This is a genomic window from Picosynechococcus sp. PCC 73109 (assembly GCF_001521855.1).
GTDB lineage: Bacteria > Cyanobacteriota > Cyanobacteriia > Cyanobacteriales > MRBY01 > MRBY01.
Genome location: NZ_CP013998.1, coordinates 2,800,848 through 2,857,131, shown reverse-complemented (window position 1 = coordinate 2,857,131; position 56,284 = coordinate 2,800,848). Strand labels below are relative to the sequence as shown.

56 protein-coding genes and 1 tRNA gene are annotated in these 56,284 nt (G+C 50.3%); 32 read left to right on the top strand and 25 right to left on the bottom strand.

The window, feature by feature from the left end; genetic code table 11:
• The first annotated feature begins 43 nt into the window (after nucleotides 1-43).
• From AWQ23_RS13575 to AWQ23_RS13555, 5 genes are all read left to right on the top strand, one after another.
• Nucleotides 44-1,342 carry a TldD/PmbA family protein gene (locus AWQ23_RS13575; protein ID WP_062436707.1) on the top strand — a complete coding sequence of 433 codons (1,299 nt, stop codon included), beginning with the start codon at nucleotides 44-46 and terminating at the stop codon, nucleotides 1,340-1,342.
• Nucleotides 1,343-1,373: 31 nt separating this feature from the next.
• Entirely contained in the window at nucleotides 1,374-2,111 is a 738-nt protein-coding gene (locus AWQ23_RS13570; protein ID WP_030007726.1) for a DUF3153 domain-containing protein, read from the top strand.
• Between the two features lie 51 nt (nucleotides 2,112-2,162).
• A complete protein-coding gene (locus AWQ23_RS13565) occupies nucleotides 2,163-2,957 on the top strand; it encodes an ABC transporter ATP-binding protein (protein ID WP_012308314.1) in 795 nt (264 codons plus the stop codon).
• A 57-nt stretch (nucleotides 2,958-3,014) separates the two neighbouring features.
• Nucleotides 3,015-4,268: an MlaD family protein gene (locus AWQ23_RS13560; RefSeq protein WP_012308313.1), complete on the top strand. Its 1,254-nt coding sequence runs from the start codon at nucleotides 3,015-3,017 to the stop codon at nucleotides 4,266-4,268.
• A gap of 127 nt (nucleotides 4,269-4,395) precedes the next feature.
• Nucleotides 4,396-4,477 (top strand) — tRNA-Leu (locus AWQ23_RS13555).
• A 59-nt stretch (nucleotides 4,478-4,536) separates the two neighbouring features.
• Here the strand turns inward: AWQ23_RS13555 and AWQ23_RS13550 are convergent.
• Nucleotides 4,537-5,433 carry a LysR family transcriptional regulator gene (locus tag AWQ23_RS13550; protein ID WP_062436198.1) on the bottom strand — a complete coding sequence of 299 codons (897 nt, stop codon included), beginning with the start codon at nucleotides 5,431-5,433 and terminating at the stop codon, nucleotides 4,537-4,539.
• Between the two features lie 120 nt (nucleotides 5,434-5,553).
• On the opposite strand from AWQ23_RS13550, the gene AWQ23_RS13545 reads away from it, so the two are divergent.
• From AWQ23_RS13545 to AWQ23_RS13490, 12 genes are all read left to right on the top strand, one after another.
• Nucleotides 5,554-6,255 carry a pirin family protein gene (locus AWQ23_RS13545; protein WP_062436196.1) on the top strand — a complete coding sequence of 234 codons (702 nt, stop codon included), beginning with the start codon at nucleotides 5,554-5,556 and terminating at the stop codon, nucleotides 6,253-6,255.
• A 44-nt stretch (nucleotides 6,256-6,299) separates the two neighbouring features.
• Complete coding sequence (locus AWQ23_RS13540; protein WP_062436195.1) at nucleotides 6,300-6,536, top strand: CDGSH iron-sulfur domain-containing protein; 237 nt, start codon at nucleotides 6,300-6,302, stop codon at nucleotides 6,534-6,536.
• Nucleotides 6,537-6,551: 15 nt separating this feature from the next.
• Nucleotides 6,552-6,788, top strand: coding sequence for a dephospho-CoA kinase (locus AWQ23_RS16510; RefSeq protein WP_315862667.1), 237 nt, complete (start codon nucleotides 6,552-6,554; stop codon nucleotides 6,786-6,788).
• A 159-nt stretch (nucleotides 6,789-6,947) separates the two neighbouring features.
• Nucleotides 6,948-10,226 (top strand): NACHT domain-containing NTPase, encoded by a 3,279-nt coding sequence (locus AWQ23_RS13530; protein ID WP_062436191.1) that lies wholly within the window; start codon nucleotides 6,948-6,950, stop codon nucleotides 10,224-10,226.
• Nucleotides 10,180-10,941, top strand: a complete 762-nt coding sequence (locus tag AWQ23_RS15875; protein WP_198158666.1) for a hypothetical protein — start codon at nucleotides 10,180-10,182, stop codon at nucleotides 10,939-10,941. Before AWQ23_RS13530 ends, AWQ23_RS15875 begins: the two co-directional genes overlap by 47 nt.
• Nucleotides 10,942-10,958: 17 nt before the next feature.
• A complete protein-coding gene (locus AWQ23_RS13520) occupies nucleotides 10,959-11,201 on the top strand; it encodes a hypothetical protein (protein ID WP_062436187.1) in 243 nt (80 codons plus the stop codon).
• On the top strand, nucleotides 11,201-11,605 hold the full coding sequence (locus tag AWQ23_RS13515) for a type II toxin-antitoxin system VapC family toxin (protein WP_062436185.1): 405 nt from the start codon (nucleotides 11,201-11,203) through the stop codon (nucleotides 11,603-11,605). Before AWQ23_RS13520 ends, AWQ23_RS13515 begins: the two co-directional genes overlap by 1 nt.
• Nucleotides 11,606-11,655: 50 nt before the next feature.
• Nucleotides 11,656-11,955, top strand: a complete 300-nt coding sequence (locus tag AWQ23_RS13510; RefSeq protein WP_062436183.1) for a hypothetical protein — start codon at nucleotides 11,656-11,658, stop codon at nucleotides 11,953-11,955.
• Nucleotides 11,942-12,556, top strand: coding sequence for a dephospho-CoA kinase (coaE, locus tag AWQ23_RS13505; protein WP_062436181.1), 615 nt, complete (start codon nucleotides 11,942-11,944; stop codon nucleotides 12,554-12,556). Before AWQ23_RS13510 ends, coaE begins: the two co-directional genes overlap by 14 nt.
• A 36-nt stretch (nucleotides 12,557-12,592) precedes the next feature.
• Nucleotides 12,593-12,802, top strand: coding sequence for a hypothetical protein (locus AWQ23_RS13500; protein WP_062436179.1), 210 nt, complete (start codon nucleotides 12,593-12,595; stop codon nucleotides 12,800-12,802).
• A 57-nt stretch (nucleotides 12,803-12,859) separates the two neighbouring features.
• Nucleotides 12,860-13,735 (top strand): hypothetical protein, encoded by an 876-nt coding sequence (locus tag AWQ23_RS13495; protein WP_157072237.1) that lies wholly within the window; start codon nucleotides 12,860-12,862, stop codon nucleotides 13,733-13,735.
• Nucleotides 13,736-13,806: 71 nt separating this feature from the next.
• Entirely contained in the window at nucleotides 13,807-14,820 is a 1,014-nt protein-coding gene (locus AWQ23_RS13490; RefSeq protein ID WP_062436175.1) for a VOC family protein, read from the top strand.
• 17 nt (nucleotides 14,821-14,837) lie between these two features.
• Here the strand turns inward: AWQ23_RS13490 and mnmA are convergent, their stop codons facing one another.
• The 7 genes from mnmA to AWQ23_RS13455 form a co-directional block, all read right to left on the bottom strand.
• Nucleotides 14,838-15,899 carry a tRNA 2-thiouridine(34) synthase MnmA gene (gene mnmA / locus AWQ23_RS13485; protein WP_062436173.1) on the bottom strand — a complete coding sequence of 354 codons (1,062 nt, stop codon included), beginning with the start codon at nucleotides 15,897-15,899 and terminating at the stop codon, nucleotides 14,838-14,840.
• Nucleotides 15,900-16,050: 151 nt separating this feature from the next.
• On the bottom strand, nucleotides 16,051-17,205 hold the full coding sequence (gene lptC, locus AWQ23_RS13480; protein WP_232308914.1) for an LPS export ABC transporter periplasmic protein LptC: 1,155 nt from the start codon (nucleotides 17,203-17,205) through the stop codon (nucleotides 16,051-16,053).
• Between the two features lie 9 nt (nucleotides 17,206-17,214).
• Complete coding sequence (locus AWQ23_RS13475) at nucleotides 17,215-17,829, bottom strand: NYN domain-containing protein (protein ID WP_012308301.1); 615 nt, start codon at nucleotides 17,827-17,829, stop codon at nucleotides 17,215-17,217.
• A 167-nt stretch (nucleotides 17,830-17,996) separates the two neighbouring features.
• Nucleotides 17,997-19,589 (bottom strand): methionine--tRNA ligase, encoded by a 1,593-nt coding sequence (metG, locus tag AWQ23_RS13470; RefSeq protein ID WP_062436169.1) that lies wholly within the window; start codon nucleotides 19,587-19,589, stop codon nucleotides 17,997-17,999.
• Nucleotides 19,590-19,735: 146 nt separating this feature from the next.
• A complete protein-coding gene (locus AWQ23_RS13465) occupies nucleotides 19,736-20,167 on the bottom strand; it encodes a YggT family protein (RefSeq protein WP_062436168.1) in 432 nt (143 codons plus the stop codon).
• A gap of 186 nt (nucleotides 20,168-20,353) precedes the next feature.
• Nucleotides 20,354-20,872 (bottom strand): acetolactate synthase small subunit, encoded by a 519-nt coding sequence (gene ilvN, locus AWQ23_RS13460; protein WP_030007373.1) that lies wholly within the window; start codon nucleotides 20,870-20,872, stop codon nucleotides 20,354-20,356.
• A gap of 53 nt (nucleotides 20,873-20,925) precedes the next feature.
• Nucleotides 20,926-21,834, bottom strand: a complete 909-nt coding sequence (locus tag AWQ23_RS13455; protein ID WP_062436166.1) for an alpha/beta fold hydrolase — start codon at nucleotides 21,832-21,834, stop codon at nucleotides 20,926-20,928.
• A gap of 208 nt (nucleotides 21,835-22,042) precedes the next feature.
• On the opposite strand from AWQ23_RS13455, the gene infC reads away from it, so the two are divergent.
• The 3 genes from infC (at nucleotide 22,043) to AWQ23_RS13440 (ending at nucleotide 25,489) form a co-directional block, all read left to right on the top strand.
• Nucleotides 22,043-22,579 carry a translation initiation factor IF-3 gene (gene infC / locus AWQ23_RS13450; protein WP_012308296.1) on the top strand — a complete coding sequence of 179 codons (537 nt, stop codon included), beginning with the start codon at nucleotides 22,043-22,045 and terminating at the stop codon, nucleotides 22,577-22,579.
• Between the two features lie 232 nt (nucleotides 22,580-22,811).
• On the top strand, nucleotides 22,812-24,800 hold the full coding sequence (locus AWQ23_RS13445) for a serine/threonine phosphatase (protein WP_062436164.1): 1,989 nt from the start codon (nucleotides 22,812-22,814) through the stop codon (nucleotides 24,798-24,800).
• A gap of 5 nt (nucleotides 24,801-24,805) precedes the next feature.
• A complete protein-coding gene (locus AWQ23_RS13440; protein WP_232308913.1) occupies nucleotides 24,806-25,489 on the top strand; it encodes a TIGR04283 family arsenosugar biosynthesis glycosyltransferase in 684 nt (227 codons plus the stop codon).
• A 6-nt stretch (nucleotides 25,490-25,495) separates the two neighbouring features.
• On the opposite strand, the gene AWQ23_RS13435 is transcribed toward AWQ23_RS13440, so the two are convergent.
• Nucleotides 25,496-26,680 carry a hypothetical protein gene (locus AWQ23_RS13435; RefSeq protein ID WP_062436163.1) on the bottom strand — a complete coding sequence of 395 codons (1,185 nt, stop codon included), beginning with the start codon at nucleotides 26,678-26,680 and terminating at the stop codon, nucleotides 25,496-25,498.
• A 514-nt stretch (nucleotides 26,681-27,194) separates the two neighbouring features.
• Between AWQ23_RS13435 and gap the strand changes: the two genes are divergently transcribed.
• Nucleotides 27,195-28,238, top strand: coding sequence for a type I glyceraldehyde-3-phosphate dehydrogenase (gap, locus tag AWQ23_RS13430; protein ID WP_062436161.1), 1,044 nt, complete (start codon nucleotides 27,195-27,197; stop codon nucleotides 28,236-28,238).
• A gap of 96 nt (nucleotides 28,239-28,334) precedes the next feature.
• On the opposite strand, the gene AWQ23_RS13425 is transcribed toward gap, so the two are convergent.
• Together AWQ23_RS13425 and AWQ23_RS13420 are read right to left on the bottom strand one after the other, a co-directional pair.
• The gene (locus AWQ23_RS13425; RefSeq protein WP_012308290.1) at nucleotides 28,335-29,333 is read right to left on the bottom strand and encodes an SPFH domain-containing protein; all 999 of its coding nucleotides are present in this window, start codon (nucleotides 29,331-29,333) and stop codon (nucleotides 28,335-28,337) included.
• A gap of 191 nt (nucleotides 29,334-29,524) precedes the next feature.
• Nucleotides 29,525-30,091: a thylakoid membrane photosystem I accumulation factor gene (locus AWQ23_RS13420; RefSeq protein ID WP_062436702.1), complete on the bottom strand. Its 567-nt coding sequence runs from the start codon at nucleotides 30,089-30,091 to the stop codon at nucleotides 29,525-29,527.
• 171 nt (nucleotides 30,092-30,262) lie between these two features.
• On the opposite strand from AWQ23_RS13420, the gene AWQ23_RS13415 reads away from it, so the two are divergent.
• Complete coding sequence (locus AWQ23_RS13415; protein ID WP_062436159.1) at nucleotides 30,263-31,189, top strand: type II secretion system F family protein; 927 nt, start codon at nucleotides 30,263-30,265, stop codon at nucleotides 31,187-31,189.
• 50 nt (nucleotides 31,190-31,239) lie between these two features.
• On the opposite strand, the gene murF is transcribed toward AWQ23_RS13415, so the two are convergent.
• Complete coding sequence (gene murF / locus AWQ23_RS13410; protein ID WP_198158665.1) at nucleotides 31,240-32,592, bottom strand: UDP-N-acetylmuramoyl-tripeptide--D-alanyl-D-alanine ligase; 1,353 nt, start codon at nucleotides 32,590-32,592, stop codon at nucleotides 31,240-31,242.
• Nucleotides 32,593-32,965: 373 nt separating this feature from the next.
• Between murF and AWQ23_RS13405 the strand changes: the two genes are divergently transcribed.
• Nucleotides 32,966-34,267: a hypothetical protein gene (locus AWQ23_RS13405; protein WP_062436157.1), complete on the top strand. Its 1,302-nt coding sequence runs from the start codon at nucleotides 32,966-32,968 to the stop codon at nucleotides 34,265-34,267.
• Nucleotides 34,268-34,279: 12 nt separating this feature from the next.
• On the opposite strand, the gene AWQ23_RS13400 is transcribed toward AWQ23_RS13405, so the two are convergent.
• Together AWQ23_RS13400 and AWQ23_RS13395 are read right to left on the bottom strand one after the other, a co-directional pair.
• Nucleotides 34,280-34,837, bottom strand: a complete 558-nt coding sequence (locus AWQ23_RS13400) for a universal stress protein (RefSeq protein ID WP_062436155.1) — start codon at nucleotides 34,835-34,837, stop codon at nucleotides 34,280-34,282.
• A gap of 94 nt (nucleotides 34,838-34,931) precedes the next feature.
• Complete coding sequence (locus AWQ23_RS13395; protein ID WP_062436152.1) at nucleotides 34,932-36,650, bottom strand: ABC-ATPase domain-containing protein; 1,719 nt, start codon at nucleotides 36,648-36,650, stop codon at nucleotides 34,932-34,934.
• 182 nt (nucleotides 36,651-36,832) lie between these two features.
• On the opposite strand from AWQ23_RS13395, the gene AWQ23_RS13390 reads away from it, so the two are divergent.
• On the top strand, nucleotides 36,833-37,285 hold the full coding sequence (locus tag AWQ23_RS13390; protein WP_062436150.1) for an EVE domain-containing protein: 453 nt from the start codon (nucleotides 36,833-36,835) through the stop codon (nucleotides 37,283-37,285).
• A 100-nt stretch (nucleotides 37,286-37,385) separates the two neighbouring features.
• Here the strand turns inward: AWQ23_RS13390 and AWQ23_RS13385 are convergent, their stop codons facing one another.
• The 10 genes from AWQ23_RS13385 to AWQ23_RS13340 all read right to left on the bottom strand — a co-directional run bounded on the left by AWQ23_RS13385 (nucleotide 37,386) and on the right by AWQ23_RS13340 (nucleotide 49,728).
• Nucleotides 37,386-38,192 (bottom strand): hypothetical protein, encoded by an 807-nt coding sequence (locus tag AWQ23_RS13385; RefSeq protein ID WP_157072236.1) that lies wholly within the window; start codon nucleotides 38,190-38,192, stop codon nucleotides 37,386-37,388.
• Between the two features lie 122 nt (nucleotides 38,193-38,314).
• The gene (locus tag AWQ23_RS13380; protein WP_062436145.1) at nucleotides 38,315-39,475 is read right to left on the bottom strand and encodes a TonB family protein; all 1,161 of its coding nucleotides are present in this window, start codon (nucleotides 39,473-39,475) and stop codon (nucleotides 38,315-38,317) included.
• Between the two features lie 6 nt (nucleotides 39,476-39,481).
• The gene (locus tag AWQ23_RS13375) at nucleotides 39,482-40,651 is read right to left on the bottom strand and encodes a hypothetical protein (RefSeq protein ID WP_062436143.1); all 1,170 of its coding nucleotides are present in this window, start codon (nucleotides 40,649-40,651) and stop codon (nucleotides 39,482-39,484) included.
• Nucleotides 40,652-40,691: 40 nt separating this feature from the next.
• Nucleotides 40,692-44,015: a CHAT domain-containing protein gene (locus AWQ23_RS13370; protein WP_083500725.1), complete on the bottom strand. Its 3,324-nt coding sequence runs from the start codon at nucleotides 44,013-44,015 to the stop codon at nucleotides 40,692-40,694.
• Nucleotides 43,981-44,985 (bottom strand): DUF1822 family protein, encoded by a 1,005-nt coding sequence (locus AWQ23_RS13365; protein WP_062436139.1) that lies wholly within the window; start codon nucleotides 44,983-44,985, stop codon nucleotides 43,981-43,983. Before AWQ23_RS13365 ends, AWQ23_RS13370 begins: the two co-directional genes overlap by 35 nt.
• A gap of 34 nt (nucleotides 44,986-45,019) precedes the next feature.
• Nucleotides 45,020-46,438, bottom strand: coding sequence for a hypothetical protein (locus AWQ23_RS13360; RefSeq protein ID WP_062436137.1), 1,419 nt, complete (start codon nucleotides 46,436-46,438; stop codon nucleotides 45,020-45,022).
• 107 nt (nucleotides 46,439-46,545) lie between these two features.
• Complete coding sequence (locus AWQ23_RS13355) at nucleotides 46,546-46,959, bottom strand: hypothetical protein (RefSeq protein ID WP_062436135.1); 414 nt, start codon at nucleotides 46,957-46,959, stop codon at nucleotides 46,546-46,548.
• 41 nt (nucleotides 46,960-47,000) lie between these two features.
• Nucleotides 47,001-47,429, bottom strand: a complete 429-nt coding sequence (locus tag AWQ23_RS13350; RefSeq protein ID WP_030007391.1) for a hypothetical protein — start codon at nucleotides 47,427-47,429, stop codon at nucleotides 47,001-47,003.
• An 86-nt stretch (nucleotides 47,430-47,515) separates the two neighbouring features.
• Nucleotides 47,516-47,995 carry a hypothetical protein gene (locus tag AWQ23_RS13345; RefSeq protein WP_062436133.1) on the bottom strand — a complete coding sequence of 160 codons (480 nt, stop codon included), beginning with the start codon at nucleotides 47,993-47,995 and terminating at the stop codon, nucleotides 47,516-47,518.
• Nucleotides 47,996-48,093: 98 nt separating this feature from the next.
• Entirely contained in the window at nucleotides 48,094-49,728 is a 1,635-nt protein-coding gene (locus AWQ23_RS13340) for a hypothetical protein (RefSeq protein WP_062436131.1), read from the bottom strand.
• 149 nt (nucleotides 49,729-49,877) lie between these two features.
• Here AWQ23_RS13340 and AWQ23_RS13335 point away from each other — a divergent pair, with 149 nt between their 5' ends.
• The 8 genes from AWQ23_RS13335 to AWQ23_RS13300 all read left to right on the top strand — a co-directional run bounded on the left by AWQ23_RS13335 (nucleotide 49,878) and on the right by AWQ23_RS13300 (nucleotide 55,533).
• On the top strand, nucleotides 49,878-50,318 hold the full coding sequence (locus tag AWQ23_RS13335; protein ID WP_232308912.1) for a 2Fe-2S iron-sulfur cluster-binding protein: 441 nt from the start codon (nucleotides 49,878-49,880) through the stop codon (nucleotides 50,316-50,318).
• A gap of 439 nt (nucleotides 50,319-50,757) precedes the next feature.
• Complete coding sequence (locus AWQ23_RS13330) at nucleotides 50,758-51,525, top strand: hypothetical protein (RefSeq protein ID WP_157072235.1); 768 nt, start codon at nucleotides 50,758-50,760, stop codon at nucleotides 51,523-51,525.
• 23 nt (nucleotides 51,526-51,548) lie between these two features.
• Nucleotides 51,549-52,061, top strand: a complete 513-nt coding sequence (locus tag AWQ23_RS13325) for a 2Fe-2S iron-sulfur cluster-binding protein (RefSeq protein ID WP_030007395.1) — start codon at nucleotides 51,549-51,551, stop codon at nucleotides 52,059-52,061.
• A 65-nt stretch (nucleotides 52,062-52,126) separates the two neighbouring features.
• Complete coding sequence (locus tag AWQ23_RS13320) at nucleotides 52,127-52,834, top strand: V4R domain-containing protein (RefSeq protein ID WP_030007396.1); 708 nt, start codon at nucleotides 52,127-52,129, stop codon at nucleotides 52,832-52,834.
• Nucleotides 52,835-52,863: 29 nt separating this feature from the next.
• Nucleotides 52,864-53,346, top strand: a complete 483-nt coding sequence (locus tag AWQ23_RS13315) for a hypothetical protein (protein ID WP_062436127.1) — start codon at nucleotides 52,864-52,866, stop codon at nucleotides 53,344-53,346.
• Between the two features lie 134 nt (nucleotides 53,347-53,480).
• On the top strand, nucleotides 53,481-53,951 hold the full coding sequence (locus AWQ23_RS13310) for a phycocyanin (protein ID WP_062436125.1): 471 nt from the start codon (nucleotides 53,481-53,483) through the stop codon (nucleotides 53,949-53,951).
• Nucleotides 53,952-53,953: 2 nt separating this feature from the next.
• Nucleotides 53,954-54,631: a hypothetical protein gene (locus tag AWQ23_RS13305; RefSeq protein WP_012308265.1), complete on the top strand. Its 678-nt coding sequence runs from the start codon at nucleotides 53,954-53,956 to the stop codon at nucleotides 54,629-54,631.
• 98 nt (nucleotides 54,632-54,729) lie between these two features.
• Entirely contained in the window at nucleotides 54,730-55,533 is an 804-nt protein-coding gene (locus tag AWQ23_RS13300) for an alpha/beta fold hydrolase (RefSeq protein ID WP_030007399.1), read from the top strand.
• A gap of 48 nt (nucleotides 55,534-55,581) precedes the next feature.
• Here AWQ23_RS13300 and AWQ23_RS13295 read toward each other — a convergent pair whose 3' ends face one another.
• Nucleotides 55,582-56,160: a GAF domain-containing protein gene (locus AWQ23_RS13295; RefSeq protein ID WP_012308263.1), complete on the bottom strand. Its 579-nt coding sequence runs from the start codon at nucleotides 56,158-56,160 to the stop codon at nucleotides 55,582-55,584.
• Between the last annotated feature and the right edge of the window lie 124 nt (nucleotides 56,161-56,284).

Sequence of the window (56,284 nt, the reverse complement as noted above, 5' to 3'; positions counted from 1 at the left end):
ATGGGGAGCGGCCGTTATTCTCAAATTGTGTTTAGAAAGTTTTATGGTAGTTGAGCAAATCCTGGATCTCGCCAAACAAAAGGGTATCGAAGCGGAGGTGTACTACCGCAGTAGCCGTGATACTCCCATCGATTTTGAGAATAATCGCCTCAAGTCCCTCGAAACCAAAGCGAGCCAGGGGGTTGCCCTGCGGGTGGTCGTCGATGGGAAATTGGGCTTTGCCAGTGCCACGGATTTAACGCGCCTCGAAGATGTCGTTGATGCGGCGATCGCCACGGCAGAAATCGGTGATCCCGTGGATTTTGAGTTTGCCAAGGATTTTCAAGGGGTTGTCCCCGAAAGCGATTATGTGCTGCCAGAAACCGCAAAACTGGTAAAAATTGGCGAAACCCTCATCGAAAAAGTACGGGCTTACAACGACGATATTCTCGTCAGTGCGGGGTTCCATATCCGCTCCGGTCAGACCAAACTGGCCACTACCAGCGGCGTCTACGGCGAGCGCAACAGCAAAATTGTTAGTGCCAGCCTGGGGGGAAATCTTGTCCAGGGGGAAGATTTCCTCAATGCCTACGGTTACGATGTCGCCAAGGATGGGGAACCGGATTATGACAAAATCCTCGCTACCCTCATCGAAAAATATACCAATGCCGAAAAAGCGGCCCAAATTTCCAGCGGCCAATACCCGGTGCTGTTTACCCCCAGGGCGGCCCTCAGCGCCATCGGCGGCCTGTTTGATACGATTCTCTCCGGTCAAGTGGTCGTGCAAAAAGCCTCACCCCTCGCCGGAAAAATTGGCGAACAACTCTTTGGCGATCGCCTAAGCATTTACGAAGATCCGACCATCGGTGTTTCTGCCTGTCCCTTTGACGACGAAGGTACTCCCACCCAGAAAAAAACCTTTATCGAAAACGGTATTGTCCAGCAATTCTATTGGGATCGCCAGTGGGCCGCTCGCGGCAACGCCGAGGCCCAGGGGAATGGTTTCCGGGGCGGTCTTTCTCGTCCCAGTCCCGACATGGTGAACTTTTGCATGGGGGCCGGGAAAACCCCGTTAACGGAGCTGATCAAGGGCATGAAGGAAGGCGTGATCGTTGATCAAGTGTTAGGAGCGGGTCAGTCTAATCAGCTAGCTGGGGAATTTTCCGTGAACCTCGACCTCGGTTACAAAGTCGAAAACGGCGAAATTGTTGGTCGCCTGAAAAATACCATGGTGGCGGGCAGCATCTTCGAGGCCTTTGCAGATTTAGTTGATTTTAGTGACACCTGCGAATGGGTTGGTGGTAGTGCCTATATGCCAGCGATTCTGTTCGGCAAGTTGGGGGTTGCGTCCAGGGCGGTTTAAAATTGCCATACTTGCCCCTGCATTGTGAGCGATGATGCCTGTGAAATCTTTGATCCGATTGCTGAGTCTCTGTTGTGTGTGTGTCCTCTGCCTGGCGGGTTGTGTGGACTATGATGTGGAGATCGCCTTCGACCACCAGCACCATGGCGAAATTCACCAGCATCTCCAGTTGGGGGATGAGTTTACGAACTTTAATCAGCAAGAAGCAAAGCACTGGCTCAAAAGTGTGGAAAAACGCGCCAGGGGGCTCCATGGTTCTGCCCAGCGGCTCTCGACTCAGGAGTTGGATGTACGAATTCCCTTCCACAATGGGGCAGATTTAGTAGAAAAGTTCAATGACTTTTTTAACCCGGAAGGACAAAATCTCCAGGCCACGGATCTCGATTTGGTACAACTCAAATCGGCGATCGCCCTTGAACAAAAAAACTGGCTTTTGTTTGAACGTAACCGAGCCACTTTGGACGTAGATTTGCGGGCCTTGGGCGTTTTGTCCCAGCGGGGCAGTTTGATCCTCAGTCCCGGTTCCCTCCTGGATTTAGACGTCAGCCTAAAAACGCCTTTGGGAGCACGGGTAATTAATCGCAACACGACGACTGCGCCTGTGACTCGCAAGGAAGGCGATCGCCTGATTTGGACCTTACAACCGGGGCAGTTGAATCATCTGGAAGTAGCCTTTTGGGTGCCCAGTTGGGTAGGCCTTGGCTCCGGGGGTCTAGTGGCGTTGTTATTCCTGGGTTATTACCTAAAATATCGCCGTTTGCCAGTGTAGTTGCTGATCTATCGCTATTGTTAAATCAATTGCCCTTATCTTTTGCGTCCTATGGTTGCCACCCAAGCCGAACCCTTAATTGAATTGCGGGGAATTTCCAAGGCCTTCGGGTCAAATGTCATTCTCGATGATGTTGATCTGAGCATTTATCGGGGAGAAGCCCTCGTGATTATTGGCCCCTCCGGTACGGGGAAATCCACCATCCTGCGAATTATTGCGGGACTACTGGCAGCAGATGCGGGGGACATTTATATCAATGGCATCAAACGCCGGGGACTGATCGAGGATGGCAACGATCCCATTGGGATCAGCATGGTCTTCCAGCAGGCGGCCCTCTTTGACTCCCTCACCGTGGCGGAAAATGTCGGTTTTTTGCTCTATCAACATTCAAACCTGTCTGCGAGAACCATTCGCGAATTGGTAGAAGAACGGTTGGATATGGTGGGGTTGTCGGGGGTCGGCGATCGCTACCCATCCCAACTGTCTGGGGGGATGCGCAAACGGGTTAGTTTTGCCCGGGCAATCATGGCCAACCCCGATAATCCGAAGGACAATCCCGAAATTATTTTGTACGATGAACCCACCGCTGGCCTTGATCCCATTGCCTCAACGGTGATTGAAGATCTCGTGCGCCATCTCCAGCAAATGCAAGGGGTTTGTGGCACCTACGTGATGGTCAGCCACCAGGACAGCACGATTCGTCGCACCGCTGACCGAGTTATTTTTCTCTATGGCGGTAAGATCCAATGGACGGGGACAGTGGCAGAAATTGACCAGACCGATAATCCCCTCGTGCGCCAGTTTTTTGACGCGGCGGTGGAAGGCCCGATTAAAGTTATCGGCTAAAATTCATCCTCCCCCATACAATAAAACGTAAATTTATCCCCCCTACTGACGAATCCAATGCGATCGCGTACCCTCAAAGAAGGCTCCCTCGGTTTATTTATTTTCGCTGGACTTTCCCTGCTCGGCGTCGTGCTCATCTGGCTGACAGGGGCAACCCTGGGGAAACGCACCTATTCGATTAATGTCCGCTTTGACAATGCCAATGCGATGCAAGAGGGGGCGATCGTCCGCTACCGGGGCCTGGAGGTGGGGCGCATCATTGACGTACAACCTTCCAGCAATGGCGTTGAGATCCAAATTCAAATCCAAACCCCCGATCTGATCATGCCGCGAGAGGTCGTGGTCGAGGCAAACCAAGGGGGACTTATCGGAGAAACCTCCCTCGAAATTATTCCCCAAACAGAATTAACCCAAGCAGAAATGGCCCAGAGTCCCTTCGCAGCGGACTGCCCGGAAAAAGGAGCAATTCTCTGTGATGGTACAACCCTAGAGGGGGTGATCGGGGTGAGCTTCGAGCAGGTGCTCCGCAACACCACTAAATTTAGTGAACTGTATGGTGATCCAGAGTTCTTTGAAATTGTGCGTACCTTGGCAGACAATTCCAGTGATGCGGCGGCCCAGGTGGCGATCCTTACCGAAGAATTAGCGCTGTTATCTCAGGAAGTGCGGGGGGAAGTGGATAATTTTGCCGAGAATGCCCAAGCCATTAGTGATGCGGCAGTGACCAGTTCCAATCAACTCAACCGCACCCTCGAACAGGTGAATACGCTAACAGGGAATTTTAATAGCCTTGTGGTCGAAAATCGCCAGGCCCTGGTGGGTACCCTCAATAGCATTGGGCGCACCAGTGATCAAATGCAGCGTACTTTGGCTTCCTTTGATACAACCCTCGATACGGTCAATCAAAATCTCAGTGCAGCAAATACCGAGGAAATTTTGGATAATCTCACGGTGCTAACGGCCAACGCGGCAACGGCTTCGGAAAATCTCAAGGATGTCTCAACGGCTCTGAACGATCCAACCAATGTGTTGATGTTGCAAAAAACCCTTGATGCAGCCCGGGTCACCTTTGAAAATACTCAAAAAATCACCTCAGACCTGGATGAGCTAACCGGAGATCCGCAGTTTCGGAAAAATCTGATTGATTTGGTGAATGGTCTCAGTCAGTTGGTTTCCTCGACGGATCAACTGCAACAACAGATTCAGGTGGCTAATCGCATTGAGCAACAGCGCCCCATTTATAACCAGCAACGACAAATCTCGTTACGCTCCAAGTCCCAAAACCCAGACCAAGGTCAGTCCAGAAATTAACCAGACAGAAATCGGCTGGAGACTTTCGGCAAAGATAAGAACCATTTTCAGAGATTGGATAATTTTTTTCTCAAAAACTCTTGGCGATCGCCAAATGAGTATGCTATATTCGTTCAAGTCAAAACGAGCGGATGTGGTGGAATTGGTAGACACGCACGCTTGAGGGGCGTGTGGAGCGATCCTTGCGAGTTCGAGTCTCGCCATCCGCATACCATAAAAAACAGAAAGCCTTCCCAAACCTCAAGGGAAGGTTTTTTTGTGTTTCAAGTTAGCCTGAAGGATCAGCAGCAGCAAGGTGTTGCTGGAGAAATTCGCACAGGAGTTTTACCTTGGTGGAAAGATGGCGATTGATGGGATAGAGGGCATAGGTACTGAGGGTGCGGTGATTGTATTCAGGCAAGACCACCGTGAGTTGTTCTGTCCAGGGGGCTGCATCGAGGATAAATTGGGGTAACTGGGCAATGCCTAGGCCCGCTGCCGCGGCGATCGCCAATGCTTCACCGTTGTTCGCACAAAAAGAGCCGGACACGTTAACAGAAACTTCCCCTTGGGGGCCGACCAAATGCCAGGTATTGCCTGTGGGGCCGTAGCGCAAACAGTTGTGGTGAGCCAGATCCCCAGGACTTTGGGGGATACCATGGCGTTCTAGGTAGCTGGGGGCCGCACAGAGGATTAATTTTGTCTCACAGAGGGGATGACTAATGAGACTGGCCGATTCGACGGGTTCAGCGATCCGAATCACGAGGTCATAGCCTTCGGCGATCGCCTCCACAAACCGATCCTCTAGGGTGAGTTGGATTTGCACCTGGGGATATTGGGCCATAAATTTTGCCACGAGGGGGGCCACCTGCATCCGGCCAAAGGTCATCGGCGCATTTACCCGTAACAAGCCTTTGGGTTCCCCGTGTAGTTGCGAAGCTGATAGCTCTGCCTCCTCTAGATCCGCCAAAATCTGGACGCATTTTGCATAGAAGGCGAGGCCCGTGGGAGTCGGTGTCACCTTGCGGGTACTGCGGTGGAGGAGTTGAACTTGGAGGTGATTTTCGAGGGCGATCACCAGCTTATTTACCGCCGATCGCCCAACATTCATCTGCCGTGCCGCCGCCGCAAATCCTCCCGCTTCCACCACCTGGGTAAAAGCATACAAACTGGCTAACTTATCCATGGCCTATTGTTTCTTTTTAAGATACATTCTGTATACAAAATAGCTTATTGTCTTTTATTTGGCAGCAATCTACAATAGAAGCAATCACCTAAACCCGCTAAAAACGCCTCGGAGGTTTTTATGATTCAACTCCGTCCCTCTGCTGAAAGGGGTCGTGGCAAACTAGATTGGCTAGAGAGCTACTTTAGTTTTTCGTTTTCCCAGTACTACGATCCGGCCCACATGAATTTTTCTAACCTGCGGGTGATCAATGAAGATTACATCGCCCCAGGCAAAGGATTCGCCACCCACGGCCACCGCGATATGGAAATCGTCACCTATGTCCTCGAAGGGGAATTGGCCCACAAAGACAACATTGGCAATGGTTCGATTATTCGCCCTGGGGATGTGCAACGCATGAGCGCGGGTACTGGCATTTTGCACAGCGAATTTAATCCTTCGTCAGAACAGCCTGTGCATTTACTGCAGATTTGGATTACCCCTGATCAACTGAATGTAGAACCCAGCTACGAGCAAACCTACTTCGCCCCGGAAGAAAAAGAAAATCAGTTACGGCTTGTTGCTTCTCCCGATGGGCGCGATCGCTCCGTAAAAATTCACCAGAATGCCTCGATTTATGCGGCGCTGTTGTCTTCTGGAACTACGGTCACCCATCCATTGGCAGAGAGTCGTCGGGCTTGGCTACAGATTGTCAAAGGAAGCCTCACGGTGAATGGCGTTACGATGGAAGCGGGCGATGGGGCTGGCATCAGTGGCGAAACAGAACTGATTTTTGCAGGTCAAGGGGCCGAGACGGAATTTTTATTGTTTGATTTGCCCTAGGTCAGCTGAGTTTGTTGCCCAAAGTTTATAGAGGAAAAATGAATATGGCTAAACCAACGATTGCGGCGAAAAAGCCCATGACGCTTGAACTTGAGGCCGGCGATTATTTCTGGTGTGCCTGCGGTAAATCTGCGGATCAACCCTTTTGTGATGGCAGTCACAAGGGTACAGAATTCAAGCCCCAAAAGTTCACCCTAGAAGCAAAGAAAAAAGTGACGCTGTGTCTTTGTAAACACACCCAAGATGCGCCGTTTTGTGATGGCAGTCATGCCAAACTATAGGCTGATCCGCGCACGGTGACGCAGCCAGGAATCATCGGTTTGATGGGGGGCATTGCGACGGAAAAAAGTATGATAACGACTTACTTGACCCAACGCTACCAGCTCCCCATTTTTGATGCCGATGTTTATGTCCGTAAGGCGATCGCCAAAAATCACCAAAATGAAAAACAATCACTATATCGTTTTTTTGTTTGGATGACCTGTTGGAAGAGAACGGCATTCTGGCTGAGGTTTACGATTGAGCCGTTCTGACTGACAAAAAATGCTTAATCCTGAAATACCTCAAGCTACAGAGAGGCATCACTTCTAGGCAACTTAGTGAACTGCTGCTTTAGACAGCGGGTTAAGGGCATCAAACCCTTCAGAGGAGGTTATCCTTGAGAATGAGTTCTGTCCTCACCGCTGCTGAGTATGCCGAAAAAAGACTATAAGTGGAAACGGTTTTGGTGCCCTCGGTCAGGCACTATAAATCTGGCTGATGGTGGCTATTTATGCGATCCAGATGGGGAATGGGGCAGGGCGCATAATCCAGATTTGGTTAGTTTGGAAGCGATCGCCGAAATCCCATGCTTAGTTTTGTTAGGGGAACCAGGTATTGGTAAGTCTCAGGAACTAGAAAACCTCAAAGCCCTTACAGAAAACAATTCTAGTCAAGTCTTAGAACTTAACCTTCGCTCCTGTACCAATCTAAAAGAAGATCTGTTCAAAGATGAAACCTTTACTGATTGGTTAGGGGGGAATTATCACCTCTATTTATTCCTGGATAGTCTTGATGAAGGACTCTTAAGTATCCCAACTCTTGCAACAGCACTAATTGACGAGCTTAGAAAGCCAAAATATCGGAATCATATTAATCGTCTTCATCTGCGTCTGGCCTGTCGAACATTTGTATTTTCAGAAATTCTGGAAGAAGGACTGAAGGAGCTTTGGACAGAAGCTAACTTTGAATCTTATGAACTAGCCCCACTTCGCTGTGTAGATGTTAGTGAAGCCGCGAAAGCTGAAGGCTTCTCTTCTGATAATTTCCTAAGGGAGATTGATCAGAAGGATATTGTACCGCTGGCAATCAAACCAATCACGCTAAGATTTTTGCTGAATACGTACCGTCGTCATAGCTGTCAATTTCTTTCTAATCAGAGACTTCATGAACTCTATCTTGAGGGGTGTAAGGTTCTCTGTGAGGAAGTGAACGAAAGTCGTCATGCTTCAGACCGCACAGGTAATTTCGATAGTGATCAACGACTGATTGTAGCGGCTCGAATTGCTGCTGTTACAATCTTTGCCAACCGCTTTGCTGTGTGGATTGGTATTGATCAGGGAGATATACCTGCTGAAGATGTTCTTCTTCAAAAATTATGTTTCGGTTTTGAAAAAGCAAATGGAAAGAAATTCGAGGTTACTAGAGAAGCAGTTAGGGAAGTTTTAGATACAGGTTTGTTCTCATCTCGTGGATCAAATCGGATGGGATGGGCACATCAAACCTATGCTGAATTTCTAGCTGCCTGGTATTTGACACAGCACAATATACCTCTGCCACAGATAAAAGAATTAATCTTTTCAACTGAAGAGGCAGATCAGAAGTTGATTCCTCAGCTTCATGAAACGGCTGCATGGCTAGCCAGCATAAGACCAGATGTTTTTAAGGAGATCATCACAACTGATCCGTACGTTCTTTTACAAAGTGACGTGCCGACTGATGCAAAGATTAGAGCATTAATTGTCAATAACTTATTTAGACAGTATGAAGAAGGGAAACTATTTGATAAAAGTATAAAGAACTACCATCACTATGCAAAGCTCAAGCATTCTGGATTAGTTGAGCAATTACGCCCTTATATTTGTGATGCTAGTAAGCAGGATGATGTCCGAGATTTAGCGATTGATATTGCCGAGGTTTGCAAAGTCCCTGAGCTTCAGGATGAGTTAGCGCAACTTGCTCTTGACCAATCACAGTCCATTCATTTGAGAGGGAGTGCAGCCCATGCAATTTGTATAGTTGGTGATGCAACTACAAGATTAAAGTTAAAACCACTTGCAATTGAATCCTTGCCAGAAGATGAAAATTATCGACTCAAAGGATACGCACTTAGAGCAATTTGGTCAGATCATTTAACAGCAGAGGAATTATTTCAAGCTCTGACTCCACCAAAGAATATAAATCACATGGGTGGATATCGATGGTTTCTTAATTATGAGTTGGTTCCAAAACTTCAGACAAATGATTTGGTCACTGCTCTTGATTGGCTTAAAGAGCAAGGTCACCGACATTTTTGGCACCCGTTTGAGGAACTTGGGGATGCTATGCTCTTCAAAGCGTGGGAAAATTTCGAGTTTCCTGGAGTGGTAGAAACATTCACTCAAGTAGCTTTAATCCAGTGGAGAAATCAACAGAGAATTATTTCTCATGACAATGAGCGACAAAAGAAATTTGCCATATCACTTTTGCAAGAGAGTAGCAAACGGCGTTCCTTAATTGAGCAAGCGGTCTTGAATTTATCAAGAACAGAGGAAGAACCAGACGTCTTAATATGTTTTTTAAGAGAAAGGGAAAATATTCTGCTTTCAGATGATATTTTTTGGATGCTTGAAAAACTCCAAGAATCTAATTGCGAAGAGGTTCAGAAAATTTGGGCACAACTGATTAAGCAAAGCTTTAATTATCAGGATGTAGGGCAAATAATAGAAATTCTTGAGGCTACTATTTCTAGTGATATTTTGAAGGTAATCTTATCAAATTCAATTGATGCTATTAACATCAGTTCAGCCTGGGCTAACACCCTGAGAAATAATTATATAAGACAAAATCAAATGAACCCTCCTTTGCTAGAGCCACCCCCTAAAGATCAAGTTCTTGAGTGTTTGGAGAAGTTAGAAGCTGGAGATCTATCTGCTTGGCGGCAGCTTAATATGAATTTGGCTCTCAAGCCTGATGGTACACACTGTGATAGTGAGTTTGAATTAGATTTGACTAAGTTTCCTGGATGGCAAGAGGCAGAGGAGGCTACTCGAAGAAGAATTATTGAAGGTGCAAAGAAGTATGTTCAGCAATATGATGATGTAGATTATTCTTGGATCGGGACGGGCACTTTCAATGAGCTTACTTTAGCAAATTGTAGAGTATTTTTACTGCTTTTAAAGGAAAGCTTTGATTTCCTCGAAAGCCTTTCTCCTGAAATATGGCAAAGATGGGCGCCTATCATTATTGCTTCTCCTGGTGGTCAACGTAATGATTCATATTTGGAACTAGTTAAGAATGCTTATACAAAAGCTCCTGAAGAATTTATCGAGACTTTGGAAGCGCTGATCGATCATGAAAACCAAAAACATAGCTATCTATCTGTGATTGATAGTCTTGATAAGTGTTGGAATGAGCCGCTCAAGGAGTTTTTGCTAGAAAAAGCTAAACATCCATTACTTAAACCCAAATGTATGGGGCAACTGCTTGAAAAACTTCTCAAACAAAGGATACCTAAAGCTAAAGTTTTTTCTGAATCTTTGATTACTTTGCCACTACCATCAACTGACAATGAGCGTGAGAAAGTTATAATTGCTGCTAGAGTACTAGTTGAAAATTCAGACTCTTCTAGTTGGCCATTTATTTGGGAATACATCCAGCAAAATATATCTTTCGGACGTCAAGTCATTGAATCTGTTGCTGATCGTTACTTGGCCTCAATTCAATCTAGATGAAAAACAATTAGCTGATTTATATGTTTGGCTAGTGCATCAATATCCTTATGAGGAAGATCCTGACCGTAGCAACGGAATAAGTTACTCTATAACAACTAGAGATAATATTGTAAGCTTGAAAAGCAGAGTCTTAACACAATTAAGAGAACGAGGAACTCTAGAAGCATGTACTGAAATTCAACGTCTTATCCAAGAACTGCCAGATATCACCTGGCTTGGTAAAATTCTGATCGATGCTCAGGTAAACATGCGTCGTAAAACCTGGCAACCTCCGACACCGGAAGAGTTTCTTCAGTTTGTAAATAAACAACAATTAAATCAATTCCAAGGAGTAACAAACGTGACAAATTTCAATTTCGACCAACGTGGAGCAACTATTGGTGTTAATGTTGCTAATAAAGATAGCAATATTAAATTCATCCAACACGCAAGGCAGAATATCAATATTTCTGAGCAAGACCTTGCTGAGTCTGCCAAAAAAATTAAAGCTTTATTGAATCAGCTTGCCCAAGATTATCCCATCACTACTGAGCAACAACAACAAACTTTTATCCAGAAGTTCCTGGAACAGGTTGAATCTACTCCTGATCTCATTCAAGTTTTTCTTGCAGGTGGTATTGAGGGGCTGAAAATTCTTTGCCCTCCTGTCGGAATTCCCATTGAAGTATTGCGTCGGCTCTATGAAGTTGTAAAAGAACGCAACAACAAAGCGTAAATGAAAGGAAATCATACATGCAAATCACGATCGACCTACCACCAGATCTCGAACAAGACTTAATCCGTCAAGCAGAGCAATCTAATGCTCCATTGCAAACCTTCATCCTACAAGCCTTACGTCAGATGATTCAACCACCATCTGTTTCCACTTCTCAGTGGCCAGAGTCTATCTTGTCCTATGACGGCATCCCTGATTTCCCCCAGTTTGAGTCCTATCGTGACGAACTCCTTCCCCCCTCTGAGTCGGAGCTGTTTTGATGCGATATCTACTGGATACTTGCGTCATCAGTGACTTCATCAAGGGTGAAGTTGGCACTCAAGTCAGACTTAAACAAACCCCACCTGTTGACATTGCTATTTCGGCAGTGACAGTCATGGAGCTACGCTACGGGTTGGCACTCAATCCTCAACGTGCTCAGAAAATTGAACCAACGATCTCTAGCTTTTTGTCTTCTGTAACAATTCTTCCTTTCAGCACCGTAGAAGCTGAGCAGGCGTCTCATATTCGTGCTGTTCTTAAATCTCAAGGGCAGCCAATTGGTGCTTACGATGTCTTGATTGCAGCTACTGCGCTTCAACATAACCTCCTCATGATCACAGCAAACCAAAGAGAATTTGATCGAGTCCCTGGTCTACAGACTGAGAATTGGCGACAGCCCTAGAAAACTGGGTAAACAAACGCAGACTAACTTGGCCGTGATGTTGACAGAAAATGAAAATATCTGAAATATTCAAAGACGAACCCAGACAATGGGGATTCCGAGGGGATCCATATCTTTGGCGTGAGTTGAAGGAAAGACTGGATAATGTTGATATGCCAGACACACCCGAACAACTCAAAAGCATCATCGAAAAGGAATATGAAGTAGCAACAGGTCACTCCATCAATCATAGAGAACATTTCACCGTCGAAAGATTTAGGCATGGCGGCATGTCTAGCGGCGGGATAAGCCCTGAATTTTGGCATGACTGCGGGATTCCAATGTTGGTGAAACGTCATGTCGTGCCATAAAGTGACAAAACCAAGAATCATCGGTCTGACGGGGGGCATCGCGACGGGAAAAAGTACGGTAACGACCTACCTAGCCCAACGCTACCAGCTCCCCATTCTGGATGCCGATATTTATGCCCGTGAGGCGATCGCCCCGCCCTCAGCAATATTGACGCAAATTTTTGCCCGCTACGGTGCAGGGATTCAAAACGCCGATGGTTCCCTCAATCGCCAAGCTTTGGGGGACATTGTTTTTAACGATCCCGACGAAAAACAGTGGCTCGAAGCGCAAATTCATCCCTACGTGCGCCAGCGTTTCCGTGAAGCCTTAGCAACCATTCAGGAGACACAAGCCACGGTAATTTGCGCGATCCCACTGCTGTTTGAGGCGCAGTTAACGGATTTTGTCACGGAGATTTGGGTGGTTACCTGTACCCTTGAGCAGCAGTTGGCGAGGCTCCAGCAGCGTAACCAGTTGAGCATTGCCCAGGCCCAAGCGCGGATCGCCAGCCAGATGCCCCTTGCCGAAAAAATCCAGCGGGCTGATGTGGTGCTTGATAATTCTTTGGATCTTGCAACACTCCATCACCAAGTTGATCGAGCCCTCAAAAGAGGTTGCTAGAATGAGCGGTGAAATCATCATTTTAAGGTAGCTGCGATGACCATTTGGGTAAATGAACAAATTGATCCGACGGGCATTCTTCAAGCTTGTATCGCTTGTCAAAATGAAAAAGCCGCCAAGGATTGCCATGAGCAATGGAAACAAAAACTCGCCACGGATCAAACCACCATCGGCTGGGAAGCAAAGATCCGCACCGTTGATTCTTGGGATGATGTGCCCGTCAATGCCTTGAAGCTTAGTTTTTAAGATGTATTTTAAAGGCGATCGCCCTGAATTTTTCGTTGTAACCCGCCCCGAAAAGCCATGAGCCCAAAACGACGGATGCGCTGGAGTTGGTGGAAGGACGCGCCGCGCAATGTCAGTGAAAATGAATATGCCAAATTTGAATTCCTCGTGCTGGGGGCGATCGCCAGTGGTGGCTTAGCGGTGATCTCTTTATTTATGGGGCTAACGGGCCAAGCCCTCAAAACATCCCAGGAACTTGCCCAGGTGGAGTCGCTTTCGGTACAGGCCGCCAGTGAAGCAACGACGAATCGCGATCTCATTAAGCTCGAAGGCTACCTTGTGGCGGACAATCCGCCGACGCTGCCCGATGATCCCGCCCTACAGATCATTCAGGGCAAAATTGAACTGGTCGCCCGCAATGGCCCCAGCACTGCCGAAGACACAATTCAAAAGGTGCTGTTTACTTGGGAAGCCGCCGTTGAGCAGGTCTTTTTGAGTGATGGGGAGACCCGCATTCCCTTGGCGATCGCCCTGGAGCAATTTCCCCTCCCGGCGGCACAACCAGAGCCTGACCAGCGCCCCAAGATCGAACGCACCGGAGAATCAGCCCGCTTAAGTAAACCCAAAGCCATTACCTACGCCGATCAAACCTTCCCTCTCACCGCCGCAGATTGGGGCAGACTTGATTACATTACGACGGATTTAGATCGTCGCGTCCTACCCCACGGCCAAACAGTCACGGTAGTGGCCGCCCTGCGCGATCAACAATTGGTCGATCCCCTGGGGGGCCGGTTAAAAATTGCCCTCGGCACCGAGGCAGACATTCGCCGCACTGGGGAACGCTTTGGTCGGCTGCTGACAGTGATTTGGCTGCCCTTGACGATCGCCAGTTACCTCTGTGGCAAAAAAGCAGCCCAGCTCAACCAAGACTTTCTCGAACGCTCCCAGCAATAACCCAAGCCATCGGTCAATCCTGAGAAAGTACGCTAAGTTGAATAGGAGCTGTTGTTTATCTTTCCCGACACATGGCAAACCAGAGCCCCCCAAATTTGGCGATCGCCTATGTCCATTTCTATGTAGACGATCTGGATTATTGGCAGACCTGGTTTCAAACAAAATTTCAACTCAACATCACCGCTCCCCAAGCAACATTTCCGTTTTTACCTCGAAACACCATTCAACTTAATAGTCCAGAGTTAACCCTGATGCTCTCGGCGCCCCAAGCCCCTGCCGATCCCGTTGCCCAGTATTTAACCCATCATCCCTATGGTGTTGCGGATGTTGCCTTTTATATTGACCAAAAAGCTTTTTTTCAGCCAAAAAATACTGATCAATCTGTTACTGTACTACGCAATAATGTCGGATTTCAACACACCCTTATTTATCGAGATACAGTTCCTAAAACGAATACCCAAATCGATCATTTAGTGCTCAATGTACCAGTAGGAAAACTCCAAGAAACGGTGCAATGGTACGAAGATAAATTTGGGTTTAACCGTCAGCAAACTTTTACGATCAAAACCAATTATTCTGGCCTCGCTTCCCAGGTTCTTTCCCATCCCAGCGGAATTCAACTACCCATTAATCAACCGGGAGACTGCTGTGAAAATCCGGAAACGGCACAACGTTCCCAAATCCAAGAATTTATCGAGTTTAATCGTGGTGCCGGGATTCAACATATCGCCCTGAAATACAAAAACTTACCGGAGCAAATCGGGCACTTTCGCCGGACAAATGTGGCATTTCTCAACGTTCCGGCCACCTATTACAAAAATCTCTGTGATCGTTATCCCCACCTAGAAACATTACCCCATTGGCCCCAAATTCAACAGGAAAAAATCCTTGTGGATGTGGTGCGATCGCCCAAGGAAATGCTCCTGCAAATTTTTACCCAGCCTATTTTTAAAGAGCCGACATTTTTCTGGGAATTTATCGAACGCAAACAACAGGCCCAGGGCTTTGGCGAAGGGAATTTCCAAGCATTGTTTGAAGCCATTGAACAGGCCCAACGGCAACGGCTGGTTTCCCCCCGTCCATAAATGTCCGGCCAATAGAACTAAGCCGCTTCGGGATGCTCGATAATGCCGCCCCCCAGCACTCGATCACCGTCATAGAGTACGGCCGCTTGGCCAGGGGTAATGCCAAATTGGGGTTCCTCAAAAACCAGTTTGAGGCGATCGCCTTCTAGCGGAATTACCGTCACAGGCACCGCACCACTGCGATAACGCACCTGCACCTCTGTGCGGATGGGGCTTGTAATGCCTGGGAGCGCCAACCAATTCATGCGCTGCACTGTACATTCAGACCGACCAGCGCGATCGCGGGTACTCACCACCACCCGATTCATCACATTATCCAGCTTCACCACATAGAGGGGTTCCGGGGCGGCAATGCCCAAGCCCTTTCGTTGGCCGATGGTGTAATGATGGATACCCGTATGGTGTCCCAGTACTTTCCCATCGAGATCGACGATCTCCCCTTCCCGCTGTTCGATGTATTTATCTAAAAAGGTTTTCATCGAACCATGGGCTTCAATGAGGCAGAGGTCTTGGCTTTCTGGTTTTTTCGCCGTCGAAAGCTGCATTTCCGCCGCAATTTGCCGGGTTTCACCCTTGGTCATTTCCCCCAAAGGAAACAGCGTCCCCGCCAGCATTTCCTGGGTGAGATCATAGAGAAAATAGGATTGATCCTTATGGCGATCCACCGCCCGCAACAGTTCATAGCGTCCGGTTTGATCGTTGTAACGAATTCTGGCATAGTGGCCCGTCGCAATCTGATCAATGCCCAGCTCTGCCTTGGCCCATTGCAACATTGGCCCAAATTTCACCATCCGATTGCATTGGGAACAGGGTAAAGGTGTCACCCCCGCTTCATAGCCAGACACAACATAATCGACAATGTATTTCTGAAACAAATCACGGCTATCCACGATGTGGTGGGGAATGCCCAATTGCTCACAAATATCAGCGGCATCGACCATCCCCTCCGAGCAACATTGACCTTTGCCTTTCATCAGCCAGAGGGTGACCCCTTCGACGGTATAGCCCTGGCGATGGAGAATCCCTGCGGTGACGGAACTGTCTACGCCCCCTGATAACCCAACTGCAACTTTACCCATGGCCTTGTCTAATCTCAATATCCTTTTTGGTGAATTGCCTACAACTAGATAAATGCACTGTCTGATGTGCCTAGCGATTTACCATTGTACTGGTATCCCCTCGCTGCTGGGCTGTGTCGCTCCCTAAGGATTTGCTGAACTTGTTGATCACTTAGGGGATGACTTCTGTGGTGACTTGTTTTTGGGCTGACCCTGTCACCACCAATTGATTTTGTTTGAATTTGCCCACGGCGCGATCGCCATTGAGTTTGACCCGGGGGTTGGTCTGCTCATAAACCACATTGCCCACGGCCACCACTTCCTCGGCGGTGAGATTCCAATCCACTTGGTTGGCCTTGAGGGAGGTGGGGGGATCTTCGCCCGTTCCCCTGACCGCACCGCTCAATTGTGCCTGTTGGGTCTTGAGATTGTAGCGTCCTTGGTTGCCCCGAAATTGGACTCGTTCGGCGGTTTGGGTGAGTTGTACAGAATCTTGACCTGTAATTACCCCCGCTTGGATATCCCAGGTGGCGGCTCCGCTGGCAAACTGAATCTCTGGGTCAAGGCTATTTAACAAAACATTGCCACTGACAATAATTTTCTGGGCTTTGAGTTGGGCTTCACCTTGATCTGCCCGGAGGCGATCGGTGATCGTTTCTGCGGTGTAACGCTGGACAGTGAGGCCCTCGGCGGCGGTAATTTTATCTTCAGCCACGAGCCAATTGAGCCTGCTGCCTTGGAGTTGCAAGGGGGGCTCCACAATGACAACTTCGACGGTATCGGCGAGTTCTAAATCCTGGCGATCGATAAAATATTTACCCTGGTTGGCGCTGAGTGTGCCGTTGGGATATTTGGCTTGGAGACCCGTGGTGATCTGGAGGATGAAATTGGCGGGTTCCCACTCGGCTTTCTCGGTTTCAAAGACGGCCCCCTGACGATTATCCGTGACCAAAACCCCTGATTCGAGGATAATGCGATCGCCATCGTTAATCACCTGACCCTTGTTCGCCTGGAGACTGAGGATCACTTCCCCATCTTGGTAGAGGTTCCCCACGAGCTTGGTGAGGGTGGCAGCTTTGCGGTCTTGGCTATAGATGGCTTCTTCTGCCTGGATTTTCCAGAGAATATTTCCCTCGGCATCGGATTGTTCGAGGAGGGCATCTTCGACGATGAGGCGATTTTCAGAATTTTGGCTTTGGGGTTCTGTTTCCGTCGCTGGCGGGCTATTGCGACAGGCCGTTATTCCCCCAAGATTCCCCATCAGGAGTAGTGCTAAGGCGAATATTTTTGGCGATCGCCCCCATTTCCATCGACACAAACGCACCATCACATTTACTTACTCATGACTGGGTAACTCAATTGTGCCACCACCACGATCTTCCATCAGCCTCGGTTCCGAAAACTGGCCCCGATGGAGCTTTTGGATATCCGTCTGGATTTGCTCTAGGTCAATGTAACGGTCTGCCACATTAATCAAACTATCGCTAGTCATCGATCGCAGGCTAACCACCTCGACCCGTGCCCCCCGATAGCTGACCGCATCCACCGCATAGGCCAGATCCCCGTCACCACTGACGAGCACCGCCGTATCATAGGAGCCCACGAGGGCCATCATATCCACCGCAATTTCCACGTCCAAATTGGCTTTTTTCGAACCATCCGGCAGTTGCACCAAATCCTTGGCGATGACCCGATAACCATTGCGGCGCATCCACAACAAAAAGCCTTGCTGTTTTTCGTTCGCCCGGTCAACCCCTGTGTAGAAAAAAGACCGCAGTAGCCGTGACCCGCCCGTTAAACGATAAAGAAGTTTGCTGTAGTCGATTTCGATGCCTAATTGCAGCGCTGCATAGAATAGATTAGAACCATCGATAAAGATCGCAACACGACCTCGATTTTCAAGTACCTGTTCAGGCGAGAAAACCGGATCGCTACCAAAGTGATCCAGCATTGTGATTATGCCTCTTGAGATTTTATTAAAACGAAAATATTTATGAAACAGTTTTTATAAAAAAATAGATGCCCCATTGTAAAAAAGGGAAACCCAATAACTAAGCTTACTGAGAAAGCTGGAACTTCGTCAAAACTTTTATCATTCCCTCGGTTTTGGGGCTGCGCTTAGGCGGAGGCTTCAGGGACTTCAAGGCGGGCAAAGATAGGCTGGGCTTTCGTTAGGGTTCGTTCAGACCAAGGCAGACCCCAGCGGCTATGGCTGGCAAAGGGAGCCAGATTGACAAGGTCTTCAGGGCAATTGAAGTCCCCGGGGAAACCTAATTGACGATAAATTTGATTGCTGAGATTGGGGATCACCGGGGAGAGTAAATAGGCCGCCAGACGTACGGATTCTAGGATCGTCAAGAGAATTTCTTCGACTTGGGCTTGTTCTCCCGCTTTAAATAAGGCCCAGGGGGCGCGGTCATCGATGTATTTGTTGCTGGCTTGGATGAGTGCTAATACCTGCTGACAGGCGGCAGTAAAGTTGAGATTGTCGTAGGCGGCACAGGTGCGATCGCCAAGGGTTTCCCCTAGGGCTTTGAGGGGGTGGTCGGCGGGAATGGCAGCCAGATCTAGGGACGGAATTTCGCTTTTGCAGTATTTTTTCAGCATGCCTAGGGTGCGGTTCAGCAAATTCCCCAGGTCATTGGCCAAGTCAGCATTGACCACGTTTACAAAGCGAGTTTCGTTAAAATCACCGTCTTTACCCAGTTCTACTTCTTTGAGGAAGTAGTAGCGCAGGGCATCGGCACCATATTGATTGACCAGGGCAATGGGGTCGATGGTATTGCCGAGGCTTTTACCCATCTTGAGGCCATTTTTGGTGAGAAAGCCGTGGCCAAATACTTTATCGGGCAGGGGCAGGTTTGCCGACATGAGCATCGCTGGCCAGTAGACCGCATGGAAGCGCAGAATATCTTTACCAATTAAATGAAGGTTAATCGGCCACCATTTTTTCAGGGCATTTTCGAGGCTGACTTCCTCCCCGTCTTCTAACAGGGCCGTGACATAACCCAACAGCGCATCAAACCAAACATAGATCGTGTGGTTCTCGTCGGTGGGCACCGGGAAACCCCAGTCGAGATTGACGCGGGAAATTGAAAAATCCTGCAATCCCTGTTTCACAAAGTTGATCACTTCGTTGCGACGGCTGGCGGGCTGAATGAAGTCGGGATTTTCCTGGTAGAGGGTTTCGAGTTGGGCTTGATATTTAGACAGACGGAAAAAGTAGTTTTCTTCGTCCCGCCACTCGGCCTGCTTGTTGGTGTGGATCGCGCAGTGGTGGTCTTCGATCAGGTCTTTTTCTTCTTTAAATTCTTCGCAGGCAACGCAATACCAACCCTGCTGTTGGGCGAGGTAAATATCACCGTTGTCCCAGACCCGCTGGAAAAATTCAGCAACAATTTTCGCGTGGTTAGGGGCGGTGGTGCGGCTAAAGCGGTCGTATTGGATGTTGTAGTGCTGCCAGAGATCCTTGAAGCTACCGATGATTTCGTCGCAGTGTACCTGGGGATCAACGCCTTTTTCCTGGGCGGTGCGCTGGATTTTTTGGCCATGTTCGTCGGTGCCTGTAATAAAGAGCACGTCATCCCCCTTAAGGCGATGGAAACGGGCGATCGCATCGGCCACCATCGTTGTGTAGGCACTGCCAATGTGGGGCACGTCATTGACGTAATAGAGGGGAGTTGTCAGGGCAAAACGAACGGGAGAAGTCATACAGGGGCGATCGCCTAGAAATAGATTCAATACAAGCTTTTTGTCGCTACTGTGCTAAGCCAATGGCAGGACAGTAGGCACATTCGCCCTATTTTACAAGGTTCTCGCCCGGCACCCAATGAAAATTTTTCTGGAATCACCATTCCCTAGAAATCCGTCGGGGCCACTTGCCGATAGATATAACGAACAATCCAACTGGCGAGGAAGCCCAACAGCGCATAGATCACAATCGCAATGAGGAGATTGACATCAAAAATATTCGTGCCGAGGGTCGCATCGGTGCGTTCTGCTGGGCTGATAAACAGCGTTGAGAAGGGTGAAACAAAAGGCCCCGAAAGAGCGTAAATAAATTTAGCAAAGGTATTTTCGGGATTGGCGCCGGATAGCCGCAGGAAAAACCGCAAGACTAAGAGCACTTCTAGTAAACCAACGAGAATGTAAATGCTATTTTCGATGCGCCTAAATAAAACCCTTTTCCGAATCGCATCCACTTTTTGCTGTTCTTGGCGCAGTTTCGCGACTTCATTCACCGAGCCATCATCCTCAGGCTGAGGATTTGGGTTGGGGTACTGATTCATAGCTAGACTATCCCTGATCAAAATGTGTCACCCCATGATCTTAGCCACACAAAGGCGGGCTTAGATGTTAAGAAACATCAAGTCAGTCCCAGGAAAATCAAGAAAAATTTTGTGGAATTCAGAAGATTTAGGACAGTTTCATCAATACTGCAATGCACTGTCTGTCCCCCACATTCATGGGGGAAATTAGGCTTTTCTACCCGCAGATTTTAGATATTCTGTGTTTACGCCAGATTCCCGGACGAGGGCTAATTTTCCAGTCCGTGCCACTTCGATGATGCCGAATTTTTCGAGCATTTGAAGGATGGCGACCATTTTGCCGGGGTCACCCACCACCTGTACCGTCACGGTTCTGTCAGAAATATCGACGATCCGCGCCCGGAAAACCTGTACCAATTGCATCACTTCGGAGCGTTGGTTCGCATCGGCATTGACCTTGACCAACATCAGTTCCCGTTCCACACAGGGTTTGGCGGTGACATCATCCACTTCCCGCACGTGGATGAGCTTGTCGAGTTGGGCAGAAACTTGTTCAATTTCTTTTTCGTCGCAGGGAACAACCATGGTAATTCGAGAAATACCCTCTTTTTCGGCGGGGCCAACGGCGAGGCTTTCGATGTTAAAACCACGACGGGCAAAGAGTCCGGCAATGCGGGTGAGGACTCCGGCTTCGTCTTCAACAAGAACTGAGAGGGTGTGTTTCATCATGGTCTGGGGATTGGGGCGGCGCTACGTACTAAAACCAAGGGGATATATTACTATAGCTCGCTGGCACCTTCTAGCCATTGGGAAAATAATTCATAGATCAGGGCCGGAGCTTCGTCGTGGGGGCAGTGGCCAAGGCCGGGCAAAATCTTGAGGGTGATCCGGGGATTAACGGCGGCAAGTTGGGGGGCGATCGCCACGGGGACAAAGCGATCCTGTTCACCCCAGAGCAGCAATATCGGACAAGGCATTTTCGCAAAAACCGTGGCCATGGGCGGCGCAAAACCTGGCTGACCAACGCGGCGACTCAGGGCAACAAATGCTTGAGCAGCATCTTGATCCAGGGTCGGGGCCTGCACAATTGCTAACAGTTCAGCATCAATATCTGGCCAGGAAGGATAGGCTAATTTCAGCCAATTTTTCAGGACAAAAGGACGGCGCGCCACCCGAAAGATGAGTTTCAGGAGCCAGGGTTGCATGGCGCTGCGCTCCAAACCATTGACAATCGGGCGTAGGGGCTTGGGTAACATCGCTTGGCGTTGGGCGACATCCGGCACACTCATCAGGGCGATCGCCTCGACCCGATTTTTCGGATCTTGGCCCAGGTTGGCACAGACCAAAGAACCAAGGGAATTGCCCAACAAAATTACCGGACGTCGCACCACAAGGTTTAAAAAGTCGCTCAGTTGCGCTGTCCAGAGGGGGACGCCAAACTCTGCACTGCCTTTCCGCGACCCCCCAAACCCTAATAAATCCAGGGCATACACATCGCGATCCTGGGCCAGCAAGGGCATTAAATGACGCCAATGCTCCAGGGCCGCCCCAAATCCATGGAGGAGGACGAGGGGCGATCGCCCCCTGTTTTCCGGAACCGTGCGCCAAAAACTGTAACGAATCTGCCAGCCCCGCCAAATCCAGCACCGTTGTGACCCGATCCGTTGTGACCAAGGTTGAAGCGCCATTGCAGCATTTATTCCCCTAGGGTGTTGGGCGATCGCCATAACTTAAATTGAGCATCCTCGCTTGAAAAATCATCACAAATTGTCCCTAAAATCTGCCCCAGGACGTAACGAAAAGTCCGCCAATGAGTAAAATGGGCATAGTTCTCAATTTTTTATTGACTGTAATAAACCTACCTACCAAATCGTAACAACATTCAACGCATAGCCTGTGAAAGATAAAAGACGCGTAAAACGTGACCTCCCGAAAATTAACGAAAGAATTCGTTTTCCAAATATCAGAGTCATCAGTGGAGACGGGGAACAACTTGGCATCATGACCCCCGCCGAGGCCCTGGCGATCGCCGAAGAAGAAGACCTCGACCTTGTCCTCGTCAGCGAAACCGCCAAGCCGCCAGTATGCCGGATTATGGACTACGGGAAGTACAAATTCGAGCAGGAAAAACGCGCCCGAGAAGCCAAAAAGAAACAGCACAATGCGGATCTCAAAGAGGTCAAAATGCGTTACAAAATTGAGGAACATGACTACCAAGTCCGGGTAAACAGTGCCCAGCGCTTCCTCAAATCAGGCGACAAAGTCAAAGCAACGATCACCTTCCGGGGCCGGGAGATCCAACACTCCAACCTCGCTCAAAAACTCCTAGATCGCATGGCCAAAGACCTCGAAGAAGTCGGTGAAATTCAACAGCGACCCAAACGAGAAGGGCGTAACATGATGATGATTCTCGCCCCGAAAAAATCCACCTAGGCGCGATTGAGGCGGCCAACATGAAAATGTAGCTATTTATCGCTGGGGAGTCAGTTGTGCTTGCGGGCAAAGGCTACTCCCCAATGTTGTTTCTATAACGTTAAAGCCAACCATGGCCCGTCGCTGCTCAAAAGTTCCTAAAACACCCAGACTGTTTGCAAATTTAGGTTTCTCCCCCACAAGCTTAGGTTAAGCTTCGCGGGTCACCCCCATCCAGAAGGCCCCTGTGACCATGGTTGTTTGTCCCCAATGTACCCAAGAAAACCCGCCAGAAAATCGTTTCTGTCAGTATTGTGGAAGCTCTCTGACGAGGCCCTGTCCCCACTGTGAAACGCCCGTACGGTTACAGCAAGAGCAATGTGAATCTTGCCAAGGGTGGGTCAGTCGGCCTCTCACAGCCTTGATCCTGGACGCTGAAGCGGCATCTTGCCAAGCACGAGAAACCCTTGATGAAGCTGGTCGTTATCGCCTGGGCGATCGCCCAACGGTACGAGCCGAAACATTTCCTTGGCTCGCGGTGATCGATACAACCCCAGAAACCCCAACAATTTTAGAAACTGCCCTCCAAGAGTTAGAAATAACCGATCCCGCCCAGCTCGCTGATCCCGACCTCTGGCAAGATAAAGAAATTCCGGCGATCGCCCGTCAGTATCTCAGCCTGCAAGATGATTTTTCTGCGGTGCCAAAACTCCTGGAAGCTTGGCGTCAGCCAGAATATCAAGTGTTGCTGTTTGAGCAACGCCCACAGCCCCTCACGCCCTTAAAAACCTACTGCCAAGCACAAACCCCCCTCTACGAACAACTGCTGCAATGGTGTTTTCAGATGGTGCAGCTATGGCGAGAATTGGTTCCCCTCCAATGTTGCCAAACTATCCTTGAACCAACAAATTTATACCTTAACGAAGACCAAAGCCTCGTGGTGCGACAACTCCTCCAGGACGATCCAGACCATCTCCCGGCACTGCAGCGACTGCCTCAACTATGGCAAGATTTGTTTCACCTATCTACCCAACCAGCGTGGCAACCCCTTTATGAGCTGACTGAAACGGCCCAAATTGGTGGTTTGGATACTGTCTCCCGCCTAAAAAAAGCCCTCCGTGCCCTCGCCCCAGAAGATACCGATGATTTTTATGGGGAAGTGGAGGGAGAGTTAGAAGCCATCGAATTACAGCCAGAGGATTTAACCACCCTGGATGATGTGTTGTTGTCGGCTGATTTAGGCCCAGAAGATCTCGCAGAAACCCCGGACGGAGAAACAGCAACGGCTAATCCTGAATCAGAAGCCGAGGACTCACCCCAGATTGAACATTCTGGAGGGAGCATTGCTTCGGGGGACTTTGAACCCTTGGCTTTCCCAGAGGAAGAGGAAGCCTCAACGGTAGTCTTACCGATGAATTTGGTGAGTTTAGACGATGCAGGCTGCACGGATATTGGTCAAGAGCGGGATCACAACGAGGACTATTTTGGTATGCGTACCCGCATCGAAAAGCAGGAAAATCTCCTGGGGAGACAAATTCAAGGGCGCGGCTTCTATGTGGTCTGTGATGGTATGGGCGGCCATGCGGCGGGGGAAGTGGCCAGTGCCCTTTCTGTGGAAACGATTCAGGCTTTTTTCCAGGAGCATTGGCAGGACAAGTTACCGGATGAGGCCGTGATGCGCCAGGCCATTTGGGAGACTAATGAGGCGGTTTACAATATCAACCTGAAAAATTCCCGTTCTGGGAGCGGGCGCATGGGCACTACCTTAGTTTTGATGTTGGTTCAAGACAATCAGGTGGCGATCGCCCATGTGGGAGACAGTCGCATCTATCGTGTGAGCCGCAAAGGAAATCTCGAACAACTCACCGTTGACCATGAGGTGGGTCAGCGGGAATTACATCGAGGTGTCACCCCAGAGATTGCCTATGGGAGGCCCGATGCCTACCAACTGACCCAGGCCATTGGCCCCCGGGAAAATAGCTTTGTGGAGCCGGATATTAATTTTTTCCAGGTGAACGAAGATAGTCTGTTTTTGCTCTGTTCCGATGGCTTATCAGACAATGACTTAATTGAAACGACCTGGGAAGAAATGCTCCTCCCCCTACTGAGTGCCCGGGCCAATTTAGATGAAGGAGTGCATCGCTTAATTGCCCTAGCTAATGAACGCAATGGTCATGACAACATTACGGCGGTGCTTGTGCGGTTACGGGTGCGTCCTAATATTGGGGCCTCAAGTTTTTAGAAATCATGATTTCAGTGATTATGCCTGTTTTAAATGAGGCAGCTGGTATTGTCGCTTGTTTAGAACATTTGCTCCGGATTCCAAACCCTTTAGAAATTATCGTTGTGGATGGGGGCAGCCAGGATCCGACTTGTGATCTAGTGCGTCAGTTTCCGGTGACCCTTTGTCAAACCAGTGGGGGGCGCGGCAAACAAATGAATCGAGGGGCGGCGATCGCCCAGGGAGACATTTTTCTGTTTCTCCATGGTGATACCCAATTACCCCAGGACTTTGCGGCCCTTGTGACAGAGACCTTGGCGGATTCCCAGGTGGTGGCTGGAGCCTTTCTTTTAGGAATTGCCGATTCCCGGTGGCGATTTCGTGCCTTAGAAAAGTTAGTGCAATGGCGATCGCAACTTTTGGCTTTGCCCTACGGTGACCAGGCCATTTTTTTGCGGCGTCAGGATTTTGAAGCCCTGGGGGGTTATGCCGAAATTCCCATTATGGAAGACTACGAGCTAATGCAACGGCTGGGAAAACGGGGCAAGATTCGCCTGACAAGCCAACCTGTACAAACTTCGGCTCGCAGATGGCAGCGACTGGGTCTGTGGCGCACCACCTGGATTAACCAAAAAATGCTCCTCGGTTATCATCTCGGCATTGATCCAGAGATTCTCCGTCACTGGTATCGTCAACAAATCCGTAATTGAAGATCGTTATTGAGGCTTGTTCAGATTATCAAGCTGTTCTCGGAGGCGATCGCAAAAACCATACAGTTCATCCAAAGCATTAAGGGGAGCCGGATTAATTTGGCTCCGCAGATAAATATGGCGCAATTTCCGTTCTAGGCGTTGGGCCGCTTCAATCGCCTCTTGTCCAAGTTCATCCATCTGCTGCTGTTGATAAAACGCCAGTGCTTGACCCCGTAAGACTTGCAAGGTGCCCTCTTCACCGTACTGTCCCGGCATAACCCGCAACCGCAGTAAAATCCGCTCACCCTGATAGTACTGCTCCATTTCCACTTTTTTCGGTCGGTCGATGGGCCCTGGGGGCAGGTGAGCGAGGCGCTTAAATTCATCGAGGATCCCGTGGAATGTTTCCTGGGGAATACCGGACAATGACCCTTTCATCAAACCACTTTCACTGAGAAAAATGCGGCCGGCCCGGGCGTGGTTTTCAAAATAGAGGCGGCCAATGCCCTCCGTTAAAATGCGGCCCAGCAGTTCTTGGTATAGTTGCGACGCGGATAAGTGGTTGAGTTCTTCGAGGGGAGTGTTGAGATATTGCGGTGAAATTTGCAATTCCCCTGCATCATTCGCCGTAGCAGACGGTGACGCTTGCAGTTGTACTGGCCCCTTGGGAATCACCACCGCCGGCACATGTCGAAAAAATTCGGACAGTTCATTATTCACCGGCATCTGTAGAGCCGTTGTCTCCCCAGAAAACACGGCAGTGTCTTGATCCGCATCATTAGAAACAGACGACGGCATGGGTGGTGGCCCATTTTCCATGACTAAAGTCGCCCGTTCTGAGATTGGTGGGGTGGCGTTTTTTCGGCCAGGGACTGGGGACGTCTTGGGTTGGGGCGGAGATTTTTGCTTGCTTTGATGGTAATTCAGGTAAGAAGACAGAATTAGCTGGTAGGTTTTGAGATCAAGCTTTTGGGCTTTGAGTTGCAGTCCGCCGCGACTGAGCAGTTTATTGACGATGGCCGCGACGCTTGAGCGTTGGGGATCGACAATGCCCAGGGTGAGACAGCGATCTTGGAGGGTGAGGGGCAGAATTTCGTGATTACGGCAAAGATTCAGGGGCAAATAGCGATCAATCAGCTGAAAGGTCTGCTGCAAGTCGAGATTAGACCAAGTAAAGGGCTCAATGGTGATGGGCAAGGGGGCTGGCATATTAGCGTCGGGGGAGACAAAATAGTTTTTTAACGGCGGAAATATTAATATAAAAAAATTTTTAAAACCGAGGACTAGCACCACCAAAGCTCAGTAAGTAGTCCAGCAAGATTGCCCTCTAGTGTAACTCCTTGGTTCAGGGGCCAGGCATGATTTCTCGAAGAAGCTTTACAGAATTTTAAACGATCGCCCCCTTTGTCGAGATTTTCGGGCAGCCTTTACGTTTCGCAACTTCTGGATGTCATGAACTGGCGATGACAACACCGGATCTCAGGGCGGCATTCGTTTTTTCTGGAGCGATCCCCGAAACATATCGCAGCAAAAAAGGCGATCGCCACAGCAATCCCCCCACTAGCGTTACTAAAGTTCATCTGTCCATACTCTTCGTAAAAGAAGAAAATTTTTCGTAACTTTATACTTCTTTGAGCTATCTCAGCCGACCCAAATTCACTGCCTAGAATGGGGCCGTAACCAACCTACCCAGTTCTATCCAGTTGGACTGACGCACAAATATATGGCTTCTCTCAATCTCGCAATCAATGGTTTTGGCCGCATTGGCCGCCTCGTTTTCCGTGCTGCCCTCCACAACCCCAATCTCAATTTTGTTTGCATCAATGATCTAATTTCCCCGGAAAAGATTGCCTATCTCCTCAGATATGACTCTACCCATGGTCGTTTTCCGGGCACCATCGAAGCCACCGCCGATGGTATTTACGTGAATGGCCAGTTTATCCGCTGCACGATGGTCAAAGACCCCAGTATGTTGCCCTGGGAAGAACTGAACGTTGACTATGTGATTGAATCTACTGGATGTTTTCGGGATTTTGTCGGCGTCTCCAAGCACCTAGAAGCCGGAGCGAAACGGGTAATTGTTTCTGCGCCCACCAGCGAACCCCAGCGCATTCCCACCTTTGTGGTTGGGGTAAATCACCATGATTATTCCCCGGCCTATGACCGCATTGTGTCCAACGCCAGTTGTACGACCAATTGTCTCGCCCCGATTGCTAAGGTAATCCACGATAACTTTGGTCTAGCAGAGGGGTTGATGACGACAATCCATGCGATGACAGCGACCCAGCCCACCGTTGATGGCGCCAACGCAAAAGATAACCGGAGTGGTCGTGGCGCAGGTCAAAATATTATTCCGGCATCCACTGGCGCGGCGAAGGCAGTGACCTTGGTCTTACCGGAGTTGGCCGGACGTTTAACCGGGATGGCAATGCGGGTGCCGACCCCTGATGTTTCGGTGGTTGATCTGACCTTCCGCACCGAAAAACCCACTTCCTATGGGGAAATTTGTGCCGCGATGCGTGAGGCGGCCAATGGTGAGCTAAAAGGCGTTTTGGCCTACACCGAGGATGATGTGGTTTCTACAGACTTCACCAGCGATCCCCATTCCAGCATTTTCGATGCCGGGGCTGGGATGGCGCTGAATGAGCACTTTTTTAAGGTAGTGGCCTGGTATGACAATGAATGGGGCTATGCCAATCGTGTTTTAGATTTGCTCCTGAGTATGGCTGCTAAGGAAAAAGAAACAGAAATGGCGATCGCCGCCTAAGGGAACCTCACTTAAGATCTCTTAGAAACACAAAATCCCCTTGTGAATACAGGGGGATTTTCAGGTTTTTATTTTTTATCTCAAACCGCAATGCATCTAACCAGCCTGGTGACGATCCAATTGGTCTAAATCCAAGTCTAGAGCAGCGATATCCGCATTATTACCAATCACCGATTTCATCCCCTCTAGGGTAGACATCATATTGCGGGGGTCGAGGAACATCACCTTACTACTGCCGCTACTACCAATGGTTTGCCCCATTTCGAGGTATTGCTGGGCCAAGATAAACTGCAACGCTTCACCGGCGGCAGGATTGGTTTTGAGCTGTTGGGCGACAATTTGCATCGCTTGGGCAGAGGCCTGGGCGCGCATCACTTCTTCCTGGCGTTTCGCCTCCGCCCGCATGATAATCGCTTCTTTTTCTGCTTCTGCCTGGAGAATAGCTGCTTTTTTCTGGGATTCGGCCTCCAACACCTGGGACTCAGCACGACCCTGGGCAGAGTTGACCGCCGATTCTCGTTCCCCTTCAGAGGTGAGGATTGCGGCCCGTTTTTTCCGCTCAGCTGCCATTTGCAGCTCCATGGAGTCCAGCACCGCCTTTGAGGGTACAATGTCGCGCAGTTCGACTCGGGTGACTTTTACGCCCCAAGGGTCAGTGGAAATATCCAATTCCCGCAGCAAGAGCTCGTTAATTTCGGTGCGGGCGGTGAAGGTTTCATCAAGTTCTAGCTTGCCCATTTCCGAGCGGATTTGGGTGAGAACCAAGTTCACCATGGCCGATTGGAGATTTTCTACCTTGTAATAGGCTTTATACATATCGACAATGCGCCAGTAAACCACCGCATCCACGCTAATGGAAACGTTGTCACGGGTGATGCAAGATTGGGGGGGGACATCTAAAACTTTTTCCCGGATGGTCTCGCGATAAACGATTTTGTCGATAAAAGGGGTGACGAAATTTAAGCCCGGTTCAAGGGTTTTTTTATAGCTACCGAGGCTTTCGACTAAATATTGATTTTTTTCGTTGACAATCTTGACGGAACCAAAAACAGCGGAACCACCCAGGGCCAAAATGATAAATACTAAAGGGTTCATTGGAATCTGCCTCAATGGTTGTTGAGTAAATATAAGCAGGATTTGTTTTCAGGCTAGCGCAGGTCGTTTGTCTTGATGGGCTTCTGTTGTGGAAAAGTTACCTGGGCTGGGGAGGTGAAACCAGGACATAAAAAAAGAGAATCAGCGCTTGGCTCATTCTCTAGGAACTGGATTATGGGAAAAAGTAGTGGTTATTGGGCGAAACCGGAGTTGTATTCGTTAAAGGATTGGATCGGTTTTTTGAGGTTCTCGCCTTCCCGTAGGGGCAGGTCAAAGAGCTTCCGGAAGGTATTGTCGATGTCGTTAAAATCGCTCTGGCCGACTTCATTAAAAATGACTTTGCCCTTGGCATCGAGAATGACGGTTTGGGGGATTTTTCCGCCGTAGTAATAACCGACTTCGTCTTTGCTATAGCTTTTTTGTTGGGGAATGGAGTCGATCGCCACGGGGATAATGCTGATCACTTTTTCGTAGTAGGACTGGATTTCGGAGACAATGGGGGCAAAACGCTTACTGTCGCTACTGTCGTCGGCATAAAAAACCAACATGGCGGGAAGTTCCCGTTCCCTAGTTTCTTGGAGGGAGAGGCGGGGCGGTACGAGGGAACCATTGCCTGCGTAAAGAACAAAAACATTGCCATCGTAGCGATCATCGTTGAGGCTCGCCCAGGCGGGGGTGACACATAGGGATAGCGTTGTTATGAGAATAACGAGGAGGCTAAGGAGAATGTGCTTGGGGGAAAGGTGCCGGGCTTGCATCATGGAATTTTTGTTTTACTTAAAGGGTTATGAACTTGGCTGGCGTCACTATGGTGAATTATCGCATTAGCCTACGGGCATGGGTAGGGCGATCGCCAGAAAACCTAAGAAGAAATACTTATCGGTACTGGGAGGTTAGATTGCGATGGTGCAGCAGAGAGATAATTTGCGATGAAAGAACAGCAACAGGCGTTATTTTTTCGGCAGTTGGGAGCGACCCTCAAGGCCGGTATGGGCTTGGGTCAGGCGGTGGCCTTAGCCATGGGGGAAATTCCCCGGCGGGCACGGGAGCCTTGGCAGGGGGTAATTTTGCAATTAGAGCGGGGCCATAGTCTCCGGGAAAGCTGGCTACCGGTGCGATCGCAGTTTTCGGCCTGGGCGATCGCCCTCCTGGAGATGGCCGAAACCAGTGGGGCTTTGGTGAGCGTTTGCCGGGATGTGTCAGATACCTTGGTGGAGATGGCAGAACGGCGGCGCTTAATCCGAGGGATGCTCCTGCGGGGGCTGATCATGGTCTGGTCTTGGGTGATGGTTATTTATCTGCTGCTGGGGGGCTCACTGCTGGCGGGAGACTTCGGGACGACGGCATTAGTTACGGCGATCGCCTTAATGGTTTTTCTGTATGGGGCGATCACTTGGGAACCGCTGCGCCTCGGTTTACGGCGGGTGCCGCCGCTGCGGAACATTACTCGGTTGCAGATGCTGATTCATCTGGGTTATCTCCAGTTGCCCCTGGATTGTGGTTTGCCCCTAACGGCAGCGATCGCCTGGTTAGCCGAGGGATTTCCAGATCTAGATCTCCAAACCATTTGCCGACGCATTGAACCCCAGGTGCGCCGGGGCACAGATTTAACGACGGCGATCGCCCCCTATTTTTCGCCGATGGTGCGCCAAATCATTCACTCCGGGGAAATAGCCGGCACCTTGCCCCTCAGTTTTAGTCAAATTCGCCAATATTACCAACGGGAACTGTCCCGCCGTTTTACGTTGTTGCGGGTGCAAATTTTGCTGTTAAGTCTGTTGAGCTTTGGGGTATTTGTGGCGCTGTTGGGGGCCGATGTGATTCAGTCGATGCAACAGCAATTTGAGGCTTTTTAACTTTCCCGAACGGTAGAGGTCTGCAAAACCTCCCCCCTACGTTTAGGTCATTAGACAGAATAGGCCTGTTGGAGCGCTTCCACCACGCGACTGAGGCCCACGGAATTGGAGGCTTTAAACAAAAGGCGATCGCCGGGTTGCATAGTTGCCTGTAAATGCGCAATTAAGCTCCCGTGGTCGGGGAAACAAAGACTCGGCACCCCTGGGGCACCATCGGCGATCGCCTGGGCTTCGGGGTCATCCACCAACACATAGAGCTGATCGAGACCGAGGGCCTGGGCCTTTTCACCCACTTGAATATGGAGCGCTTCGGAAAATTCCCCCAGTTCTTTCATTGTCCCCAGCACGGCAATGTGGCGATCGCCGGGGGTCTGTTTCAGCAGATCAAGGGCCGCCAACATCGACTCTAGCCCCGCATTGTAGGTTTCATCTAACAGCACAATGTCATTGGGAAGCACAATGCGCTGCGATCGCCCTTTGGGCATGGCCAGGGAAATTTCCGTCGTTAAACCCTGCCAACCAAAACCCAGCACTTGCATCACCCCTAGGGCCGCCAGGTAATTGAGGGCATTGTGCTGACCCGCCAGGGGCACCGGAAATACTTGATCGGCCACTTTGACTTGATCCGGCGCGATGTATTCCCCGGTTAAATCCCCCTGGCTAAACCCATAGCTGAGGGTTTCCCCAGACCAAACCGTTGCCGCCGTCGCCATCAGTAACTCATTATCAGCGTTGAGCATCGCCACGCTGTCCTTGGGCATAAATTCGAGCAGTTCGCATTTGGCCTTGGCGATCGCCTCCCGTGATCCGAGGCGACCAATGTGGGCTGTCCCGACGTTGGTAATAATGCCGATCGTTGGCTGGGCAATTTCTGCGAGTCGGGCAATTTCCCCTGGCCCCCGCATCGCCATTTCAATCACAGCAAAATCATGGTCTGGGGTCAGGTTTAACAAGGTCTTGGGGACGCCGATTTCATTGTTAAAATTGGCCTCGGTTTTGAGCACTTTGCCCTGGGTGCCCAAAACTCCCGCAATCAGTTCCTTCGTGCTGGTTTTCCCGACAGAACCCGTAATCCCAATCACCGGAATATTGACCTGTTGCCGCCACCACGCCCCTAAATCTTGGTAGGCTCGGAGGGTATCGTTGACGATCCACTGGGGTAAATCCGTCTCTAGGGGCCGACTGGTAATGAGGGCGATCGCCCCGGCCTGGTATGCTTGGTCAACATAATCATGGCCATCAAATTTCTCGCCCATGAGGGCCACAAATACATTGCCCGGCTGTAAGTCTCTGGTGTCCGTCGAAACGCCGGTGGCGGGTTCAGGGGAAATCTGTTGGGGCGATCGCCGTAAATTTTCCCCCAAGATTGCCGTCAACTGAGACAACATCAACACAATCCCCATGACTTGAGTAACCCCACAACAAACTTTCCTAGGCAATCTTACGGGATTTTGGGTAGCCCTTCGTGATATTTATCACCATCGTGGCGGCGGCGATCGCCTACATTATAAAGAGATGCCCTGTGACAAAATTAGCAACCAAACCCCAGAAGCCTAGTAAAATCAGAGAAAATAGCCGCAGCAAAGCTCAACCCTCCCAAGACCCGTTTTTACAACCGTAGCCTTGATCTTTACCAAGAAAACACAAAAAGCCGCGCCTCTTCCCCTTAGTTGCCACTTAAGATAGAAAAAATCAGTCTCCCCTAAATCTAATAGCTCTCCTCTGTCGTCCCTCGCCTTGTAATCAGCCTATCCCTTACCCAGTTCCTCGATTAGCGTGACGAAAGTAACTCCCATCGCCTCTTATCTCCGGCAAACCAATTCCGCCGAACAAGAGCTATATGACTATTTGATGCACGCCGTCCAGAGCCATACCCCCGATGAGCTGCTCCAAGAATTCAAGCAATTTCTCCTTGAAGGACGTCAAGCGCCGACCCCCGAACTACACCAGGCCCTAATCACTATCCTCAAAACCCCTGGTGTCGAAGAAGATTTTAAATTCATTCTGAACCGCTGCTGTCACATCATTATCAACCGCTGGCAAATCCACCCCCAGCTCCAAAAATCGATCCCTCGGTTGGTTGAACTGTTTGACTCTATCCCGCCGCCGAGCCTTTCGACGCCCCGCCTGACGAAATTACATCGCCAATTAGTGGTGGACTTTAGTACCTCCGAACAATATCTCACCCTGCAACGTTTGGCGCGGGTGGTAGAAGACGACGACAGTAAAAAGAAATTTACCTGGAATGACCAAAGCGTTTCGGTGGGTCAGTTAATTCAACGCTATCCCTATCTGTATGAACACTGCCTGCTCAGTGAAGATAGCAGCTTTGAACACCAGCAGACCGTCCGTCAGGTGCAAGCGAGAATTCAGCGGGCCTTTGAGTTAGACCTTTCCAAATATGTCATGTATCAGGTGCGTTTGGCCCAACTGGCCCGCCGTAAGCATTCGATTCAGGATGCTAAACAAATGCTCCAGGGGGTGCAAAATCCCACCCTACTCACGGAGCGAGAGTTGGGAACTGCCCTGAAATATTTCGTGGGGAAACCGGAGCGGGGCCACAGCTACCGGGACTTGTCTCAATATTTTTTACGCCGGACGACGGAAATTCTCTCCTACGAAGACTTTAAACATGAGCTATTTAGCTACTTAATTTCTAGCGTCGATCAAAAGTATGGCAAGTTGCAGTTTAACCAGAGGCTCTACCAAAAGCTGCAAACCATGTTGCCGAACTACGATCACCAAAAACCCAATGAGTTGTTGATGATGCGCACGGCCAGTCAACTGCTCAATTATCTCATTGTGGAAAGTCCCCAGCGGCCAGAGCATTACGTTTTTGTAGATATGATCACGAACCTTGGCCCGACGGTGACGGTGGCATTGCTCCTGAAGTTGGTTTTGATGTGCGGTAAGGCGAAACCCCACCTCGAAAGGCGCTTTTCAATTCTCTTCAGCCACTACGAATCCCAATCCCAAGAGGGGGTACCTTGGCTGATCAAATCCTTAGAAAACCTCCACATTGCCCTCAGTGTGCATTTTGGTGATGCAGATGTGTCGTTTCTCAAGCAAATTATGTAAAGGGATTTACGATTACTTGCGGTGTTTAGGGGATTTTTCCGGAGTTTGGGGATGTTGGACGACCAAAACGGAACAGGGTGCATGGTGGAGTACGTAGCTGCTGACACTCCCTAAAAAGACTTCCCCTAGGCCCGTTAAACCCCGGCGTCCGAGGATAATTAGGTCGGCTTGTTGGTTTTTGGCGATCGCACAAATGGTTTCGCTGGGATCACCAATTTGTTGGTGGATGGTGGTTGGGATTTTTTTGTGGCGGGCTTGGTGAGCGAGGCTTTGGAGCCAATGATCGACATTGGTGAGGTGCTGCTGGAATTGTTCTTCTTGGAGGGCGATCGCCGTTGAATCGATCATGCCTCCGTAGGCCGCGAGGGAGCCGATTTCGGGCATCGCCACGGGTTGGGGCTGGACGCAGTGAAAAATGGTGAGGGCCGCTTGGAATTTTTCGGCGAAATTGAGGGCCTGGGCAAAGATGCTGGGATCTTCGGTGCGATAGTCGAGGGCCACGAGAATTTTTTGAATCGCCGTCGTCTGTGGCCCAGGGGTAGTGGTTTGGGCAGATGGGGTCGGTAACATAGCAGCGTCCTCCGACAGTGACAACAAGAGCAGTGCCTTTCTACTTCCAGTGTGTCATTCCATCGGGGAAATCCCAGGGCTTTGAGAGAAAAATTTATGTTGTCACCGGGGGGACAATGGCTAGCGATCGCAGACGGTTGAGGGCCGCCACCAGTTCAAATTTGCGAAAATAGCTCAAATCGGCCTGGGGATATTCACTAAGAATATCAAGTCCTTCTGCTTCGATGTCGCCTAAAACCCGGTTCAACATTTCTGTAAGGGTGAGGTTATCTTGGCCATACCGATCACGACCGTAGAGAATACCAAGGGCGATCGCCCGCAGTTGGGTCGTTTCAACCAACTGTTCCACGGCACTGAGGTCAATATCTTCGGTACCAAACCCAAGGCGACTGGTATCGCGCACTTTAATGGTGACGGCCCGTTTTCCCCGACTGGCATCAATGCTCTCGGCAGCAGGAACACGGGGGGTAATGGTGCCAAATTGTGTACCCCCTTCTAGGCGTCTTTCGGTTTTGTGGTTGGCGGCAATGTGTTTAGCGGTGGCGGTGACATCCTGGGGTTGAAAATTATCCATGGCAATCACCGTATCAGCCACATCAAAATAATCGCCACTGCCCCCCATCACGAGAATCGTTGAAACCCCATGATCTTGGTAGAGTTGGCGCACCTTATCCACAAAGGGCGTGATTGGCTCTTTGTCCTTGTGGATGAGCTGTTGCATGCGGCGATCGCGGATCATGAAGTTCGTGGCGGATGTGTCTTCGTCTAGCAGTAAAGCCGTTGCTCCCACTTCTAATGCTTCGATAATGTTGGTGGCCTGGGAGGTACTACCACTGGCATTATTGCTCGAAAAAGTCTGGGTCGATTGGCCCTGGGGCAATTGGTTAATGAACGGTGAAATATCGACACTGGCGATGCTGCGTCCGTCCTCGGCCCGAATTTTTACAGCGTTAGCATCGGTGATCACCCATTCCCGCCCGTCCCCCGGCAGATGGTTATACACGCCTAATTCAATTCCTTTGAGCAGGGTTGATTTACCATGGTAGCCGCCCCCAACGATGAGGGTAATGCCCTGTTTGATCCCCATCCCTGTGATTGGGCCATGGTTTGGGCAGTCAAAGCTCACCGCAAGTTCTGGGGGACTCTGGAAGGGAATTACATTTTCCGTTAAAGGATGGGCATCGACACCGCTCTGTCTGGGTAAAATCGCGCCATTGGCAATGAAGGTGACAAGACCTCGTTTGGGGAGTTCACTGCGGATCCAGTCGGCATCTTCGCTGGTTTCGACGTGGGTTTTTAGGGCTGCGGCGTTGAGATTCTGGAAAAGCAAGGACTTTTGCACAATCTGGGGTAGGTCGTAGCACAGCATTTCCTCTGCTTGGCGACCCAAAATCGACCGTCCCTTAGCGGGTAAGCCCACCCAAAAACGTACTTCCAAGTCTTGGTCATCAATAAATACAGCAGTGCGTTCTAATATTTCCTGGGCAGGTTCTACCCCTTGGATCAAGCCGCTTTTGCCTGTCCCCCGAAAGCCACTAAAGTCTTTGGCCACTTGATAAAACTGCCTGGTGAGGTAATCCCGTAGGGCGATCTCGCGACTGAGACTGTTGTAGAGGGCTGGGGGAAACTGGGCGATCGCCTGGGGGACAATCACACTGCACTGGGTCGGAGCGGCAAAGGGATCTCCCTGGACGTAATCAATGATCAGTGTGAAGTCTGGGAAGTTGTACTCCCCTTTTATCTGCTTGTAGGCCTTATATCCCCGGCTATCAAGTGCAAACAGGAGCGCGGAAAGATCGGCTTGGCTTTTCATAGATCAACTGGCAAACGCACTAAAATCAAGTGGCTGAGAAACGGATGATGTGCTCTCCAGATTACACTTTAGGGCCGATGCAACCCAAATTTTCACCCTAGAAATTGTCCTTCTGCCTGACCAAAACACGCTACAGTAAACGTGATTCTTGCTATTGTTTTTTCCGTGTCATCACTGCATCCATGCGCTATTGGTTAATCAAATCAGAACCCAGTGAATATAGTTTGGCGGATTTGGCTGCCGATGGGACAGAACTCTGGGATGGGGTGCGGAACTATCAAGCGCGGAATTTTTTACAGCAAATGGAAAAAGGCGATCGCCTCTTTTTTTACCACTCCAACACCAAACCCCCCGGCATCGTCGGCCTTGCTAGCGTCACCCAAGCGAATCTGGTTGATCCGAGCCAATTTAACCCGGAAAGTAAATATTTTGACCCCAAGGCGACCCCAGAAAAACCTCGCTGGTACACCGTCGAAGTGGGCTACCAAGAAACCTTTGCCGAGATCATCACCCTGGATCAACTCAAGGCCAGCTTTACCCCCGAAGAATTTGCCGTGGTGCGGCGGGGTAATCGTCTTTCTGTGATGCCTGTTCCTGAAACCGTTGCTGAACGACTCCTGGCGATGGTGTCTTAGATAAAGCTTGTTTGTGACCATAGAAAAAGGTAAAAGGTGATTCCCAAACCCTTTACCCGTTAAAACTTTAAATTTTGCCTTGCTGGAAGTGATACCAGAGTTAATTCTGGGCTTGGACTTGCAGGAGGTGGACAGAGCCAGCCGGAATTTCGACGATCCGGAGGTCATCAGGGGAACCCATGCCGGAGAGAATCCCTACCGCCGCGCCGAGAAAGCCAAACTGTTGTTGGGTACCAATACTTGTGCCAGCAGCCCCAGCCAAAGAGGTGGTGAGATTTCCCCAAACGGCACTGTTTTGCTTGGCCATTTCTTGGGCGGTGCGCTGGGTGACGGTGCGGCCAGGAATCATCGTGCTGCTTTGGGCCTGGATGTTCACCACTTGGCCATTGACAATAATCGAATCAGCAACGAGAATTGCGCCATCTTTATGGGGTTTAACCCGTAGGGTAATGGGGGTATTCGCTGGGGCAAGCAGTTCTCCCGATGCACTCCGGAGATCTTGGAATAACGGCAGGGTCAAAGGATAGTCATCTTTTTGGCCGACATCGACAACGACAGCACTGGGAAAGTTCACCAAAATGGCACTGGCGGGGCTGAGTTTTGCCATCAGGGAAGTGGGGGCAGCGGGAGTGACGGAAGTCGTCGGCGTAGGTGAGTGATGATTCGGGAAAGAGTTAATCGGTGCTGCGGCAACGGTTTGGGTAGTGGTATCGGTGCTGCCAGTGCGGGCTTCGAGACCAGCAAGGCGGGCTTTGAGTTGTTGCAATTGGACTTCAAAGGAAGGCTCGGCGATCGCCCCTTGGGGGTTGGCAAAGGCGGGGGCTGGGGTGCCCATCACCAAAAGGGACAGAAAGGGAATCGTCGCAGACTTGAGGAGGCGTTGGTAGAGAGAGGATTGAAACAACATGGCAGGTTCTTCCAGTAAAAATAGCGGCTTCGAGGGGTGCGGGAGAATCATCACCTTGGCTCGATGCTGGGTAGTAGTTACTGGCTTGGGGAACTGATGCAGTTTTTTAGGATCAACAGCCTCTATTGATAACGGACGGTGAAGTTGTTATCGACGGGCAAAGCTTCGTAGGGATAGCAACTAGGGAACGGCTCGAATCGCTGTTCGAGGGTACGCACATGGCTTAGGGCCGCCTGATCAATAATGTTGGCACCGCTGGACTGGGCCACCTGGAGATTTTGGACGCGACCATCTTTCGTGAGGAGATAGTTAACTTCGGTGCGCCAGACCCCTGGGGACGGGGGGTAGGGGGGCCGCCAGGTATTGCCCATGGTGGCTTTGAGGTTGGCTAGATAAAAATCTACCTCAGCTTGACAGGCTAAACTCAGGTCGGTCATGTCCGGGGTATCGGTGGCGGCCGTATTTTGATTGAGATCCCGAAACGCGATCAGGTGGTTGTTGATGTCCTGGGAAACGGGAGCCGGTAACTGGGACTCGCGCCAGATCTCAGGGTTTAAAAATTCCTGTAAATCTGGGGAATTGGCGATCGCCTCGGTGGGGTTAAAAGGCTCCACTTGATCTTGACCGTCACCCAAATTGAAATAACGCTCACCACTACGGAGCCGCAAACCCTCTGGATATTGGGCTGAAATAATCAAAATTTCCCCTTGGAGCGTTTCAATGGCCTGGAGATTATCGTCAACAACAGCCCTGAGCAAAATTGGGTCAGTTCCCAGGGGTTGAATGGTGAGGGAGGCTTCCTTGCTCTCCGAAGAATCCTGGGATAGTTGTTTGCTGGCAGCACCGGATTTCTGCTGTTGTTTAGGGGCCGCTGAACTCCGTCCTGGACTGAGATGGACACCATATTTACAGCCGCGATTGTTCCCCTGACGCCAACTGAGGGTCACTTTGCCGCCGACAATGACACAGGGAAAGCGGTACTCCGTTTGTTGTTGGTCTGGCCCCGCCTGTAACAGGAGGCCATCGTAACTTTGGCCACCGCCCACGAACGCAAGGCGCGCTAGGGAACGGTTATTGCCGGGGACAATCAAGGCTTGACTTTGGTTGGTCAGACGATTGCCCACGCGGGCTGGGTTGGGGCGTTGGTTGCCATTTTGGAGTAAGAGGCGATCGCCCTGGAGAGAAGCAATTTGACTGGCATTGGGGGTGCTGGCCTGGAGGAAGGGGGTAAAACCCAAAAGCCCCAGAAGCGCAACATTCAATAACGTAATGGGCTTAAACATAGTTTTTTAGTAGAACGAAGGACTATCGGGATAAATTTCCGGGGATGAATTTGGATTTTCGGGGGGGAGATCGTTGGGATTGTTTTCAGGTTCGGGATCAGTCGGTAAATCCGGTAAGGCAAACTGACACCGCTCAAACTCACGGATAAAGTCCCCGGCCCGTTGCTGGAGTCGCGCCAGTTGTGGCCCCTCAGGAGCATTAACATCGTTTAGCCAACTGGCCTCCGGTTGCGCCAAAAAGGCATAGGGGTTGTTGGTAAAGTCCCAAGCCCCCGGCGCGATTGTTTGGGCTTCCTGGAGAAAACTTTGGAGAGCGGTGAAGTAGTTTTCGCAGAAACCGCCATTATTTGTCCCAGCGGTATTTCCGGTCGGCGGTTGCTGGACGGGGGGACGGATCGGCCAGCCGGAGTCGGGGGTAGTCGGAGCATTGGCCAGGGTTTCTTCTTGGGGAAGCCAACTACTGGGGGCGAGAAATTCTTGCAATTCGGGGGAATTGAGAATGGCCGTCGCATTAATCGGTTCCACCTGGGGGCTGGCGTTAGGGTTCGTCCCATCGAGGCTGTAGCGTTGGCCGGGCTGGAGCGTAAACCCCCTGGGATGGGCCGCCGAAGTGAGGGTAATTTCGCCAACTAGGGCATCAACAATCTGGCGATCGCCTAGGGTGCGGGCCTGGAGGATCACTTCATTGCTGTCCTTGGGCTGGATGACGATCCCTTCGATAACCTTTGTCGTCGCCTTCTCTTTTTCTGTTTGTTTCAAGCTTTTTTGATTGCTGCGGTTGGGGCTGAGATAAATCCCTTCTTCACAACCGCGATTATTGCCCTGACGCCAACTGAGGGTGACTTTACCCCGACTGACGACACAGGGAAATTGATAATGGGTTTGCTGGAGATCGGGGCCAGCTTGCACCGCTAAACCAGCATAATTTTGGCCGCCCCCCACAAAGGACAACCGCGCCAGGGAGTAGTTATTGCCGGGGACAAGGAGAGTTTGACTACGATTTTCGAGGCGATCGCCGATCCGGGCAAAGCTGGGCCGTTGATTCCCCCGTTGGATCATTAAGTAATTGCCCCGCACGGAAACAATTTGGCTGGCTTGGGGCAAGGTCGCCACGGCCAAGGACGTAAAACCGAGGCAACAAAGGCTACTCAAGAGGGCAATTTTCGGGGGCTTCACGGTATTTTTCCTCAATGGTTTGGCTAAATAATGCGTCAAATTATTCATAGGGATCAGCGGATTCTGGGGCCACTTGGCAAGCTTTCAGTTGCGTGGCGATCGCCTCGTAATCCCCCACAAAAATCGTTTCTGTCAATGTTCTGCCTTGGAGGGGCGCACAGGTCGGGGCGGCATAAAAGGAGCGATCGCCGTAGAAACCACATTGTTGATCGGTGTGGTCACGCCAGAGGGCTTCAAGGTCTTGGAGAAGCTGACAGGGGAGTTGCTGGGCTTCCGTCGGGTTATTGATTTCCCCGTCCTGGTTGAGGTCAGCGTTTGTTCCCTGGGGACGTAAAAGGAGGCCATAAGTTTCCCGTAATGCCCCAGGGGTATATTGATCTTCATAATCCAAAAGGTTGGTTTCGGGCTTGAGGCTGCCAAATTCTCCCTGGGCGAGGGCGGTTTCGAGGGTGGGCAATTTTTGCTGTTGGATCAGCGCAACCAATTGTTGTTCTGTTTGGCTGGCAAGGCTTTGTAATTCCTGCTGTTGGGCCGCCGCTAAATCAGGTCGCGCCTGGAGTTTGGTGATCTCCTGCAAAATTTTCTGGTAATAGGCGATCGCCAAATCAAAGTCCCCTGTTTGTTGCCGCCGTTGGGCAATGGTCAGGAACCGGGGTAAATCCCGGAGGAGGGTCGGAGTTGTGGCCGAGCTATTAATCGAAACTGTCTCGATAATTTTGAGCGATCGTTGGCGTTCCCACCAAGTCCAGCCCCCTGCCAAACTCAGCAATACCAAAGCGGCAGAAGAAAGTACTGCCAGTTTTTGGGCGCCCCGGCGAATTTTCCGTTCCTGGTCGAGTTCCCGTTGTTGCCGTAGGGCGATCGCCGTTTCCTCTTGGGTACGTAAATCCAGACCCAAGTTGATAAAAAACCGTTGGGCATCACTGAGGCGATCGGGACTTTTATCCAGCCAAAACTCTGCCTCCACCAAGGGCGCTTGTCGCAACAGATAACCGTCGCTGTTGTTGTGGCTTTCCCATTGCTCAATGGCGTTATTTAAACGGGTTTGCCACCGCAGGAAATCAGCATTGTCGGCAATCCAACCCTGGAGACGTTGCCAGTGACGAATTAACGCTTCATGGACAATTTCGACGGTTTCAGTATTGCGGATCGGGTCGCGGTTCGTCGTCAACAGCCGTTCTGAAGCTAATTGCAACGCGAGAGGCCAGGCTTTAACTTCTGTTTGCGGCAGAATCCGTCGGGTAGCTTCGGCTCCTTCCCGCACTTGGATCAGTTGCAAAAAGAGGGCTTGCACCTGGGGCCGCTGGTCAGCGGAGAGTTTTCCATAAACCTGTTCGGCATAGTCCCGGAGCGCGGCGGTAATTCCCCCCAAATTTTCGTAGGCGGTATGGGTAAGCCAACCTTTCTCTTGGTGGGGCCACAGTTGGGTCAGGGCAAATTCAAGGAGGGGTAAATTCCCCACCTGGTCTTGTACTTCTGTGATTATTTTTTCCACTAAACCCGGCTCAAACCTTACTCCCATCAGGGCTGCGGGTTGGGCGATCGCCGCCTGGAGATCCGCACGGGAAAGGGGTAGCAGAAATTCTGGTTCATGGCGTTGCCAGAGTTTCCCCAGGCCGGGATGTTCTAGCACTGGCCCAACACAATCGGCCCGCAGAGTAAGCAGCACCACAAACTGGGGCGCTTCTTGGATGGCTGCCACCAACAGATCTAAAAATTGCCGCTGTGCCTCTGGGTGATTAAGGGTAAAAAGTTCCTCGAATTGATCGATGATCAACAGTCGGCGGGCTTGCCTCGGTTGGGTTTGCTGAATTTGTCCTAACGCTGTCCCTAAACTTTGAGTATCCCCTCGGAAGGATTGCAACAATTTTGTTTCTGAAATATCGGGCTGCCACATTGCCACGGCATGGGCCAACCTTGCTACGGGATCATTTTCGGGACGCATTACCTGGATCGCCCAGTTGTACCTAGCATCCTGTCGCAACTGGGGCACAATGCCCGCAAACACCAGGGACGATTTCCCACTACCGGACGCCCCCACCAACGGTAACAGCGGTTGGCTTTGGAGCCGTTCTACCAACTTTTCTCGCAAACTTTCCCGCCCGAAATAAACTGCCGCATCCTGTTCCTGGAAGGTATTTAAACCGCGATAGGGACAGGGGGGCAAACCACCGAGTTGCAACCAAGTGGGGGGCAATAAAGCGCTATTTTGGCAAATGATTGGTAGCCAAGCCGCCCCAGGATAATCATTTTCTAGGCCTTGTAGTTGACGTCGAGCCTGTTTCACTGCTTGATAAAGGGGCAGTTGGGCGATCGCATAACCTTCGAGAAAACGTTGAAAAAAGTCCTGGGCGACTCGATTCGGTACCGGTTCGCGCATCACAATGGTCACGGGAATCTGGAGATTACCTAAACTATTCGCCAAACCCAACCCGTCACAGGAGTTAAAAATCGCCAACTGCAACCCCCGTTCCAAAGCTGTGCGCAGGCCTTCCTGCAAATGCTCCAGGGTCAAGCTGCGGTGTTCTGGCCCGTCGTGGAGATAGAGGCGGCCCGTTTGTTGTTCTGTCTGGCTGTGGCCCGCGAAAAATAAAATATCCCAACCCTGGTCATCCCAGAGGGCCGCATCAAATTCTTGGCGGGTGGGCTGCGTTAAAAATTGCACCTCCGCATCGGGAATTTCAGAGAGTTGTTGTTGTTCCGCCGTCAGATCGATGCCCTGGCTACTACCGAGGATCGCCAAAATGCGTACCTGTTGCCGTTTTTTCTGGGGGGTGATTTCTTTTAAACGATAAAACTGGGGCTGACTGAGGGCCACTTCCGCCAGGGGATAATCCACCAAAAATTGCCAACCCTGCCAGGGCAAATGATGCAGGTGCGGGTCATCTGTCTGCAAAATTAACCGCAGGGGCGTCTCTGGGGAAAGATGCGATCGCAATGCCTGGACAATGGGCGTAAATCCGGGGCTGAGGAGCCATTCATTCAGTTGCCGTTGGAGCCGCTGGGACAAGTCTTCAAAGCTGACCTGGGACACATGGGTAACGGCGTCTTCTTCGATCTCAAAATCATCGTCATCATCGTCAAAACTGCGTATTCCCTCGGCCTGTCGCTGTCGTCCCAATTGCAGCCGTTGGGCGAGGGCGAGATAAACCGTTTGCCACTGCTGCAGACTATTGAGCAGGTCTGGGAAAGCGGGCAGTTGCCCAACAAATTGCTGGGGTAAAGGGACATCCATCTCCCAAATCTGGGCCGTAATTGTCGGAAACCCTTCGGTGAGGCTCCCCCGACCAAAGGCCAGGGAAATGGTGACGCTAGCATCACTGAGCCAATTAAATTTCAAAGGTTTCGTTGACGGTGCAACCATCGCCGCTTACCTCCACTTGAAATACTTTACCGGGAACACCCTTGAAGGGTTTGAGTTGGATGTAGCTGTCCTGTTGCCGACTGGTGATCGTTTGCAGCACTTTGCCGGACTTAGATTTGAGGGAAATACTTAAATCCGCTGGGAGATACTCTGCCTCAAAGGGGAGGAGTCGCGCCTGGATGCGAACTTTATCGTCTTCGTCGGTGGGAGCGAGGGTGACGAGGAGAACCACCTGTTCATTGCCCAGGCTCAAACCAAGATCGAGGAGTTTACCAGCTTGGATATCTTCGCTGAGGTTACGGGTGGCAAAGGCGAGCTGGGCTTCAGGCAGCATCAACTGATCGAGGGCCTGCCAACCTTGATCGAGGACATTATCAAACCAGTTGCCGAGTTTCGTGATCGTTTCTGTAACCTGGGTTCTGAGTTCTGCCAGGGCATTCACGGGGAGGGGAATAGCGGCCGGGGAAAGGTAACGGCAGTCGGCGAGGAAATGATTCAGTTCGGCATCGAAGTGGTCGAGGCTGAAGCAATAATGGCCATCCCGTTTGGGGGCAGTTTGTAGGCGATCGCCCCGACTAATTCCTCGTAAAATGACGGTTTCTGCTTCTTCATCTACTTCGACAATGCCGTAGAAATGGGCGGCGAGTTCCGGTTGTTCAAGATATTCCTGGGGCCAGAGCACCTGTTCGTCGAGGTAGTCACTCTGGGCCAAAAGACAAACTTTAAAACCTCCTACGGTCACATAGGCCACCTGGGGCAGATGGGTCAGATCCCGTTGGCGACGTTTTTCTGGGAGGCGATCGCCAAGCCAATTTTCAAAGGCCACTAACCCCAGCCCGTTTAGATAGGCTTGCCACTGGTCAGCTTCTGGCAAATTTCCAGCAGGCCAGGTTTGGACAAGGGCATAGTCAAGCTCGCTGAGGGTAATTTCTTCGGGGATGAGTAGGCGGAATTCAGATTGGGTGAACATTTTGGGGCTCCTCGGCGTCAAGCAAGATTAGGGGTTAGTTCGGGGTGGCATTCGTTAAGTAATGCTTTAGTTTTTGGGCGTAGGCACTGTCGAAGCGACGGTTCTTGCCACTGCGGATTTCGGCGGCGGCCTCCGTAAACAGTTCTTGGTCTACAAATTGTTCTAGTTGCTGGCAAAGGGAACTTAGGTAGTTTGGGTCGGGTTCCGGGCCAGTGAGTCCCTTTTGGCGAGCGAGATCGAGGAGTTTGGCGAGCAATTTTTCCGTGGTTTGGCGGCGCACTTGATTCAGCAGATCGCCGGGGTTGAGGATGCGGCGGGCTTGATCCCAGCTACTCATGCCCAGTTGAGGAGCAATTTCGGCGAGGGATTGGGCCTCGATGTAATAGAGGGAAAGACCTTGCAAATAATGATCAGCAAAAGGTTTGTAGCGTTTGCTCTTGGCGAGTTTTTGTTGTTTTTGTTTGAGGTTGTCCTGGAGGCTCTCGTCAAAGGCGATCGCCAATTGGTCATGCAAAAATTGGATTAGCTCCCGTTGTTCGAGATTCCCTTCATCGAGGCTTTCGTGGGGGAGATCCCGCCGGGGAGCATAGTCACCACTGTCGGCGTCGTAGGTTTCTAAACTTTCCCGCGATCGCCAAATATCGTACTGCCGCAACTGTTCCGCAAGGCGATGCAAATCCCCCAGGAGTAACTTCGGGGCGCGACTCGGATAACCCTGGTCAACGCAGTAGGCATCCATTTCCAAAAGTTGTGCTTCCGTTGGCGTTTGGCATTTGGTGCGTTGTTTCGTCTGTTGGCGGCGATCGCGACGATACACCCCATGGAAAGCCTTCAGCAGACATTGATCCGCAGGCGCTAACTGCTCAAACTGACTTTTGCGGGCGCGGTTTAACAAGGCCCAATCCGTGAGGTGCTGAAACCCAAATTCCGCTAAAAAAGCCCGAATCTCTGGATGTTGTTTCGTTTTCAAAAAAGCCCAATTTTTCAAACTGAGTTTATTTTCCCGTTGAGCCCCATAGGAGCGGAGAATTTCCACCGCAAAAATCTGAAACTGACAGGGGCTAAGTTGGGCCGCTTCGTTGAGTTGGACTTGATTGCTGTCCGTGGCCTCATCGATCAAAATTAACCTCTGGCCGTCGTCGTGGAGCACCAGAGGCAAAAGGTCTTGGTAAGAAAAATTCTGTTGGGCACTAAATAAACTCGCGAGGCGTTGGCAACTTTGGAGAATCGGTTGGGAGACGTAACACCGTAAACATAGCCCTGCTAAAGCCTGATAATATGATTCCCCTTGGTTGCCTTGAAAGACCTGGAGGAGCTGCTCTGGTAAAGTGTTAGCCGAAAAAGTTGTGGTCTCTAACCAAGTTTGGGCGGTCGGGAGCGGTGCCCAGTGGTATCCTTGGCGATGCTGGAGACTGATGCGGTATAGATGCCAGTACTGCTTCGGATAACTCATGATCTCCCCTTGGGTTCCCCATTCAAGCAAAAATGCATAGCGGTGTTTTTGTAAGTATCATTATCCTGTCGCTATACATCTTAATTGAGCTTTTTCTTAACAACCGGTTACCAAGCCAACATATTCCCCAAAAGACCTTGGCGCAAATTGGAGTCATTCACATAGCGCACGTTTTCTAGCTGTTGGTAGGTGGCATAACGGTGGGCTTCTGCTTGAATAACGGCAGAGCAATCCTTGGCACTCATGGAACCGATGGTTTGCATGCCCCAACCGGTATTTTGGGCATCGATATGCTGGGTTGTGGTATTGTCCGGGGTGCTGGTGCTATCGGTCACTGTGGCCTCGTTATGGAAACTGTTCACCTGGGTCATGTCTTCCATTTCCTGGGTATTACAGAATTCTTTGGCCTCTTCTACGCTTAGCCAGGGTTGATAGTCGTCGGCGATCGCCCCAGGAACAAAACTAAGGGGCAGTAACATTGTTAAACCAAAAACAGCGAGCTTGTGAGTTGTGTTAAACATGGTTGGTTTCTCCGGGGGCGAGTAAAAAGTAGGTGGTCGATTTAAGGGCTAAGGGGTAATCCCAGGGACTCCATGAAATTTGGATCATGGGCGGGACTATAGATATCAATGGGAACACTAATTTGGGTGCCAATGGTTGGACTTTGGATGCCGTAGGGAGCCAGGGGACTCGCGCCATTGCCATCAACAAAGTGACTACTGGTGCGTTGTTGGGTGGCGTTACCAGAGCCGACATAAAGCTGGCTGCTCGTGTTGGTCGTGGTATTGCCCCAGCAGGGTTGGTTGCCCGTACCCATAAAGACTTGGTTACTTTGGTTAGCGGGAGTTGGAGAACCGTGGATTGCCACTTGGAGGGACACATCGGTCATCACACAGGCGGCCTGGGCGGGCATCCCGATAGAAGTCACGGGTACAAGTAAGGAAGGGGTAAAGATAATCCAGAAGGGGGAACCAGCAAAGAGAATTTTCATTGATTTGGCCTCGGTGAAGGGAACAGGGGAAAAACAGGGCAGTTGTGAACGGAGAGTTGGGTTAAACCACTGCCCTGGTGTTGGTCTTAGAAAGAAAAGATAGAGCTTTGGTTTTGGAAGCTGTTCTGGAAACTGCTGTTGTTGACGCTGTTGCCGAAACCAATCCCCGCGCCTGTTTGGCTTGCACCCACCTGGGCAACACTGGCATTATTGCCGAACCCAAGGATACCGGATTGTTGTTGAGTACTGGATTGACCGAGGTTGTTGTTGACGTTGTTGAAAAAGCCATCAGCCACGGCAGTTTGGGAACCGACAATTGTAGACTGGGCACCGTTGTTACCACCACTAAAGAAGCCGCTCTGATTTTGGAAATTTGATTGGCCCATGGTATTAGAAGTGGAGTTCCCCACACCGACGGCGGCACTAGTTTGATTAGAAATCATTGTGCTGCTAGAAACATTATCGGCTTTAGCGGGTTGAGCGATACTCAGGACACCGAGAGCGAGGAAAGCACCAGCGGTAGCAAGTTTGAGGGATTGGGGACGAGAGAAAGTGAAAGTAGTCATGGGTCAGTTACCTGTTGATTGATTGTTGTGTGTTGCCAGGTGATAGTGACCAGAAATTTTGCTTATGCAGTTTTTTATCTTTCGCCCCAGAAAATTATCTAGAAAAGTTCAGTGGCGATCGCCTTAAGAGGAGATTCCGTTGTGATCGGTTTTTTCTCAGAAGGAACAAGGGTAAAGTCGGGCTCTAGGAGAGCATCGTCCACCCAGCCGGAAAAATAATCCACGGTGGTACTGTCTAGGTCGAGGGCAAAAAGTGTTAAGTCTCCCCGCAGGGCATTGAGATCTTGGATCCCTTCGGGGTTATAGCCCTGCTCACTAATACCCACTGGCCCCAGGCCCACCTGTTGCCCCATCACTTCATCGAAACTCCGCCCAAAGCGATCGCCAGCCCAATGCCATTCTTCGCCGGGCCAGTAGAGACGATCTTCCCAAGGCAACAAATCCGCACCGGGTTCACTGTCCCACTGGAAAGCCCCTTCCGGTACCGTCACCCGAAAACCCGTGGGATAAGCAACTTCAAAACGCCCTTTTTTCGGCTGTTCATGGGCAATGCCAAAGGGGACGGTACTCGCCCACCAGAGCACTTCGGCGGTATCTGTGGTTAGGGTGGTGCTGGGAGTTTCTGCCAACAGACTGCGATAAATAGGTAAACCTGACTCTGGCACTTGTGCTTCTAGGGCAAAGCGCCAACAATTCCACGCGTCCCACTGGTCAATATTGCGCCACTGAATGTTGCAAATGCCGTTCCCCGTCGCCGCCCAGAGCACATCCCCCTCGGCATGGAGTTGGGTGGGAATCGCACCAATCAAGGGACTGTTGTGAATCGTGTGAAACGAGATCGTGCCATCACGCCAATCTTGATCAAATTCATAGGCCACCAGGCCTCGTGCGGGAATGAGGCTTGAACCTTCGGCGGCATATTTTGTCCCTAGCCAGAGAATTGTCTGCTCGTCGTTGGTTGTGGCCTGGAGGTCAGTAATTTGGGTGGCGATCAACTCGTCCGGCTGCTGTAATTCGAGGCTGTCGGTGCTTGGGTCATAGCGAACTAGGCTACTCAATCCGCTAAAGCCTTCCCCTTGCTCTGAGGAAACCGCAAAAAATAACGTGTCTTCGACAGGAATGGCCGCTGTCACCGTGGGAATGCCTAGATCCGCACCAATGCCACTGGCCCGCAACTGTTCGAGGGTATAAAGATCTAAGGCGATCGCCTCGGTTTCCCCTGGGGGAATCAGTTCAAAAATTGCCTTTTCGGGGGGATTCTCAAAATCTAGAAAAGGATTTGGCCGTAAGAGGACACGGTATTGATAGGCTTCTCCCGCCAGCTCGACCGTTTGAAACGCTGGATCTTCCCCCGCTAAAAGCAACTCCTGATCCTGAACGGCATTAGAGGTGTTGTCCGTGGTTGGTGGCAGAATCGCCCAACTCTGGGTTTCCCGACAAAAAACCAATTGATGATGCCGAGTTTGCACCGTCACAGTATCTGAATCAGCTTGAATGTCCCACGCCGTAAAATCGAACTGATCCGCCACCGACAGATCCGCTTGGATCGTTAATCGCTGGGCTGCTCCATCGGTGCTAGGACAATTGGCCGGGGTAGATGGCGCCGTGACGTCCCCTGGCTGTTCCTCCAGACTAATAGACTGTCCATTACAAGCACCGAGGCAAATTAACCCAACCCAAACCCAAGGCGATCGCCCCAACCCATTTTGTCTAGCCCATAAACTTTGTCGCATCACCTTTACTGACTCCCTAAAACTATTGAAATAAATTTCCCTGCCGTTTTCACCTGAGAAAGTTTGCCAGGGGAAAGCTTGTGACTTATTTTGATAAAGATTTCTTGTTTGTTCCCTTACCTAATCCCAATTCTGAGCCGAATTTAACCATGGCGCAAATCCGCATCGACCCCCTGGCGATCCAACTCCAAACCCTCGAAACCGAAACTCTCCTCAAGGCGCTCCTGCGGGCCAAAGTTCACCTCGATGCCATCTGCGGCGGCAAAGGCTATTGCGGTACCTGTGTCGTTCATGTTGTTAGTGGTGCGACCCAACTCAGCCCGGTGACGGCCCAAGAACAAACCATCCTCAACAATCTGAAAAAATCTAGCGACACCTATCGCCTCAGTTGCCAGGCCTATGTGCGTGACGGAGAAACCGTTGTTTGTGACCTACCATCCCGCACCCTCACAAAATTACAACAAATTCTCGATCGTCTAAAAAATCGCTATGCCCCGAAAGATATCCGTCACCCCCGCACCGGAGAACTGCTTGTTAAGCAGGGGGGCATTGTGACTCAGGATATTCTCGAACGCCTGTTAAGTGCCTGAAGTCCTTTTCTAGAAAAAAATATAAATTTTTATTAAGAGACAATTAAGTTTTGTTGATTGATTGTGGGTTCCGCCGGGGGTCTGAGATTTCCATGCTATGTTTGGTTTCCATAACAAAGTCCTAGTCTTATAACTCTCGTTTTTTAAGGGGTTTCTTAGATATCGTCCAAAATCCAGGACTTTCAAAGGGTTCTAGTCCCCTTTGAGAATGTGTAATGAGTTAACTCGATTTTTAGCCATGCTAACCAAACAAATTGCGGACTTGGACGTTTGAATTGCTTGGTTCCAGTGGTGCCCCCCTAAAAAATTAGATTTAGACATCGACAATGTTGTCGCCAATGACAATTTGTTGAGTTTTGTATCGTCGTTTGCTTGTTCCAAGCTACCGCCTATGGTTGGTACATCTACTTTGCACAACCAGATCATTCTCATCGCGGAAATGAATGAGCGCGTGTATAAGCCCATTGCCACGCAGCTCACCCGCGCTGGAGCCGTTGTTTGCGTCTCTGAGACGAGGCAGGCTTTACTCAAAGAATGCGACCGTCGTCATCCCCAGTTACTGTTACTGGGCACGCTCCCCCATACCAACAGTCTCGATTTATTTCGGCAATGTCGAGATTTTTGGCAAGATTTACCCGTGGTACTCCTCGCCCACCAACCCCTAGTCAATGATTACTTTCGTGATTGGGCGCTGAAACAGGGGGTGCGGGCGGTACTCAGCAGCTATGTGCAACATCTCGCCCAGTTACAAGCTACGGTCCAGGATATTTTGTTTCCTCTGTTAGAGCCCGTTGCCGCCACGGCCAAGCGCACCATGCCGCCCACCCCAATCCCAGTGGTCACAAATCCAGCTAAGGGCACGGATATTTCCCGGACCAGGGCCATTATTGCTTTGAATCAAATTAGTGAATTTAGTCAAAAGTATTTTGGGAACCTTGCCATCGGTAATTATTGGCGAAAAGCCCAGCAAACGCTCCAGTCAGAACATCCCCTTTTGGACTTTTGGGTGGTGGATCACTGGGGCAGTTTTGATCCGGAGCAAGGAGCGATCGCCTCTCCCGAACCGCACCTCAGTCAGGCCGAACTACAGAGCCTCAAAGTATGGGTAGCGACCTTTACCCAAGAGTGCGAACGCATTGTTGTAGACTTTGCCCAATTGCTCCGCCAATATGCCCTCAGCGAAGCGGATTGTCGCTTTCTCCTTTAAATTTTTTACCCCCCCAATCCCCCGTGAATAAAATCTCAATCCAACCCCTCGATAAAACCGTTCCCGTCCAGGGCCAAGAGACCTTACTTGATGTGCTGCTTCGGGAAGACATGAGTGTCATGCAGGCCTGTGGTGCCCAAGGGCGCTGTGCCACTTGTCATATTTACGTCAAATCTGGGGGAGAAGCCCTCAGCCCGATGAATGACCAAGAACGACTGACCCTCAGTTTTATTGCCACCGCCCAAGCCAATTCTCGCCTTGCTTGTCAAACGAAGATCTGTGGTGATGGGGCCGTTATCGAAGTACCCAGGGGAATGTACATCGGTTCCATGGGCGAGCTCAAATCCCTGGTTGGCACCCGCGCTAATCAAAATATTATTCACCCTTTGACCGGAGAAATTCTTGTCGAAGAAAACAAATTAATTCTGCGCTCGGCCCTCGAAAAAATGGCCAATATTGATGCGGCTTTAGAAACCAATCTTTTGGATGTGTTCCAACCCTCTTCTGTGTCAAATATTGCCAACTACTTTGATTAGTTTTGGCTTTTCTCGCTTTTTTAAGCTTGTCTTTCTCACTGTTGTGATTGCGATTTATTGATCCTATGGTTTCTTCTGCCCGTTCCCAAACTCTCCCATACCACCGTTCCTGGCAAAAAGCCTGCCACTACAGTCGTCATACCTTCTTTCAGTTTGATCCCACCCAAGGCACCGTAAGCGATCGCCATGGTCAACGGAATCTCCTTACCACGGAAGATTTCATTATCGGGTTGCAAAAGGGCCTTGAGCATGAAGTCGGTGAAGCTTCCGGTTGGTTAATGTACCTGATCGGCCAGGAGTGGGGTGTCGAAGATGCGGCTCAATTTAAAGTTTGGTTCCAGGATGAGTTCGGCCTGTATTTTAAAGATGCGGCGCTCCGGTTTGCCCTCGAAACCTGGTGGTGGCCCCTGACGGCCCAGGGGTGGGGGAAATGGCAGGTAGATTTGTCTTCAATTAAGGAAGGCTTTTTATTCATTGATCTATTTGACTCGGCGGTGGCGAAAACCCTCGGTGATGTCGGTAAGCCCGTGTGCTTCCTCTATGCAGGGCTATTTGCGGGGTTCTTTTCGAGCTTTTTTGACCGGGCCTTGAGTAGCACTGAAATTCAGTGTTATTCCATGGGGAATGATTTTTGTCGGTTCCTAATCGGTTCGGAAAAACGGGTGAAGGCGGCGGAATTTTGGCTGACATCTGGGGCAACGGCGGCGGATATTGAAGCTCGCTTTCAGGCGCTCAAAACGGAAGCGGCACTTGATGCGGTTGGGCGCGAATAAAGCAAAGGCACACTTCGAGGACAAATCACATGGCACAAGATGATTCCCTACTCCGGCGCTGGTTTCCGACTTTTGTGGGACTTTTTGAAAGACTCAAGCCTCCTACGGCAGGGGCTGCCCCTACCCGTGGGGCAGCCCCTGCCCCGACCCTCGTCCGGCGATCGCCTCGACCGGATGGCCCTTTTTTTCTCAAGGGTTTTGAGGAAGCAGCTTTTCTCTCCCGGGATGATCTGCTGTTAGCCCTACAGTGGAGTGCGCCGCCTTCCGAATTGGATCAATACGCTGCCACCCTCCAAGGGACTTCGCCGAGGCGATCGCCCGTTGTTGAAACCGAGGAATCTGATACCGACTTTTTCATTCGGGGCCTACAGAATATCGAAACCGTCGATGGCCTCAAAAATTTAGACCTTGTCGCCCTCCTTACCTGGGAAGAGCAAGGTCAAACTCTTCGAGAAGTTGACCCCGATGACTACGACCTACTCGACGATTTATTAGATGTCGCCGATATTTAGGGCGTTAGGTGGCTAAAACTCCTTGCAAAAACGGAATTATTAAAAAATAAAACAATTTACCGTCCCTTTTCGAGAAAAACCTAGAATTTTTCCAGCGTAAATTTTGCCTACTTTTTTCATCAGGATAAATTTTTATGATCACCCTCTTAGAAACCCTCCTTGAACGTTCCGACGGGGCTTATATCGAACCCCAAGATCTTGATCAAGTCGATCAGACTCTCCAATCCTGGGGCGATCGCCGGATCACCTATCAATTGATCCAAGAAAAAGAAGAAAAAATCGTCGACGAGACCCTCCGGCGCTTCCAAACCGAAAACGAAGTGTTGTTGCGCTCAGCCCCGGAGACGGTTCTCAAAAAATGCAAAGGTGACCTCATCTCAGTCCTCCGCAACTGCGCCACAGCGATGCTCCTCCAGGATGAAGAACTCCTCAAAGATCGCTTCCTGTACTGGATGCAAAATATTATGCGAGCCCTGAAAAATCAAAAATACAACAACGAAGTTTACCGCATTATCCAAGAGGTCATCCAAGAAGAACTCCCCACCCCATACGCCCAACTGATGCTGCCCTATCTCCAAGTCACCCACCAATACCTGAGCGAATAACCATGACTTTGTCCCCTGTCCCTGGGAATTACTTTACCCCCCGCACCTATATCCAATGCCAACCGGAAACGGGCCTTTTAAAAACACGCCACGGGAATCGCCTTTTGGCCGTCCCAGAGGTGTTGCTCCGGAGCATCCATAAAGCCCTACGGGAAGAAACAGGTGAAGCAACCCCTTTCGCCCTCTATACCTTTGGTTTTTGGTGGGGGGGTGCCTTTTACGACCGCTTGAAAACAGAAATTGAAGCATACTACCAACGCACGATCCCCCAGATGAATGCCCTAGAATTTTTGGTGATGATGCGGCAAATTTGGGAAACCCACGGTTTTGGGCATTTAAATTTAGATTTTACCCACCGTGATTTGGGCCTAATCAAGGTACAGGTAGAGGCCTCAATGATGCAGTTGGGTACGGAAATTGGCCTGAAACCAGAACAAACACCGTCCTATCATTTAGAAGCGGGTTTTATTGCAGCTTGGTTTTCCCGTTGGGCTGGGAAAGGCATTCGGGCCTGTGCAGTGGATTTACCAAAGGATGCGGCAACGTTAATGGCGAATCCGCCACAATTTGCCAACTTCTTGGTGGGCTTAGGGCCAAAAATTGAACAGACGGAAATGTGGGTCAAACAAGGTCTTTCTAGCGCCGAGATTATCGAAAAATTTGCAGTGACCGATGCCTAAATTGACTTAGGTTTTGCTAAACCCTGGGCGCTGCGGCCTAGAGCGTTTCTTGGCATGATGGAAGCAAGTTCAACAAGTGTTTTGCTGACATAATCGATATGACAACTGATGTTCTGACCAAACATAATGTTCAAATCCTCGGCAATGCCAGTTCAGACAAAGTACTCCTCTTTGCCCATGGCTTTGGCAGTGATCAAACCAGTTGGCGTTTAGTGGCCCCGGCCTTTGCGGCGGACTATCGTTTGGTGCTTTTTGATTTGCCGGGTTGTGGGCGATCGCAGGCAGACGAAAACGAGACACTACATCACACACGCCTCGAAAGTTACGCCCAGGACATTCTCGACATTTGTGAGGCCCTCGACCTGGAGGAAGTGCAACTGGTTGCCCATTCAGTCAGTAGTATGACCGCCACCCTGGTGGCTCTCAAGCACCCCAATCTCATTACCCGTTTAGTGTTCATCAGTGCCTCACCCCGGTATATCCATGACCAAGATTATGTGGGGAGTTTTGATCAGGCCACAGCCGATGAAATCTTGGCGGAAATGTCCCAGAACTATTTCCAATGGGTGCGTAAATATGCGCCATCGATCATGAACACCCCCAAGCAACCATTACTCTCGGCGGAATTTTCAAAAACCCTCCTCCGTCTACGGCCTGATTATGCTTTTTTGACCTTTTCGCTGATCCTCAAATCCGATTATCGTCGCGAGGTGAGCCAACTGAAGCTCCCAACGTTAATTTTGCAAGCCGAGAATGATCCTTTTGTGGCTAAAGCTGTGAGCGAATATCTCCACCAAGCCATTCGCGGGAGTCAACTCCACTGGATTGATGCCAAGGGGCATTTTCCCCAATTGAGTAATCCCCAGGCGGTGATCGCTGCCCTCAAAGATTTTCTCCATTGAACTCACAGCAAAAGGCGATCGCCATCCCATGGAAAATTTGCCACAACGTTAAACAACAGAAAGACTACAGTGGGGGCCTTGATGAGCCGCTTCCTTCGGAGAGACCAATGTTTGGGAGTCAGGATACTGGGCCAAAAACGCGGTGCGCCAATGGATATGTCGTTCCACTTGTTTTGCCAAACCCAGTAAATGGTGGCGCTGTCTGTCAGAAAGGGTTTGGGGGCGATCATCGATCGCACAAAGGGTACCCAAACAATAACCATCGGCTGTATACAGAGGAACACCCACATAGAAACGAATCTTGGGCGCTTGAACCACGAGGGGATTGTCCCAAAAACGCTTATCCTGGCTGGCGTCAGGAATTTCAAAAAGCTCAGTATCCTCGATCGCGTGGGCACAAAAAGAAATAACCCTGGAGGTTTCTTCGAGGGTGAAGCCATAGCGTGACTTAAACCACTGGCGATCGCGATCCACCAAAGAGATTGCCGCAATTTTTGTGCCGCAGAGCCGCGCCACCAACCGCGTGATGAGATCAAAGGCTGCTTCCTGGGGGGTATCCAGTAGATAGGTACGGTGTAGTGCCGCAAGACGATGTTCTTCGTTAGTCAGGATTGGAGGAGCAATCATAGAATCCACGGACAATCATTAAAAAATGATGGGGGTATATTGTGGTGTGGCTTAACCAAAAATTAACTTTATCGGAGTGTTTACCCCAATAATGATGAGCAAAAGAATGACATCAGCTACTCAA

Excerpts from the sequence above, each read along its gene's own strand:
- coaE (WP_062436181.1), top strand. The coding sequence starts at position 11,942 with ATGTCGTGCCATAAAGTGACAAAACCAAGAATCATCGGTCTGACGGGG.
- AWQ23_RS13465 (WP_062436168.1), bottom strand. The coding sequence starts at position 20,167 with ATGAATCAGTACCCCAACCCAAATCCTCAGCCTGAGGATGATGGCTCG.
- AWQ23_RS13475 (WP_012308301.1), bottom strand. The coding sequence starts at position 17,829 with ATGCTGGATCACTTTGGTAGCGATCCGGTTTTCTCGCCTGAACAGGTA.
- AWQ23_RS13365 (WP_062436139.1), bottom strand. The coding sequence starts at position 44,985 with ATGTTCACCCAATCTGAATTCCGCCTACTCATCCCCGAAGAAATTACC.
- AWQ23_RS13385 (WP_157072236.1), bottom strand. The coding sequence starts at position 38,192 with ATGTTGTTTCAATCCTCTCTCTACCAACGCCTCCTCAAGTCTGCGACG.
- AWQ23_RS13415 (WP_062436159.1), top strand. The coding sequence starts at position 30,263 with ATGAAAGAACAGCAACAGGCGTTATTTTTTCGGCAGTTGGGAGCGACC.
- AWQ23_RS13510 (WP_062436183.1), top strand. The coding sequence starts at position 11,656 with ATGAAAATATCTGAAATATTCAAAGACGAACCCAGACAATGGGGATTC.
- AWQ23_RS13515 (WP_062436185.1), top strand. The coding sequence starts at position 11,201 with ATGCGATATCTACTGGATACTTGCGTCATCAGTGACTTCATCAAGGGT.
- AWQ23_RS13445 (WP_062436164.1), top strand. The coding sequence starts at position 22,812 with ATGGTTGTTTGTCCCCAATGTACCCAAGAAAACCCGCCAGAAAATCGT.
- AWQ23_RS13500 (WP_062436179.1), top strand. The coding sequence starts at position 12,593 with ATGACCATTTGGGTAAATGAACAAATTGATCCGACGGGCATTCTTCAA.
- ilvN (WP_030007373.1), bottom strand. The coding sequence starts at position 20,872 with ATGAAACACACCCTCTCAGTTCTTGTTGAAGACGAAGCCGGAGTCCTC.
- AWQ23_RS13355 (WP_062436135.1), bottom strand. The coding sequence starts at position 46,959 with ATGTTTAACACAACTCACAAGCTCGCTGTTTTTGGTTTAACAATGTTA.
- AWQ23_RS13520 (WP_062436187.1), top strand. The coding sequence starts at position 10,959 with ATGCAAATCACGATCGACCTACCACCAGATCTCGAACAAGACTTAATC.
- metG (WP_062436169.1), bottom strand. The coding sequence starts at position 19,589 with ATGACTTCTCCCGTTCGTTTTGCCCTGACAACTCCCCTCTATTACGTC.
- AWQ23_RS13350 (WP_030007391.1), bottom strand. The coding sequence starts at position 47,429 with ATGAAAATTCTCTTTGCTGGTTCCCCCTTCTGGATTATCTTTACCCCT.
- AWQ23_RS13310 (WP_062436125.1), top strand. The coding sequence starts at position 53,481 with ATGATCACCCTCTTAGAAACCCTCCTTGAACGTTCCGACGGGGCTTAT.
- AWQ23_RS13380 (WP_062436145.1), bottom strand. The coding sequence starts at position 39,475 with ATGTTTAAGCCCATTACGTTATTGAATGTTGCGCTTCTGGGGCTTTTG.
- AWQ23_RS13330 (WP_157072235.1), top strand. The coding sequence starts at position 50,758 with ATGAATGAGCGCGTGTATAAGCCCATTGCCACGCAGCTCACCCGCGCT.
- AWQ23_RS13540 (WP_062436195.1), top strand. The coding sequence starts at position 6,300 with ATGGCTAAACCAACGATTGCGGCGAAAAAGCCCATGACGCTTGAACTT.
- AWQ23_RS13495 (WP_157072237.1), top strand. The coding sequence starts at position 12,860 with ATGAGCCCAAAACGACGGATGCGCTGGAGTTGGTGGAAGGACGCGCCG.
- lptC (WP_232308914.1), bottom strand. The coding sequence starts at position 17,205 with ATGGTGCGTTTGTGTCGATGGAAATGGGGGCGATCGCCAAAAATATTC.
- AWQ23_RS13435 (WP_062436163.1), bottom strand. The coding sequence starts at position 26,680 with ATGCCAGCCCCCTTGCCCATCACCATTGAGCCCTTTACTTGGTCTAAT.
- AWQ23_RS13300 (WP_030007399.1), top strand. The coding sequence starts at position 54,730 with ATGACAACTGATGTTCTGACCAAACATAATGTTCAAATCCTCGGCAAT.
- AWQ23_RS13565 (WP_012308314.1), top strand. The coding sequence starts at position 2,163 with ATGGTTGCCACCCAAGCCGAACCCTTAATTGAATTGCGGGGAATTTCC.
- AWQ23_RS13420 (WP_062436702.1), bottom strand. The coding sequence starts at position 30,091 with ATGCAAGCCCGGCACCTTTCCCCCAAGCACATTCTCCTTAGCCTCCTC.
- AWQ23_RS13305 (WP_012308265.1), top strand. The coding sequence starts at position 53,954 with ATGACTTTGTCCCCTGTCCCTGGGAATTACTTTACCCCCCGCACCTAT.
- AWQ23_RS13570 (WP_030007726.1), top strand. The coding sequence starts at position 1,374 with ATGATGCCTGTGAAATCTTTGATCCGATTGCTGAGTCTCTGTTGTGTG.
- AWQ23_RS13360 (WP_062436137.1), bottom strand. The coding sequence starts at position 46,438 with ATGAGTTATCCGAAGCAGTACTGGCATCTATACCGCATCAGTCTCCAG.
- AWQ23_RS13340 (WP_062436131.1), bottom strand. The coding sequence starts at position 49,728 with ATGCGACAAAGTTTATGGGCTAGACAAAATGGGTTGGGGCGATCGCCT.
- AWQ23_RS13545 (WP_062436196.1), top strand. The coding sequence starts at position 5,554 with ATGATTCAACTCCGTCCCTCTGCTGAAAGGGGTCGTGGCAAACTAGAT.
- AWQ23_RS13530 (WP_062436191.1), top strand. The coding sequence starts at position 6,948 with ATGCCGAAAAAAGACTATAAGTGGAAACGGTTTTGGTGCCCTCGGTCA.
- mnmA (WP_062436173.1), bottom strand. The coding sequence starts at position 15,899 with ATGGGTAAAGTTGCAGTTGGGTTATCAGGGGGCGTAGACAGTTCCGTC.
- AWQ23_RS13455 (WP_062436166.1), bottom strand. The coding sequence starts at position 21,834 with ATGGCGCTTCAACCTTGGTCACAACGGATCGGGTCACAACGGTGCTGG.
- AWQ23_RS13390 (WP_062436150.1), top strand. The coding sequence starts at position 36,833 with ATGCGCTATTGGTTAATCAAATCAGAACCCAGTGAATATAGTTTGGCG.
- murF (WP_198158665.1), bottom strand. The coding sequence starts at position 32,592 with ATGGGGATTGTGTTGATGTTGTCTCAGTTGACGGCAATCTTGGGGGAA.
- AWQ23_RS13560 (WP_012308313.1), top strand. The coding sequence starts at position 3,015 with ATGCGATCGCGTACCCTCAAAGAAGGCTCCCTCGGTTTATTTATTTTC.
- AWQ23_RS13575 (WP_062436707.1), top strand. The coding sequence starts at position 44 with ATGGTAGTTGAGCAAATCCTGGATCTCGCCAAACAAAAGGGTATCGAA.
- AWQ23_RS13400 (WP_062436155.1), bottom strand. The coding sequence starts at position 34,837 with ATGTTACCGACCCCATCTGCCCAAACCACTACCCCTGGGCCACAGACG.
- AWQ23_RS13440 (WP_232308913.1), top strand. The coding sequence starts at position 24,806 with ATGATTTCAGTGATTATGCCTGTTTTAAATGAGGCAGCTGGTATTGTC.
- AWQ23_RS13490 (WP_062436175.1), top strand. The coding sequence starts at position 13,807 with ATGGCAAACCAGAGCCCCCCAAATTTGGCGATCGCCTATGTCCATTTC.
- AWQ23_RS13345 (WP_062436133.1), bottom strand. The coding sequence starts at position 47,995 with ATGACTACTTTCACTTTCTCTCGTCCCCAATCCCTCAAACTTGCTACC.
- AWQ23_RS13550 (WP_062436198.1), bottom strand. The coding sequence starts at position 5,433 with ATGGATAAGTTAGCCAGTTTGTATGCTTTTACCCAGGTGGTGGAAGCG.
- AWQ23_RS13370 (WP_083500725.1), bottom strand. The coding sequence starts at position 44,015 with ATGGTTGCACCGTCAACGAAACCTTTGAAATTTAATTGGCTCAGTGAT.
- AWQ23_RS13320 (WP_030007396.1), top strand. The coding sequence starts at position 52,127 with ATGGTTTCTTCTGCCCGTTCCCAAACTCTCCCATACCACCGTTCCTGG.
- AWQ23_RS13335 (WP_232308912.1), top strand. The coding sequence starts at position 49,878 with ATGGCGCAAATCCGCATCGACCCCCTGGCGATCCAACTCCAAACCCTC.
- AWQ23_RS13425 (WP_012308290.1), bottom strand. The coding sequence starts at position 29,333 with ATGAACCCTTTAGTATTTATCATTTTGGCCCTGGGTGGTTCCGCTGTT.
- gap (WP_062436161.1), top strand. The coding sequence starts at position 27,195 with ATGGCTTCTCTCAATCTCGCAATCAATGGTTTTGGCCGCATTGGCCGC.
- AWQ23_RS13395 (WP_062436152.1), bottom strand. The coding sequence starts at position 36,650 with ATGAAAAGCCAAGCCGATCTTTCCGCGCTCCTGTTTGCACTTGATAGC.
- AWQ23_RS13295 (WP_012308263.1), bottom strand. The coding sequence starts at position 56,160 with ATGATTGCTCCTCCAATCCTGACTAACGAAGAACATCGTCTTGCGGCA.
- AWQ23_RS13315 (WP_062436127.1), top strand. The coding sequence starts at position 52,864 with ATGGCACAAGATGATTCCCTACTCCGGCGCTGGTTTCCGACTTTTGTG.